The organism is Microbacterium insulae (assembly GCF_042677065.1).
Classification (GTDB): domain Bacteria; phylum Actinomycetota; class Actinomycetes; order Actinomycetales; family Microbacteriaceae; genus Microbacterium; species Microbacterium insulae.
The window spans coordinates 1,178,951-1,234,112 of record NZ_JBHTII010000001.1 but is presented as its reverse complement, the minus strand read 5'-3'; the positions used below and the strand labels follow the sequence as shown (position 1 = coordinate 1,234,112).

The 55,162-nt window shown below is 70.4% G+C and carries 57 protein-coding genes (2 of these 57 cut by a window edge); 38 read left to right on the top strand and 19 right to left on the bottom strand.

Going from position 1 to position 55,162, the window contains the following annotated elements:
- Positions 1–366 carry the 5' portion of a TetR/AcrR family transcriptional regulator gene (locus ACFQ0P_RS05900; protein WP_378771617.1) on the bottom strand. It extends 306 nt beyond the left edge of the window, so 366 of the gene's 672 nt are visible here — the first part of the coding sequence; its start codon is at positions 364–366; its stop codon lies off the left edge, out of view.
- Positions 367–445: 79 nt separating this feature from the next.
- On the opposite strand from ACFQ0P_RS05900, the gene ACFQ0P_RS05895 reads away from it, so the two are divergent.
- The 5 genes from ACFQ0P_RS05895 (at position 446) to rplI (ending at position 3,635) form a co-directional block, all read left to right on the top strand.
- On the top strand, positions 446–1,750 hold the full coding sequence (locus ACFQ0P_RS05895; RefSeq protein WP_204981178.1) for a glycosyltransferase: 1,305 nt from the start codon (positions 446–448) through the stop codon (positions 1,748–1,750).
- Positions 1,751–1,879: 129 nt separating this feature from the next.
- The gene (gene rpsF / locus ACFQ0P_RS05890; RefSeq protein WP_204981177.1) at positions 1,880–2,263 is read left to right on the top strand and encodes a 30S ribosomal protein S6; all 384 of its coding nucleotides are present in this window, start codon (positions 1,880–1,882) and stop codon (positions 2,261–2,263) included.
- 5 nt (positions 2,264–2,268) lie between these two features.
- Positions 2,269–2,775: a single-stranded DNA-binding protein gene (locus ACFQ0P_RS05885; protein WP_204981176.1), complete on the top strand. Its 507-nt coding sequence runs from the start codon at positions 2,269–2,271 to the stop codon at positions 2,773–2,775.
- A 141-nt stretch (positions 2,776–2,916) separates the two neighbouring features.
- Positions 2,917–3,171: a 30S ribosomal protein S18 gene (rpsR, locus tag ACFQ0P_RS05880; protein WP_005054609.1), complete on the top strand. Its 255-nt coding sequence runs from the start codon at positions 2,917–2,919 to the stop codon at positions 3,169–3,171.
- 11 nt (positions 3,172–3,182) lie between these two features.
- The gene (gene rplI, locus ACFQ0P_RS05875) at positions 3,183–3,635 is read left to right on the top strand and encodes a 50S ribosomal protein L9 (protein WP_204981175.1); all 453 of its coding nucleotides are present in this window, start codon (positions 3,183–3,185) and stop codon (positions 3,633–3,635) included.
- A gap of 385 nt (positions 3,636–4,020) precedes the next feature.
- On the opposite strand, the gene ACFQ0P_RS05870 is transcribed toward rplI, so the two are convergent.
- Positions 4,021–5,508, bottom strand: coding sequence for a chaplin family protein (locus ACFQ0P_RS05870; RefSeq protein ID WP_204981174.1), 1,488 nt, complete (start codon positions 5,506–5,508; stop codon positions 4,021–4,023).
- 91 nt (positions 5,509–5,599) lie between these two features.
- Positions 5,600–6,577, bottom strand: a complete 978-nt coding sequence (locus ACFQ0P_RS05865) for a hypothetical protein (RefSeq protein WP_378771613.1) — start codon at positions 6,575–6,577, stop codon at positions 5,600–5,602.
- A 564-nt stretch (positions 6,578–7,141) separates the two neighbouring features.
- Between ACFQ0P_RS05865 and dnaB the strand changes: the two genes are divergently transcribed.
- The gene (gene dnaB, locus ACFQ0P_RS05860) at positions 7,142–8,518 is read left to right on the top strand and encodes a replicative DNA helicase (protein ID WP_204981173.1); all 1,377 of its coding nucleotides are present in this window, start codon (positions 7,142–7,144) and stop codon (positions 8,516–8,518) included.
- Positions 8,519–8,665: 147 nt separating this feature from the next.
- Here the strand turns inward: dnaB and ACFQ0P_RS05855 are convergent, their stop codons facing one another.
- The 3 genes from ACFQ0P_RS05855 to ACFQ0P_RS05845 all read right to left on the bottom strand — a co-directional run bounded on the left by ACFQ0P_RS05855 (position 8,666) and on the right by ACFQ0P_RS05845 (position 11,037).
- Entirely contained in the window at positions 8,666–9,379 is a 714-nt protein-coding gene (locus ACFQ0P_RS05855; protein ID WP_204981172.1) for an alpha/beta fold hydrolase, read from the bottom strand.
- Between the two features lie 228 nt (positions 9,380–9,607).
- A complete protein-coding gene (locus ACFQ0P_RS05850; RefSeq protein WP_204981171.1) occupies positions 9,608–9,907 on the bottom strand; it encodes an MGMT family protein in 300 nt (99 codons plus the stop codon).
- A complete protein-coding gene (locus tag ACFQ0P_RS05845; protein WP_378772362.1) occupies positions 9,904–11,037 on the bottom strand; it encodes a DNA alkylation repair protein in 1,134 nt (377 codons plus the stop codon). Before ACFQ0P_RS05845 ends, ACFQ0P_RS05850 begins: the two co-directional genes overlap by 4 nt.
- A gap of 150 nt (positions 11,038–11,187) precedes the next feature.
- Between ACFQ0P_RS05845 and ACFQ0P_RS05840 the strand changes: the two genes are divergently transcribed.
- Positions 11,188–11,718, top strand: coding sequence for a MarR family winged helix-turn-helix transcriptional regulator (locus ACFQ0P_RS05840; protein WP_204981169.1), 531 nt, complete (start codon positions 11,188–11,190; stop codon positions 11,716–11,718).
- 76 nt (positions 11,719–11,794) lie between these two features.
- On the opposite strand, the gene ACFQ0P_RS05835 is transcribed toward ACFQ0P_RS05840, so the two are convergent.
- Entirely contained in the window at positions 11,795–12,151 is a 357-nt protein-coding gene (locus ACFQ0P_RS05835; protein WP_204981168.1) for a nuclear transport factor 2 family protein, read from the bottom strand.
- A gap of 157 nt (positions 12,152–12,308) precedes the next feature.
- Positions 12,309–12,860 (bottom strand): dihydrofolate reductase family protein, encoded by a 552-nt coding sequence (locus ACFQ0P_RS05830; protein ID WP_204981167.1) that lies wholly within the window; start codon positions 12,858–12,860, stop codon positions 12,309–12,311.
- Between the two features lie 113 nt (positions 12,861–12,973).
- Between ACFQ0P_RS05830 and ACFQ0P_RS05825 the strand changes: the two genes are divergently transcribed.
- The 5 genes from ACFQ0P_RS05825 (at position 12,974) to ACFQ0P_RS05805 (ending at position 16,307) form a co-directional block, all read left to right on the top strand.
- The gene (locus ACFQ0P_RS05825) at positions 12,974–13,624 is read left to right on the top strand and encodes a TetR/AcrR family transcriptional regulator (protein ID WP_204981166.1); all 651 of its coding nucleotides are present in this window, start codon (positions 12,974–12,976) and stop codon (positions 13,622–13,624) included.
- Between the two features lie 22 nt (positions 13,625–13,646).
- Complete coding sequence (locus tag ACFQ0P_RS05820; RefSeq protein ID WP_204981165.1) at positions 13,647–14,288, top strand: TetR/AcrR family transcriptional regulator; 642 nt, start codon at positions 13,647–13,649, stop codon at positions 14,286–14,288.
- A complete protein-coding gene (locus tag ACFQ0P_RS05815; RefSeq protein WP_204981164.1) occupies positions 14,285–15,484 on the top strand; it encodes a glycosyltransferase in 1,200 nt (399 codons plus the stop codon). The genes ACFQ0P_RS05820 and ACFQ0P_RS05815 overlap by 4 nt, the downstream gene beginning before the upstream one ends.
- A gap of 80 nt (positions 15,485–15,564) precedes the next feature.
- The gene (locus ACFQ0P_RS05810) at positions 15,565–16,050 is read left to right on the top strand and encodes a DUF2975 domain-containing protein (protein WP_204981163.1); all 486 of its coding nucleotides are present in this window, start codon (positions 15,565–15,567) and stop codon (positions 16,048–16,050) included.
- On the top strand, positions 16,050–16,307 hold the full coding sequence (locus ACFQ0P_RS05805; RefSeq protein ID WP_204981162.1) for a helix-turn-helix domain-containing protein: 258 nt from the start codon (positions 16,050–16,052) through the stop codon (positions 16,305–16,307). The genes ACFQ0P_RS05810 and ACFQ0P_RS05805 overlap by 1 nt, the downstream gene beginning before the upstream one ends.
- A gap of 74 nt (positions 16,308–16,381) precedes the next feature.
- On the opposite strand, the gene ACFQ0P_RS05800 is transcribed toward ACFQ0P_RS05805, so the two are convergent.
- A complete protein-coding gene (locus ACFQ0P_RS05800) occupies positions 16,382–16,555 on the bottom strand; it encodes a CsbD family protein (RefSeq protein ID WP_204981161.1) in 174 nt (57 codons plus the stop codon).
- A gap of 239 nt (positions 16,556–16,794) precedes the next feature.
- Positions 16,795–17,232 carry an iron chaperone gene (locus tag ACFQ0P_RS05795; protein ID WP_204981160.1) on the bottom strand — a complete coding sequence of 146 codons (438 nt, stop codon included), beginning with the start codon at positions 17,230–17,232 and terminating at the stop codon, positions 16,795–16,797.
- Between the two features lie 134 nt (positions 17,233–17,366).
- On the opposite strand from ACFQ0P_RS05795, the gene ACFQ0P_RS05790 reads away from it, so the two are divergent.
- Positions 17,367–17,744 (top strand): PPOX class F420-dependent oxidoreductase, encoded by a 378-nt coding sequence (locus ACFQ0P_RS05790; RefSeq protein ID WP_204981159.1) that lies wholly within the window; start codon positions 17,367–17,369, stop codon positions 17,742–17,744.
- Positions 17,745–17,750: 6 nt separating this feature from the next.
- Here the strand turns inward: ACFQ0P_RS05790 and ACFQ0P_RS05785 are convergent, their stop codons facing one another.
- Together ACFQ0P_RS05785 and ACFQ0P_RS05780 are read right to left on the bottom strand one after the other, a co-directional pair.
- Positions 17,751–18,767, bottom strand: a complete 1,017-nt coding sequence (locus tag ACFQ0P_RS05785) for a sugar-transfer associated ATP-grasp domain-containing protein (protein ID WP_204981158.1) — start codon at positions 18,765–18,767, stop codon at positions 17,751–17,753.
- Between the two features lie 22 nt (positions 18,768–18,789).
- Positions 18,790–19,815, bottom strand: coding sequence for a sugar-transfer associated ATP-grasp domain-containing protein (locus tag ACFQ0P_RS05780; RefSeq protein WP_204981157.1), 1,026 nt, complete (start codon positions 19,813–19,815; stop codon positions 18,790–18,792).
- Between the two features lie 126 nt (positions 19,816–19,941).
- On the opposite strand from ACFQ0P_RS05780, the gene ACFQ0P_RS05775 reads away from it, so the two are divergent.
- The gene (locus ACFQ0P_RS05775; protein ID WP_204981156.1) at positions 19,942–21,321 is read left to right on the top strand and encodes a pyridoxal phosphate-dependent decarboxylase family protein; all 1,380 of its coding nucleotides are present in this window, start codon (positions 19,942–19,944) and stop codon (positions 21,319–21,321) included.
- A 150-nt stretch (positions 21,322–21,471) separates the two neighbouring features.
- On the opposite strand, the gene ACFQ0P_RS05770 is transcribed toward ACFQ0P_RS05775, so the two are convergent.
- A complete protein-coding gene (locus tag ACFQ0P_RS05770) occupies positions 21,472–25,950 on the bottom strand; it encodes a hypothetical protein (RefSeq protein WP_204981155.1) in 4,479 nt (1,492 codons plus the stop codon).
- Between the two features lie 201 nt (positions 25,951–26,151).
- On the opposite strand from ACFQ0P_RS05770, the gene ACFQ0P_RS05765 reads away from it, so the two are divergent.
- Positions 26,152–26,865: an acyl-CoA synthetase gene (locus ACFQ0P_RS05765; RefSeq protein WP_204981154.1), complete on the top strand. Its 714-nt coding sequence runs from the start codon at positions 26,152–26,154 to the stop codon at positions 26,863–26,865.
- Positions 26,862–27,182, top strand: a complete 321-nt coding sequence (locus ACFQ0P_RS05760; RefSeq protein WP_204981153.1) for an amino acid transporter — start codon at positions 26,862–26,864, stop codon at positions 27,180–27,182. The genes ACFQ0P_RS05765 and ACFQ0P_RS05760 overlap by 4 nt, the downstream gene beginning before the upstream one ends.
- 25 nt (positions 27,183–27,207) lie before the next feature.
- Here ACFQ0P_RS05760 and purB read toward each other — a convergent pair whose 3' ends face one another.
- The gene (gene purB / locus ACFQ0P_RS05755) at positions 27,208–28,605 is read right to left on the bottom strand and encodes an adenylosuccinate lyase (RefSeq protein WP_204981152.1); all 1,398 of its coding nucleotides are present in this window, start codon (positions 28,603–28,605) and stop codon (positions 27,208–27,210) included.
- Between the two features lie 35 nt (positions 28,606–28,640).
- On the bottom strand, positions 28,641–29,147 hold the full coding sequence (locus tag ACFQ0P_RS05750; RefSeq protein WP_204981151.1) for a low molecular weight protein-tyrosine-phosphatase: 507 nt from the start codon (positions 29,145–29,147) through the stop codon (positions 28,641–28,643).
- A gap of 175 nt (positions 29,148–29,322) precedes the next feature.
- Here ACFQ0P_RS05750 and ACFQ0P_RS05745 point away from each other — a divergent pair, with 175 nt between their 5' ends.
- From ACFQ0P_RS05745 to ACFQ0P_RS05735, 3 genes are all read left to right on the top strand, one after another.
- Entirely contained in the window at positions 29,323–32,580 is a 3,258-nt protein-coding gene (locus ACFQ0P_RS05745) for an ExeM/NucH family extracellular endonuclease (protein WP_204981150.1), read from the top strand.
- A gap of 142 nt (positions 32,581–32,722) precedes the next feature.
- Positions 32,723–33,001 (top strand): hypothetical protein, encoded by a 279-nt coding sequence (locus tag ACFQ0P_RS05740; RefSeq protein WP_204981149.1) that lies wholly within the window; start codon positions 32,723–32,725, stop codon positions 32,999–33,001.
- Positions 32,998–34,335: a hypothetical protein gene (locus ACFQ0P_RS05735; RefSeq protein WP_204981148.1), complete on the top strand. Its 1,338-nt coding sequence runs from the start codon at positions 32,998–33,000 to the stop codon at positions 34,333–34,335. Before ACFQ0P_RS05740 ends, ACFQ0P_RS05735 begins: the two co-directional genes overlap by 4 nt.
- Positions 34,336–34,339: 4 nt before the next feature.
- On the opposite strand, the gene ACFQ0P_RS05730 is transcribed toward ACFQ0P_RS05735, so the two are convergent.
- A complete protein-coding gene (locus ACFQ0P_RS05730; RefSeq protein WP_204981147.1) occupies positions 34,340–34,732 on the bottom strand; it encodes a phage holin family protein in 393 nt (130 codons plus the stop codon).
- 108 nt (positions 34,733–34,840) lie between these two features.
- On the opposite strand from ACFQ0P_RS05730, the gene hisC reads away from it, so the two are divergent.
- From hisC to ACFQ0P_RS05670, 12 genes are all read left to right on the top strand, one after another.
- The gene (hisC, locus tag ACFQ0P_RS05725; RefSeq protein WP_204981146.1) at positions 34,841–35,956 is read left to right on the top strand and encodes a histidinol-phosphate transaminase; all 1,116 of its coding nucleotides are present in this window, start codon (positions 34,841–34,843) and stop codon (positions 35,954–35,956) included.
- Positions 35,953–37,095 (top strand): thiamine pyrophosphate-dependent dehydrogenase E1 component subunit alpha, encoded by a 1,143-nt coding sequence (locus tag ACFQ0P_RS05720; protein ID WP_204981145.1) that lies wholly within the window; start codon positions 35,953–35,955, stop codon positions 37,093–37,095. The genes hisC and ACFQ0P_RS05720 overlap by 4 nt, the downstream gene beginning before the upstream one ends.
- Positions 37,092–38,117 carry an alpha-ketoacid dehydrogenase subunit beta gene (locus ACFQ0P_RS05715; RefSeq protein ID WP_204981144.1) on the top strand — a complete coding sequence of 342 codons (1,026 nt, stop codon included), beginning with the start codon at positions 37,092–37,094 and terminating at the stop codon, positions 38,115–38,117. Before ACFQ0P_RS05720 ends, ACFQ0P_RS05715 begins: the two co-directional genes overlap by 4 nt.
- A gap of 13 nt (positions 38,118–38,130) precedes the next feature.
- Entirely contained in the window at positions 38,131–39,495 is a 1,365-nt protein-coding gene (locus ACFQ0P_RS05710; protein ID WP_204981143.1) for a dihydrolipoamide acetyltransferase family protein, read from the top strand.
- A gap of 127 nt (positions 39,496–39,622) precedes the next feature.
- Entirely contained in the window at positions 39,623–40,288 is a 666-nt protein-coding gene (locus tag ACFQ0P_RS05705) for a GntR family transcriptional regulator (RefSeq protein WP_204981142.1), read from the top strand.
- Between the two features lie 149 nt (positions 40,289–40,437).
- Positions 40,438–41,460: a metal ABC transporter solute-binding protein, Zn/Mn family gene (locus ACFQ0P_RS05700; RefSeq protein ID WP_204981141.1), complete on the top strand. Its 1,023-nt coding sequence runs from the start codon at positions 40,438–40,440 to the stop codon at positions 41,458–41,460.
- Positions 41,457–42,272, top strand: a complete 816-nt coding sequence (locus ACFQ0P_RS05695) for a metal ABC transporter ATP-binding protein (RefSeq protein WP_204981140.1) — start codon at positions 41,457–41,459, stop codon at positions 42,270–42,272. The genes ACFQ0P_RS05700 and ACFQ0P_RS05695 overlap by 4 nt, the downstream gene beginning before the upstream one ends.
- Positions 42,269–43,138, top strand: a complete 870-nt coding sequence (locus tag ACFQ0P_RS05690) for a metal ABC transporter permease (protein WP_204981139.1) — start codon at positions 42,269–42,271, stop codon at positions 43,136–43,138. Before ACFQ0P_RS05695 ends, ACFQ0P_RS05690 begins: the two co-directional genes overlap by 4 nt.
- A 56-nt stretch (positions 43,139–43,194) precedes the next feature.
- The gene (locus ACFQ0P_RS05685) at positions 43,195–43,605 is read left to right on the top strand and encodes a Fur family transcriptional regulator (protein ID WP_204981138.1); all 411 of its coding nucleotides are present in this window, start codon (positions 43,195–43,197) and stop codon (positions 43,603–43,605) included.
- The gene (locus ACFQ0P_RS05680; RefSeq protein ID WP_204981560.1) at positions 43,592–44,614 is read left to right on the top strand and encodes a permease; all 1,023 of its coding nucleotides are present in this window, start codon (positions 43,592–43,594) and stop codon (positions 44,612–44,614) included. The genes ACFQ0P_RS05685 and ACFQ0P_RS05680 overlap by 14 nt, the downstream gene beginning before the upstream one ends.
- A complete protein-coding gene (locus ACFQ0P_RS05675; protein WP_204981137.1) occupies positions 44,607–45,482 on the top strand; it encodes a TIGR03943 family putative permease subunit in 876 nt (291 codons plus the stop codon). Before ACFQ0P_RS05680 ends, ACFQ0P_RS05675 begins: the two co-directional genes overlap by 8 nt.
- Entirely contained in the window at positions 45,472–46,884 is a 1,413-nt protein-coding gene (locus tag ACFQ0P_RS05670; protein WP_204981136.1) for a hypothetical protein, read from the top strand. Before ACFQ0P_RS05675 ends, ACFQ0P_RS05670 begins: the two co-directional genes overlap by 11 nt.
- On the opposite strand, the gene ACFQ0P_RS05665 is transcribed toward ACFQ0P_RS05670, so the two are convergent.
- Positions 46,866–48,509: an MFS transporter gene (locus tag ACFQ0P_RS05665; RefSeq protein ID WP_204981135.1), complete on the bottom strand. Its 1,644-nt coding sequence runs from the start codon at positions 48,507–48,509 to the stop codon at positions 46,866–46,868. The genes ACFQ0P_RS05670 and ACFQ0P_RS05665 overlap by 19 nt on opposite strands.
- A gap of 75 nt (positions 48,510–48,584) precedes the next feature.
- Here ACFQ0P_RS05665 and ACFQ0P_RS05660 point away from each other — a divergent pair, with 75 nt between their 5' ends.
- The 5 genes from ACFQ0P_RS05660 (at position 48,585) to rpsN (ending at position 51,604) form a co-directional block, all read left to right on the top strand.
- Positions 48,585–49,268, top strand: a complete 684-nt coding sequence (locus tag ACFQ0P_RS05660; protein WP_204981134.1) for a DNA-3-methyladenine glycosylase — start codon at positions 48,585–48,587, stop codon at positions 49,266–49,268.
- 56 nt (positions 49,269–49,324) lie between these two features.
- Positions 49,325–50,659, top strand: a complete 1,335-nt coding sequence (locus tag ACFQ0P_RS05655; protein ID WP_204981133.1) for an HNH endonuclease — start codon at positions 49,325–49,327, stop codon at positions 50,657–50,659.
- 229 nt (positions 50,660–50,888) lie between these two features.
- Complete coding sequence (rpmB, locus tag ACFQ0P_RS05650) at positions 50,889–51,125, top strand: 50S ribosomal protein L28 (RefSeq protein WP_013584774.1); 237 nt, start codon at positions 50,889–50,891, stop codon at positions 51,123–51,125.
- The gene (rpmG, locus tag ACFQ0P_RS05645) at positions 51,125–51,295 is read left to right on the top strand and encodes a 50S ribosomal protein L33 (RefSeq protein WP_005051772.1); all 171 of its coding nucleotides are present in this window, start codon (positions 51,125–51,127) and stop codon (positions 51,293–51,295) included. Before rpmB ends, rpmG begins: the two co-directional genes overlap by 1 nt.
- Before the next feature lie 3 nt (positions 51,296–51,298).
- The gene (gene rpsN, locus ACFQ0P_RS05640; protein WP_204981132.1) at positions 51,299–51,604 is read left to right on the top strand and encodes a 30S ribosomal protein S14; all 306 of its coding nucleotides are present in this window, start codon (positions 51,299–51,301) and stop codon (positions 51,602–51,604) included.
- Positions 51,605–51,661: 57 nt separating this feature from the next.
- Here rpsN and ACFQ0P_RS05635 read toward each other — a convergent pair whose 3' ends face one another.
- Positions 51,662–52,537, bottom strand: coding sequence for a two pore domain potassium channel family protein (locus tag ACFQ0P_RS05635; protein WP_204981131.1), 876 nt, complete (start codon positions 52,535–52,537; stop codon positions 51,662–51,664).
- A gap of 61 nt (positions 52,538–52,598) precedes the next feature.
- On the opposite strand from ACFQ0P_RS05635, the gene ACFQ0P_RS05630 reads away from it, so the two are divergent.
- Positions 52,599–53,681 (top strand): alpha/beta hydrolase, encoded by a 1,083-nt coding sequence (locus ACFQ0P_RS05630; RefSeq protein ID WP_204981130.1) that lies wholly within the window; start codon positions 52,599–52,601, stop codon positions 53,679–53,681.
- A gap of 25 nt (positions 53,682–53,706) precedes the next feature.
- Here ACFQ0P_RS05630 and ACFQ0P_RS05625 read toward each other — a convergent pair whose 3' ends face one another.
- Complete coding sequence (locus ACFQ0P_RS05625) at positions 53,707–54,543, bottom strand: alpha/beta hydrolase (RefSeq protein WP_204981129.1); 837 nt, start codon at positions 54,541–54,543, stop codon at positions 53,707–53,709.
- A 134-nt stretch (positions 54,544–54,677) separates the two neighbouring features.
- On the opposite strand from ACFQ0P_RS05625, the gene ACFQ0P_RS05620 reads away from it, so the two are divergent.
- Positions 54,678–55,162, top strand: partial view of a TetR/AcrR family transcriptional regulator gene (locus ACFQ0P_RS05620; RefSeq protein ID WP_204981128.1) — the 5' portion only. Its footprint extends 106 nt past the window's final position; only the first 485 of its 591 coding nucleotides appear in the window; its start codon is at positions 54,678–54,680; the stop codon falls past the right edge of the window.

The following is a 55,162-nucleotide window of genomic DNA, read 5'->3' as shown; positions in this document are numbered from 1 at the left end:
CCCCAGGAGCACGGTCCAGAGGGCGTGACCGCGCGCGTTGGCGTCGCTGATCCCGGCGATCACGGCATCGAGGAACTCGTCGTCGGGAAGCTCCATGACCCCCGCCGCGGCCTCGGTGTCGCGCAGCGACTCCGCCCCGGCGACGCCGGAGAACGTGACCTCGAACGCGGCGATCAGCAGCTCCGCTTTGGACAGCGTTCCCTTGACGGTTTCCGTGGAGACGCCTGCCTCGCGACCGATCGCCACGAGCGTCGTGGCCTGGTAGCCCTGGGTGGCGAAGAGCACCGCCGCCGCCTCGATCACCCTGCGGCGGGTCTGCTGCGCCTGCGCCACGCGCAGCTCGGATCGATACGCACGCGGCGCCACCGAAGATTCCACTATTGACTACCCCCACGGTGTGGTGAATACTTTGACGGTATACCCAATTCTACCGAAGGGCCGCACCGTGTCCAGCTACGTCATCACCTCCACCCCCGCGCACGGCCACCTCGTGCCGCTGCTCCAGGTCGCGAGTCACCTCGTGGCCCGCGGCGATCGCGTGCGCTTCCTCACGAGCGGCCGGTACTCGGAAGAGGTGCGCGCCAGCGGCGCCGAGTTCCTCCCGCTGCCCGCGGGCGGCGATGTCGATCTCGACCACGCCGACGAGGCGTTTCCGCAGCGGCAGGGGCTCGCAGGTCCCGCCGCGATCCGGTACGACATGCGCCACCTCTTCCTCGCGCCCGCCGCAGTGCAGCTCCGAGCGCTGCGCGCCGCAATCGACGCGGCTCCGACCGATGCCGTGCTGACCGAGCCGCTGTTCTTCGGTGCCACGCTTCTCCAGAGGCGGCCGCGCGGCGAGCGACCGCCGATCGTCGCGCTCGGGATCTTCCCGCTGGGCGTCAAGAGCCGCGACACCGCGCCGTTCGGTCTGGGAATCACGCCCCTGGGCGGGCCGATCGGGCGCGTGCGCAACGCCGCCCTCTCCTTTGCCGCGGAGCGGTTCGTCTTCGGCGAGGTGCAGCGTGAAGCGGATGAGCTCAGCGTGCGCGAGGTCGGGACGTCGCTCGGTGGCTTCCTGCTGGACTGGCCGAGCAGGACGGATGCCGTCGTGCAGTTCTCCGTCGAGGGGTTCGAGTATCCGCGACGCGATCTTCCCCGCAGCGTGCATTTCGTGGGCGCTCTTCCGGCGCCCACGGATCGGACGCCCTCGCTGCCCGACTGGTGGGCGGACCTCGACGGCGGACGCCCGGTCGTCCACGTCACGCAGGGCACGATCGCCAACTCGGACTTCGCCCAGCTCGTCCTCCCGACGGTCGAGGCGCTCGACGGATCCGATGCGCTCGTCGTCGTGTCGACGGGTGGTCGTGCCCGCGACGCCCTCCCGTCGTCGCTCCCGGACAACGTTCGCGTCGCGGAGTATCTGCCGTACTCGCACCTCCTGCCCCGCACGTCGGTTCTCGTCACGAACGGAGGATTCGGCGGCGTGCAGCAGGCACTCGCCCACGGCGTTCCGATCGTGGTCGCGGGTCAGACCGAGGACAAGGTCGAAGTGTCCGCGCGCGTCGCGTGGTCGGGAGCCGGGATCAGCCTGAAGACGAACCGGCCCACCGCCCACGCGGTTCGTACGGCCGTGCAGCGCGTCCTGCGCGACGACTCGTTTCGGAGGGCGGCGCAGTCGCTCGCGCGCGAGTACGCCGCCGCGCCCGGGCTCGCGGGACTCGACCGCGTTCTCGGCCAGCTCGCGCCCGAACAGACCCGATTGGGCCGCTGACGGGGCGTCCGGTACCATAGGAGGGTTGTCCGCACGCGCCCCTGCGCGCACTTGGCGGACGACGTGCCACACACCCTCCTGCTGTCGGGAAATGCCCGGCAGCCGTTCAAGTCCGAAGGAGGTGGGTTAGTGACGCACCAGTACGAACTCATGGTCATCCTGAACCCGGAGATCGATGAGCGCCAGGTCGCCCCGAACCTCGACAAGTTCCTGAAGGTCATCACCAACGATGGTGGCTCGATCGACAACGTCGACATCTGGGGTCGCCGCCGTCTCGCCTACGAGATCCAGAAGAAGACCGAGGGCGTCTACGCCGTCGTCAACTTCACCGCGACGAGCGAGGCCACCCAGGAGCTCGACCGCCAGCTGAACCTCAGCGAGCTGGTCATGCGCACCAAGGTCCTCCGTGCCGAAGAGGCGATCGCCATGATCGCGTCCGAGAAGCAGCGCGCCGACGAGAAGGCTGCCCGCAAGGCCGCCCGTCCCGCCAAGCCCGCCAAGCAGGACGCGTAACGACGATGGCCGGCGAGACGATCATCACCGTCGTGGGCAACCTCACGGCTGATCCCGAACTGCGCTACACGCAGAACGGGCTCCCCGTCGCGAACTTCACGATCGCGTCGACGCCGCGCAACTACGACCGCCAGACCAACGAGTGGAAGGACGGCGAAGCGCTGTTCCTCCGCGCGAGCGTGTGGCGCGAGTTCGCCGAGCACGTCGCCGGCTCGCTGACGAAGGGCTCCCGCGTCATCGCGACCGGTCGCCTGAAGCAGCGCTCCTACGAGACGCGCGAGGGCGAGAAGCGCACCGCGATCGAGCTCGAGGTCGACGAGATCGGCCCCTCGCTGCGCTACGCGACCGCACAGGTCACGCGCGCAGCCGGCGGCGGTCAGTCCCGCGGCGGTCAGGCGCAGGTCGCGGACGAGCCGTGGTCCACGCCCGGCTCGGCGAACGCCGGCGGCAACGCCGGCGGCGGAGACGCCTGGGCAGCCCCCGGCGCCTACGGCGACGACACGCCGTTTTGACGCGGTGCGGATCAATGCGGCGCAGCCGCGTTGATGCGTGACGGGTCAAGGTTGAGTAGCCCGCGCAGCGGGCGTATCGAAACCTCATCTTCCCGGAAGCCTCGTGCCGAGGCATCCCCTCTCTTCAGGTAAGGAAACACCATGGCTGGAAAGGCAACCGGCGACCGCCGGAAGCCGCGGAAGGGCGCGAAGAACGCCGCCCCCGCGAAGGCGATCCGTGTCGGCGTCATCGACTACAAGGACGTCGCCACTCTCCGCAAGTTCATCTCGGAGCGCGGCAAGATCCGCGCCCGTCGTATCACCGGTGTCTCGGTGCAGGAGCAGCGTCTGATCGCGAAGGCGATCAAGAACGCGCGCGAGATGGCGCTCCTGCCCTACGCCGGCGCTGGCCGCTAAGGAGCACCGCAATGGCAAAGCTGATTCTCACGAATGAGGTCGCCGGGCTCGGTAGCGCCGGTGACGTGGTCGAGGTCAAGAACGGGTACGCCCGCAACTACCTCATCCCCCAGGGCTTCGCGGTGGCGTGGACCCGTGGCGGCGAGAAGCAGGTGGCGTCGATCCGCGCCGCTCGCGAGTCCCGCGCGATCCACGACCACGAAGAGGCCGTGGCCCTCAAGGACGCCCTCGAGGCGAACAAGGTCCGCCTGGCCGTGAAGGCCGGCGCCGAGGGCCGCCTGTTCGGCTCGGTGAAGACCGAGGCCGTCGCCGACGCCGTCAAGGCCGCCGGCCTGGGCGAGCTCGACAAGCGCAAGATCCACATCACCTCTCCGATCAAGTCGGTGGGCGAGCACGAGGCGACGGTCCGCCTTCGCGACGACCTCACCGCCGTGATCACCCTGCAGGTGGTCGCCGCGAAGTAGGCGCGGGGTCTCCAGACCTGGCGCGCGAACGCACGACGGATGCCGCGGACCTTCGGGTTCGCGGCATCCGTCGTCTTGTCTTGTGTTGGCGTCGAGTTCGCACGCTCTCGTCGAGAAGCCACGTCGCTCACGTCTACATCGTGTGCTTTCGGCGGGATGCTGCGATCTCGACGGCGTGAAGAGGGGGCGGATGCCGCGAGTCCCCCGGGTCGCGACACCCGCCCGGTCGCAACGCCCGACGTGCGCGGGACGACCGATCCAGGCATGGCGGCCGCCCCGCGCACGTCGGGCGAGGTGGTGGACGGGAGGGCCGCTGGGGACGACCCTCCCGCCGCGCTCGGCGACCGGCCGGCGTCGCTCTGGGGGCGACGCCGGGCCGGGGCCTTTACGCCGAGCGCCGCCGCGCCATGAGCGCCATCGCGCCCGCTGAGAGCAGCACCATGCTCAGCAGGAGCACGGGAAGCGCGCTCATCCCTCCCGTCGCGGCGAGTTCGGTGGCGCCGGCGATCGAGCCGATGACCTCGGCGTCACTGGATGCCGGGTCCTCGGTGGTGCCGGGATCCGTCGGATCGCCCGGCTCGGTCGGACCGACGGGGTCGGTCGGGTCGGTCGGGTCGGTCGGGTCGGTCGGGTCGGTCGGGTCGGCCGGATCCGTCGGGTCCGTCGGGCCGGCCGGGGACAGCGCGGTGCTGTCGCCGATCACCGACACCGCGTTGCCGCCGAGGGTGACCGGGGCGGCGATGGGCGCGACGATCTGCGTGCCGCCCAGGACCGAATCGTTCCCGTCGGTCGAGGCGCCGTCGGTGCCGGTCCCTCCGGTGCCGGGTGCGGTGCCGCCGGTGCTCGCGCCCTCGGTGGTGCTGTCACCGAGGACCGAGATGGCGTTCCCGCCGAGGGTGATCGGAGCCTGCACCGGGGCGACGACCTGCGTCCCTCCGGCGATGGAATCGGCTCCGTCGGTCTCGGCAGCCGGGGTGGACCCTCCGCCCGCGGTGCCCGGCATGGTCTCGGCTCCGGTGCTCTCGCTGTCGCCCACGACCGACACGGCGTTGCCGCCAAGCGTGACGGGAGCCTGCACCGGGGCGAGCACCTGCGTGCCGCCGAGGACCGAGTCGTTTCCGTCGGTCATTCCCGCGGGCATGGCCGATCCGGTGCCGGGTGCGGTGCCGCCGGTGCTCGCGCCCTCGGTGGTGCTGTCACCGAGGACCGAGATGGCGTTCCCGCCGAGGGTGATCGGAGCCTGCACCGGGGCGACGACCTGCGTCCCTCCGGCGATGGAATCGGCTCCGTCGGTCTCGGCAGCCGGGGCGGACCCTCCGCCCGCGGTGCCCGGCATGGTCTCGGCTCCGGTGCTCTCGCTGTCGCCCACGACCGACACGGCGTTGCCGCTCGCCGTGATCGGCACGTTCACCGAGACGATGCCCTGCGTGCCGGACAGCAGCCCGTCGGACCCCGAGGTCGACCCCGAGGGCGAAGTGCCGCCCGTGCTCGGCGGTGCGGTCGCAGCATCCCCCTGTGAGCTGTCGCCCACGACAGACACCGCGTTGCCCGAAACCGTGACCGGTGCGGACACCGTCACGAGGGCTTGCGTGCCGGACGCGGTGCCGTCCGAACCGCTGGTGGACGCCGTCGGCGCAACGGGCGCGGTCGCCGGCGCGGATGCCGCGGCCTGCTCGCTGCGAGAGTCTCCGAGGACCGAGATCGACGTGCCGCTCACGGTGATCGGGAGGTGGACGTCGAGGACGGCCTGGGTGCCCGAGAGCAGCCCGTCGTCCCCGTCCGTCTCGGCCGCCTGGGCGACCGTTGCGCCGAGCAGCGTGATGCCGCCGGCCAGGAGCGTGCCCAAGAGGGCTCGCTTGACGAAAGTACGCATGATGTTCCCCTTGATCGACTGATGGATGTCGCGGCGCGCGAGGGAGCGCCGCCGTGCTCGTCTGCCGCGCGCGAGGGCGGCCGGAGCGGGATCAGTCGGGGGAGACGTCGGTGGATGCTGCGGGCGCCGGAGGCGCGTTCTCGTCCTGCGGACCGGCACGACGCACCCAGGCACGGTGAGCGACGAGCGGGCCGAGGGCGACGAGCGCCCAGGCGCCGGAACCCGCACCGGCGGGTCCCGAGGTGGTGGCGGACAGCGGGCAGAGCCCTCCCGCCGGAGTCAAGGGGCCGCGTGGCTCAGCGGCCGCGACGGCAGCGGACGACGTGACGCCGACCGTGGCCGCCGCGCGCCCGAGGGCTGCGAGCGACGGGCCGGTTCGGGATGCTGCGCGCGCCGTGGTGGCCGCGGGAGCGTCCGCGGAGCCGGCGGGGAGGACCACGTCGAGGGCGGGCAGCGGGTGGCCCTCGACGGGAATCAGCGGGACGGGAATGACCGGGAGGGCAGGCAGGGGTACGAACGGAGCCGAGAGGTCGGCACCCGCGTCGGACACCGCGCCGACCACGCCGGCGAGCGTCTCGTCGACGGTCCCCCCGATGCGGGAGACCGCGTCGTCGAGGCCGACCTTCGTGATCACCTCGCCGACGACGGGGATCTCTGTCACCGCCTCGACGACGGGCTCGGCGACGGCCCGCACAGCGCCGTCGGAGACGACCTCTGTCACGGGCTTCGTCGTGGTCGTGACGACCTCGCCGACGGTGTGGACGGCGTCGCGCACGGGCTGCTGCACGGGGGTCGGAGCAACAGCCACGACCGTCTCGACGGTTTCGGTCACCGTGTCGGTGACGGTTTCGGTCACGGCGGTCACCGCGCCGGTCGCGGTGTCGGCGGTCTTGTCGACCACCGAGCTCACGGCACCCCACAGGCTGTCATCGCCGCCGTCATCGCCGTGCGCGTGGCCGGAGCCGATGCCGAGCAGCAGCGAGAGGACGATCCAGGCGAACGCGGTTCCGGCCCCGACAAGGGCCAGTCGCCAGATCCTCGACACAGACAGCGAGGCTGAGATCTCCACGTTCACCTCCCACGACGAATAACGCCACGCGATTCGACTGAAACGCGCTGAGGGTGCCTGGATCAGCCACGTTAGCCGTGTCGAGACGCCCTGTCCAGAGGTTCTTCGAAGAACTTCGCAACATGGACAGCCTGTCCCATGCGTCGGACTTGTGCACAGGCATGCGCTCTCCGCGCAACCTTCAACGGTCACTTCAACCACATCCCACTCCACAGGATGTGGAATCGAAAGGACCAGGTCAGGGGCTAAAAAAACCTTGACGTGGTCATGGAGAGACGAACTTGTCCACAGGTGTTGTTCACAGGTCTCTCGGCGTTTCTCGCAGGCTTTCCACACAGTTATCCACAGGTCGTGTTGCGGACCGCCAGGGCCATCCTTACCGTGGGGTTCGGCCCAATCGGGCGAGTTGTCACCGCTGTCGCAGCGAGGCGATGTCGGTGGCTCGTGGTCCTCTGGACCATGTCAGCGGAGCTTCTGCCCAGGCATCCGCTTCCGCTCGTCACCATGCCGATGGCCGCACCGCCCTAGCCCTGGCCGAATGCACTTCTGGAGGATCCCGTACCTATGTCGATCGCCGACATCTCCGAAGAGCGCATGGGCCCGCGGCGCGAGTTCGAGCGCACGCCCCCGCACGATCTCCTCGCCGAGCAGAGCGCCCTGGGGGGCATGCTGCTCTCGAAGGATGCGGTCGCCGACGTCATCGAGACCCTCCGTGGCGTCGACTTCTATATCCCGAAGCACGAGCTGATCTTCGAGGCGATCCTCACGCTCTACTCGCACGGCGAGCCGACCGACGTCGTGGCTGTGACCGACGAGCTCATCAAGACGGGCGAGCTGCAGCGCGCGGGTGGCGCCGACTACCTGCACACGCTGACCTCGATCGTGCCGACGGCGGCGAACGCCGGGTACTACGCGTCGATCGTCTCGGAGCGGGCGCTGCTGCGTCGCCTCGTCGACGCCGGCACGCGCATCGTGCAGATGGGTTACTCGGGTCAGGGCGAGGCCCTCGACCTCGTGAACAACGCGCAGGCCGAGATCTACTCCGTCACCGGCGCCGAGGCCGCCGAGGACTACGTGCCGCTCACGATCGCCGTCGACGCGGCAGTGGAGGAGATCGAGGCGGCCCGGGGCCGCGACGGCCAGATGACCGGCATCCCGACCGGCTTCTCGGGTCTCGACCAGCTCACCAACGGGCTCCACCCCGGTCAGATGATCATCATCGCGGCGCGGCCCGCGATGGGTAAGTCGACGCTCGCGCTCGACTTCGCGCGCGCGGCGGCGATCAAGCACGATATGCCCACGATCTTCTTCTCGCTCGAGATGGGGCGCAGCGAGATCGCGATGCGCCTGATGAGCGCCGAGGGGTCCATCCCGCTGCAGGCGATGCGAAAGGGCACCCTCGACTCGCGGGACTGGACGACGATCGCCGCGACGCGCGGCCGCATCAACGACGCGCCCCTTTACATCGACGACAGCCCGAACATGACGCTGGTCGAGATCCGCGCGAAGTGCCGCCGACTCAAGCAGCGCGCGGGACTCAAGATGGTCGTGATCGACTACCTGCAGCTCATGACCTCGGGCAAGCGCGTCGAGTCGCGTCAGCAGGAGGTGTCGGAGTTCTCCCGTGCGCTCAAGCTCCTCGCGAAGGAGCTCGGGGTTCCGGTCATCGCGCTGTCGCAGCTGAACCGTGGTCCCGAGCAGCGCGCCGACAAGAAGCCGGCGCTGTCCGACCTGCGTGAGTCGGGCTCGATCGAGCAGGACGCCGACATGGTGGTGCTGCTGCACCGCGAGGCCGCGTATGAGAAGGAGAGCCCCCGCGCCGGCGAGGCCGACTTGATCGTGGCGAAGCACCGCAACGGTCCGACCGACACGATCACGGTCGCGTTCCAGGGTCACTTCTCGCGCTTCACCGACATGGCCCCAGGCGGCGATTTCGCGTAGTCGTCGGACCCCGGTGGACTTTCGTCAACCCCGATACCCACCGGTCTCCTCTGCGAGTACGGGCGGTGCAGCTCGCATGGTCCTCGAGGACCGGCCGGGGTCAGTTCGCCGTCGTGGGCTGGCTGACCCCGGTCGGTGTGCGCGGACTCACCGAGCGCCGGCCTCGGCGGGCTCCATGGCTGCGCTGCGGCTTGCGGTGGCGATCACGTCGGCGACGGTGTCGGCCTGCGTGATGAACAGGGCGTGGCTGCCGGGCACATTGGTGATGTCGGCGCCGATGCGGGTCGCCATGTGCTGCAGCATCGCCTGGTCGAACGCCTTGTCCTCCGTGGCGATGACCGCCCAGCTCGGCTTGTCACGCCACGCGGCCGCAGTGACGGCTTCGCCGAACACCGACATGTTCACCGGAACCTGGCTGTCGGCCAGGAACGCCGCGTCGGCCTCGTCGACGTCGGCGGCGAAGCCGCCGCGGAACGCGTCGCGGTTGAGATAGCCGAAGCCGTCCTCGGTGACGTCGATGACGAACTCCGGCGTCGGAGCGAAGCCCTCGTACTGCTGACCGCTGGTCTCGCCGACATCGGGGATCAGCGCGGACACGTAGACCAGGCCGGCGACGTTCGGATGCACCCCGGCCTCGGTGATCACCGTGCCACCCCACGAGTGGCCGACGAGGATCGCCGGACCGTCCTGCAGGTCCAGGACTCGCCTGGTGGCCGCGACGTCGTCGGCGAACGAGGTCAGCGGGTTCTGCACGATCGACACGGCATAGCCGCGCGCGGTGAGCAGGTCGTAGACCCGGCGCCAGCCGGATCCGTCCGCGAAGGCCCCGTGGACGAGGACGACGTTCTTGATTTCAGGCATCTCATTCCCTCCCGATAGTTACCTCAGCGACACTATTTAGTGTCTTACAGGACAGTAACAGACGAGTTGACGATTGAATTCCTCGATGTCGACGGAATGCAGGAATCCGTGCACGCGCTTTCGAGAAGATGCGGGCTCAGCGGTGCGGGGACGACGCGAGGCTCACGGAGGTCGGGTCGCCGCAGCGGGTGTCGCTCCTTGCGCGTCGCGACGAAGGGGCGTGTTCGCTCAGGCGCTGGGGTTCCACGCGGCTCGCTCGAGGTCGACGCGCGGATCGTCGGTGTCCTCGTGGAGCGGTGTCGCTTCCTCTCGGAGGCGCGCGCGGGCATCGTGGACCGCGCCGGGATAGGGGCGTCCCTCTGCGCTGACGACGCGCCACCAGGGGATCTCGTGTCCCCCGTGATACAGGACCCGGGCCACGGCGCGGGCGCCCGTGCGCGCTTCGCGCGCCACCGCGCCATATGTCATGACACGGCCGGCGGGTATCGATTGGACGATCTGGACGACTCGGTCCGTGAGTTCGCTCACGAGAGGCCACCTCCCTGGTCGACGACCGGGTCGTGCTCGATGTCGGCTTGGAGCGTGAAGTCTGCCGGCGGCGAGAGGGTGCCGTTTGCCTGCACGGTGACGAAGTGCCGGCCCGGGTAGTAGGTGCGGGTCGTGATCGGGCGGAACGAGTGCGTCTTGCGCACCACAACGCTCTCCCTGGGCGCGAGTCGACGGGTGGCGAGTTTGAAGGTCTTGGGCCGAACGTCACCGTTGGCCCGCAGGAACCCGATGGAGTAGTCGATCGCGACGGCCGCGGCGTCGCTGCCGTCGTTGGTCACCACTGCCGCGAACTCGAGCACACCGCCCGGCGCGACGTTCGGCGCGGAGAGGGTGGGACGGCTCACTCGCAGACTGTTCCCCGTGTAGCCGAGGAGCGCGAGTGCTTCGGGATCTGCTCTCTTGATGAGAGTTCGCAGGCCGTGCCTGAGTACCCATGGCGTGTGTTCGTCGGACTCCGCATGCCAGGTCTGGGCAATCTGGGCGACCAGGGCTGGGTCGACGCGGCTGAGGTCGTTGAGGTGATTGGCGACCGATCGCCGCACGTACTCGGCGGGATCGCGGTAGAGCGCGTTGACGATGCCTCGAGTGGCGTCCGGCTGCGTGATCAGCCAGGGAACGCGTTTGGCCCAGGGGAGGTATGCGCGTGATCCTTCCGTTGCGAGGCGCCGTACATGTTCGTTCTCGTGGCCGGTCCAGGTGCGCATGATGCCTAGGCCGCGTTCGGGTCGCGCGTTCAGAAGGTCGCGGACCGCGAACTCGCTGCTGAGCGGGATTGTGAGCTGCGCGAGGACGTCCATCGCAGCGTCGAAGTCGTCCGTCGATCCGCTCGCGATCGCGCGTGCAGCGACGAACTCGCTGACCGGCCAGATCATCCAACCGGCGAACTGCGGCGCCGTCAGGACGTCTCGGACCACGCTTGCAGCGGCGCCGAAACCGGACGGGATGTCCTCGAGGAGTGCGTCGCGAACGACATCCACTCGATCACGCAACCGCCGTCCTGGGACGAGGTTCTCAGCCTCTTCGAGCGCCGACAGCTTCAGGCCCGGCGCCACCGACATCAGGGAGCAGCGCAGCCTGCCCACCACGGCGGGATCGAGCAGCTCGTCCATCGTCCCCACGACACCACCTCCCCCTGACATCGACCAGACAGCTCAACACAGCCACTTTAATGTCCTATCGGACAGTATCACGTTCACGGTCCGCAGGCGACATCACGGTCGAGATACTGTCTCAGAGAGCACTATCGGTAGGATGAGGTCATGGAGAACAGCGCCACGGGACACAGCTCGCGATCGTTGCACGCCAGCGACTTCCCCTACCGGTCGGAGCTGCTCGCGAATCTCAGTGCCCTGATCCTCCTGTGGGACTCGCCCGCCATCCAGGGCGAGATTCTCGCCAAGAGCGGCGAGTCGATCGATCAGCCCTCCCATGCCACGCTGCGACACCTTCTTGCGTGGGGGCCGATGCGACCCAGCGCCCTCTCCGAGGTGCTGGCCACCGGAGCGTCCTACGTGAGCAAGATCGTACGGCGGCTCGAAGCGGACGGACTCGTCGAGCGCAAGACCGACCCGACCGACCGCCGCGCGACTCTGATCAGCCTCACCGAGGCCGGCGAGGAAGCAGCACGCGGGGTCTACGCCCTCGGCGACCGGATGATCGCCGAAGTGCTCGAGGGATGGTCTGCGGCCGACGTCCGCCGGTACACCGCGCTCACCGAGAGATTCGTGAAAGACGCGATCGCGTCTGCCGACCGGATGCTCGAGCGAGGGCTCCTGCCCGCCGAGTCCTGAGCCGGGATCGCTGCACTTCCACAACACAGCGAGAGAGGCTGCCTCCAACCGGAGGCAGCCTCTCTCGTGCCCGCAGTCAGACAGCAACCGGGGCGAAATCCAACTCGGCGATCTTGCCATCCTCGTCGAGGTGGAACTGGTACTCCAGGTCCACGACACCTCCCGGAAAGTCGCCCTCGAGCCGGTATGACGCGCCCACCATTCCATCGACCTCGCGGCCGCCGAGGAACGTGAGCGTCGTGGAGAAGAGATTGATCGTCTCCCGCGTCCACCCACTGATCTCTTCCAGTCCCCGATGGGTGTGTCCCTCATCGGTGACCACCGCGTCCTCCGCGAACAGGGCCTCGACCTTGTCCGCGTCGCCCGACTGCCACCCATCGACGAATCCGCGCACAGCGGCCGGCAGGTCTTCGTTCTTCAGTTCCTTGCTCATTGCGTGTCCCTTCTTCGACGAGGAATCTCGTGCATTCGATTGAGAAGACGCTCCTGCGAGTGACGAGATCGTACCCATCGATCACAGATACCGTCCTGCAGGACAGTATCATAAATACTGTCTTGCGGGACACTATGCAGCGACGCCCGATGTCGACTCACACGCTCGCTTCGAGGACTCTGAAGCGCAGGTGCGTCTCGCTCGCGAACGCGGAGGTCTCGAGCCGTTCGAGATCGACGCGCATCCCGAGTCCGCCGAAGAGCGAGATTCCTTCGCCGAGAAGCACCGGAACGACGTCGAGGTGGATCTCGTCGACGAGTCCGAGCTGCAGGCACTGACGCCCGATGCTCCCGCCCAGCAGGCTCACCCACTTCCCGCCCGCTGCACGCTTCGCAGACTCGACCGCCTCGGCGATGTCGTCGACGACGAAGGTGTACGTGATCCCGTCGCGCTCGACGGGCGGGGCCGGCGTGTGCGTCATGAGGAAGACGGGGGCATTCACGATCCCGCCGTAGGGGATTCCGTCATCCTCGATCGTGCGGGTCGAGTTCGCCCCACCCACCACCGCGCCGATGTTGGCGCAGACCCGATCCACGACCTCCTGATCCTCAGGTGCTGAAGGAACGTCGAACATCCAATCCACCTCGCCGTTCGGCCCGGCGAGGAATCCGTCGAGGGTCAGCGTCGCGTGGACGAAGACGAGGCTCATGGTTGCACCTTCGATTCGGCTGTAGTGGTGAGTCGGCTGACTCACCTGAGCCTTCACGGTACGTGAGGCGACAAAGGTGAGTCAAGCGACTCACCACATGCGATACTGGATCGGTGACCCGGGAGACCTCCGCCTACCACCGCGGTGTCGCGGCGGCGAACCGCGCCCTGATCCTCGAGGCTGCTGCCGCACTCTTCCTCAAATCCGGATACGACCGCACCTCGCTCGCAAAGGTCGCCGAGGCCGCGGGTGTGTCGAAGGCGACGCTGTTCAAGCAGTTCCCCACCAAGGCGTCGCTGTTCGAGGCGACGGTGCTCGCCGCGGGCGCCACCACCGACGGCGAGTTCGAGGCGCCTGCGCCGGGTGACTTCCGCGCGGGATTGGTCGCCGTGGGGTTGGCGTACGCCGACATCCTCCGTCGCCCGCGCATCGAAGAACTGCTGCGGACGATCATCGCGGAGGCGCCTCGCTTCCCCGAGCTGCGCGAGCGCACCTTCGACTTCGGCACGCTGCCGGTTCTGCGCACCCTCCACCGCTATCTCATCAGTGAGACCGAGGCGGAGGCCGCTCGGGTAGACGACCCCGACGCGGCAGCCGCGCAGTTCCTGGGGATGATCGCCACGGTCGTCTTCTGGCCCCGCTTGGTCCACGGCAACTGGTCGCTCTCCGAAGACGATGTTCGCCACGTGGTCGAGGACGCCGCCGAGACGATGGTGGCGCGGTACGCGCGTACGCACGAAGCGAGAGGACTCGCGGGCGGCTGAACAATCGTGCAGAATGCTGAACATGCGTTCAGCCCTTCCACCCGCACCCACGACTCCGGGCACCGAAGCGTCGTTCGAGACCGGCGACCTGTCGGCGTCCGGCCGGATCGTGCGGGCCGCGCTCGGCCGCTTCGCGACGCGCGGCATCTCGGGAACCACGGTCCGCGACATCGCCGCGGACGCGGGGGTGAGCCCGGCCCTCGTGATCCACCACTTCGGGAGCAAAGAGGAGCTGCGGCGCGAGTGCGACCGCCGAGTCATCGCCTTTCTGCGTGCCAAGAGCCAGTCCCGCCCCGGACAAGTGCTGGACGCGACCTTCTCGCGCTTCGGCGCGTACGCCGCCCGTATGCTGACCGAGGACTCCCCCGAATCCCGGAGCCTGTTCGACGAGCTCGTGGCGGTGGCGCGCATGGTCGTCGACCACGCGGCCGAGGACGGCTCGCTGCGCGCATCATCCGACCCCGACGCGCAGGCCGTCGCGCTCGTCGTGCTCGGACTGGCGCCCTTCGCGTTCACGGCCAGCCTCGCACACTGGGCGAACGACGACGCCGAGGCCGCGATGCGACGACTCGCCGTCCCGATCGCCGAGATCTACACCACCGGGCTCCTGCGCGACCGCGCGGTGCTCGAAGCCGCCCGCGCGACGGAGGCGTCAGGCGCATGAGGATCCTGCTGGCCACCGCCGGGTCGAGGGGGGATGTCGAGCCCTTCGTCGCCCTCGGGGAGCGCGCGCGAGCGGCCGGGCACGACGTGCGGCTCGTCGCTCCCGACAACTCCGGTGCCGACACCGGCGAGCTGGACGTGGCGAGCATGGGAGTCGACTACAGTGCGCTCATCGAAGCGCAGGGCGTGTCGATCGCGGCCGCGATACGCAACTACCGGACGGTCGTGCGGCCGCTGATGCGTTCGGTCATCGTCGAGGGCGCGCGGGCCGCCTTTGAGTACCGGCCCGACGTGATCGTCTGGCACCCGAAGGTGCTCTCCGCGCCGATCGTCGCCGACGCGCTCGGAATTCCTCACGCGCTGGTCGAGATCGTCCCCGCGCTCACGCCGACCCGCGCGTTTCCCGCCGCCGGCACCGTCCCCGGGAGTCTCGGCCCTCTCAACAGGCTGACCTATCGGGCTGCCGCAGCTGCGGAGTCGATGTTCCGTCAGGACCTCGCCGAAGCGCGGTCGCTCGTCGGTGGCCGCCGCGGACGGGTGTCGCAGCCCGCCGCGACGCTCATGCCGATCAGTCCCGCGATCCTGCGGAGGCCCGACGACTGGCCGTCGACCGTGCACCTGACCGGCCGGTGGGCACGCGAATCCGGCGGCGATGCGAGCGACACGGGCGACCCCGCGCTCGAGGCCTTCCTCGAGGGCGGACCCTACCTCTACGCCGGGTTCGGCTCGATGGCGACGACCGGAGCCGAGAGGCGAGGGCGCGCGGTCGTCGCAGCCGCCCGCGCCCGCGGACTCCGCGCCGTCATCGCCCTCGGCCTCGGCGGCATCGTCGTGCCGCGCGACCTCCACGGTGACGACCTCTTCGTCGCGGACTTCGTCCCGCACTCCCGGGTCCTGCCGGGCGCGACGGCCGCCGTACATCACGGCGGCATCGGCACCGTGCAGGCCGCGACCGCGGCGGGGACGCCGTCGATCATCGTGCCGTTCATCGCCGACCAGCCGTTCTGGGGTGCGCGCCTTCATGACGCCGGCCTCGCCCCGGCGCCCATCCGTCAGCGCGCGCTCTCGGCATCCCGACTCGGAGCGGCATTGGCCGACGCGGACCTCTGCCGCCCTCGGGTGACCGAGGCAGCGCGCGCGATGGCGGAGGAGGACGGCACGAACACCGCCTTGTCGGTGCTCACGTCGCTGCGTTGATCCCGGATCGGATCTCATCAGGCCTTGCAGCATACATCGAATAACGATAGATTTACATCGTTCTTCGAGAAGGAGCTGTCATGGGCAAGACCACGATCCTGTTGCTCCGCGCCGTCATCGCACTGGCGCTCGCCGGTTCGCTGGTGGTCCAGGTGATGATCGTCCCGGCGATCTGGTTCGACCTGGTCGGCACGGAGCCCGCCATCCGGATCACGGTCGTCTCGATCATCGTGCTCGGCGTCGTCACGATGCAGGTCTTCGGGGTGTGCGTGTGGATGCTGCTCACCAAGGTGCGCCGCGGCTCGGTGTTCACCGAGGCATCCTTCCGGTACGTCGACATCATCGTCGGCGCGATCTCCGCGGCGGCGGCCCTCGCTTTCGCGATGGCGGTGCTCCTGAGGTTCGGCGAGGCGGCGCCCGGCGTCGTCGGCCTCGTCGGCGGTGCGGGTCTCGTGCTGGCCGGGGTGGCGCTGCTCGTCGTGGTGATGAAGGCCCTCCTGCGCCAGGCGATCGACCGGGAACGAGAGGCCACGGCGCTCCGCGCCGAGCTGGACGAGGTGGTGTGATGCCCATCGTCATCGACATCGACGTGATGCTGGCACGCCGCAAGATGGCCGTCGGCACCCTCGCCGAGCGGGTCGGCATCACGCCGGCGAACCTTGCCGTGCTCAAGAACGGCCGCGCCAAGGCCGTCCGCTTCACGACGCTGAACGCGCTGTGCGAGGTCCTCGACTGCCAGCCCGGCGACCTCCTGCGGTGGGAGCCCGAGTCTGCGCCCGCACCGGCGGCCGCGGCATCCCTCGACGACAGCGAAGTCGACTGAGCCCAGCGTTCGCCACACGTGACGGCGCCCCCGATCCGTGCAGGATCGAGGGCGCCGGATTCTCGGGGAAGGGCTCAGTTGGTGAAGGCGTCCTTGACGTCGTCGCCGGCCTTCTTGAGGTTGGCCTTCGCCTGGTCGGCCTGACCTTCGGCCTCGAGACGCTCGTTGTCGGTCGCGTCCCCGTAGGCCTCCTTGGCCTTGCCCTTCATCTCTTCTGCGTTGTGCTTGATGTCGTCGCCGATTCCCATAGCGATTCCCCTTTCTGTCGTGGACTGAGGTCAGTCGCCGAGGCCGACGCGGTGAACGCGGCGGCGCTGGGTCATGCCCTCGACGCTATGCGCCCCGGCCGCTCAACCGCACACGGTTGAAAACCTCGGCCGGCAGGCGTAACCTCCGCCGCCGCCACGCGTGCCGAGAGGGCGCTCCCGACCGCTCGCGGGGCGCGGAACCCGTCGTGAGAGCCCTCTCGGCAAGCTGCGGCGGCGGGTCAGGACACGGCGGCGCGCACCAGGGCGGCGACCCGGCTCTCGACGGCGGGCGTCCACTTCAGCACCGCGAACGCGACCGGCCAGAAGTCGCCGTCGTCGAGGTTCGCCGGGCCTTCGAAGCCGATGGTGGCGTAGCGGGTCTTGAACTTCTTCGCCGGCTGCAGGAAGACGACCATCTTGCCGTCGCCGTTGGCGTAGCCGGGCATGCCGTAATACGTCTTCGGCACCAGGTCGGGGGCGACCTCGCTCACCACTTCGTGCAGTCCCTCGGCGAGCGACTTGTCTTCGGGCTCCAGTCCGGCGATCGCATCGAGCACGGACTTGAGCCCGGCCTCCCGGTTCTTCCCGGCCTTCTCCTGCGCGCGCAGCTCCTTCGCCCGCTCCTTGACGGCGGCGCGTTCCTCCGCGGAAAGCCCGTCGGACTTCTTCTCGGCCATGTCGGTCTCCTTCACGTGTCTCGGCCGGCATCCGGCCCGTGCTCGTCACGCTACGCGCGGCCGCAGCCCGCCGCTTCTCCGATCCTGACCGATCGGCGGAGCCGAGGCATCCCTCCGTCTGAGAGGCTGGGCGGGTGCTGACCGACGCCGCATTCGAGTTCCTCGCCGAGTACCATCTCGCGACCCTGTCGACCATCGGCCGCGACGGCCGCATCCACGCCGTCCCCGTGGGGTTCACGTACGAGGACGGAGTCGTGCGCGTCATCGGCACCGGCGGGACGCAGAAGTTCGTCAACGCCCGCCGCAGCGGCCGCGCGACCGTGTGCTCGGTCGACCGGGCGCGGTGGATCAGCTTCGAGGGCCCGGTGACGGTGACGGACGACCCGGATGCCGTGGCCCACGCCGTCGCCCTCTACGCCGGCCGCTACCGCCAGCCGCGTGTCAACCCCGAGCGGGTCGTGCTCGAGCTGACCGTCGAGCGGGTGCTCGGCTCGGCCGGGTTCGAGAACTGACTCGGGTCAGAACCCGATCGCGGCCTTGTAGACCGGCAGCAGCCCGGTGCGCACGCCCGACGCCGACGGCTTGGGCTGGAACACGCTCGAGTTGTGATTCCCCTCGATGACCGCGGGACCGTCGGGGGTGACGGCGATGTCCCAGCCGACATACCGCACCTGCGGGATGCGGCGCACGATGTCTTCGAGCAGGACGAGCACCTCGTCGTACTTCGGCACGGCGAACCCGACGATCGCGGTGCCGGTGACCGGGTGCGTCCGGTAGACGTTGCTGTTCTTGTCGACCCCCGGATACAGCGCGACGCCGTGCTCGTCGAGGAGCGTGAACATGCCCCCGGACGCGAAGTTGTCGATCGAGGCGCCGTTGCCGATCCGCAGCACCGCGGCGAGCAGGTGCATCGTGTCGGCGTCGGGGTCGTAGTACGTGATCATCCGCAGCGTGTTGACGCTGTCGGGGTACAGCGAGGCCATGGCCTCGTGCTGCGCGAGGAGCTGCTCGACGAGGGTCTGGTCGGCGTCGATGAGCCGCTGGCGGAAGGCCGCGGCATCCGCCTGCTCGTCGGCGGAGTAGACCGAGATGCCGCTGCCGCCCTCGGAGGCGGCGGGCTTGGCGATGACGCGCCCGTGCTTCGCCACGAAAGCGCCCACCTCGTCGTCGGTGGCGGTGCGCGCGTCGATCCATTCGCGGTGGATGACGTCGGCGAACTCGCCGTAGAAGCTCACCTTGTCTTCGAAGCGCCGGTAGGCGGCGGGGTCGTTGTAGAGCTTGGTGATGCTGTTGGACTTGGGGTGCGTCATCCACGTCTTGCGCTCGCGCGCGTTGAGGAGCCGGATGTCCCACACCGCGTAGTCGCGGAAGCCCATCTCGTAGCGCACCGAGCACCAGAGCATGTCGGCGATGATGACGAACTTCGGCGCCCGCGAGACCCGCTGGACCTGCGTGGCGAACTCGAGGAGGTTGCCCGGCCGGAGCCGGCGGGCGCGGTTGAGCAGGTAACCCACGCGGGCGCTCAGTTGACTCATGTCGCGAACCTTCCTGCCGCCGTCAGAACCGCATCGCGGCACGGTAGCGCGGGAGCAGACCCTGCCGGATGCCCGACACGGTCGGCTTGGACTGGAAGACGCCGCTGTTGTGGTTGCCCTCGATGACGACCGGGCGCTCGGGGGTGATCGCGATGTCCCAGCCGATGTAGGGCAGTTCGGGGACGCGCCGGGCGAGCCGGTCCACGAGCGCGAGCACCTCGTCGTACAGCGGCACCTGGAACCCGGTGATCCGCACGCCCGTGAGGGGGTGGGTCTCATACGCGTGCGCCTCTTCGTCGGCGGCGGCGTGCAGTGCGCGGCCGTCGTCGCCGAGCATCGTGTACATGCCGCCGCTGGAGAAGTTGTCGATGACGCCGCCGTTGCCGATCTTCAGCACGGCGGCGAGCACGTGCACCTCGCCGTCCGGGTCGAGGTACGTCACGACGCGGAGCGAGTTGACGCTGCCGGGGTAGAGGCGGGCCATCTCGGGATGCTGCACGAGCAGTTCCTCGACGAGGGTCTCGCCCGAGGCCACCAGCTCTTCGCGGAGGGCAGCCGCATCGGCGATCGCGGCCGTGTCGCGCACCGTGATCCCGTTGCCTCCGACGCCGCGCGGGTTCTTCGAGATGACCCGGTCGTGGCGCCCGAGGAACGCGGCGAACGCGTCGGCGTCGATCTCGGACACGTCGACCCACTCGCGTCCGAGTTCGTCGCCGAAGCGCGCGGCGAACTGCAGCTTGTCGTCGAAGACGCCCCGCTTGCTGTCGTCGTTGAGCCGGCGAGAGAGGTGGAAGGACCGCGGGTCGGTCATGTACGTCTTGCGCTCCCGGCCCTTCAGGATGCGGAAATCCCACTCCGAGTAGTTCTCGAAGGTGGTCTCGTAGCGCACGGCGCACCAGGCCATGTCGAGCATGACCCACCACCGCGGAGCGCGCGACAGCTTGGCCGACTGGGTCGCGAACTGCCGCACCCGGTCGTAGTCGAACGACACCACTCGGCGCACGAAGAAACGCGCGCGGCGGAAGAGCCGGTCGACCGGGGAGGGCATCCACCCATCCTACGTGCTGGCCCTGCGCGGCCCCGGAGGAGGGACGGATGCCGCGGCATCCACTCGGCTTGTCGTGACCGGCCTTGCGGCCTAGCGTGAGGTGTCGACTTGACCCGTGGAGCACACATGACCTCGCAGCCCGACTCGATGCACGCCATCTCGGAGGACACCCGCCGCACCGTGGACGACGTCCTCGAGTACGCGCGACGCCGCGCGCTCTACGAGGACATCCCGCTCGACAAGCCGATGAGCCCCGCGGATCTGGCGCGGCTCGCGTCGGGCTCGATCACGCCCGACGGCATCGGCGCGGAGCGGGCCGTCTCGCTCTTCGAGAACGTGCTCGCCCCGGCGTGCATCTCGACCGATCACCCGGGCTATCTCTCGTTCATCCCCTCCGCCCCGAGCAAGGCCTCGCTCGCGTTCGACGTCGTCGTGTCGGCATCCGCGATCTACGGCGGTTCCTGGATGGAGGGCGCGGGCGCGGTCTTCGCCGAGAACGAGGTCCTCCACTGGCTGGCGCACGAGTTCGGCCTGCCCGAGAGCTCCGGCGGGGTGTTCGTGCAGGGCGGCACGATCGGCAACCTCTCCGCGCTCGTGACGGCTCGGGATGCCGCGCGCCGTCGCAACCGCGAGGCGGGGCGCAGCGACCCGGCGCGCTGGCTGGTCGTGTGCAGCGGCGAGGCGCACTCCTCGATCGCCTCGGCGGCGGAGGTGATGGACGTAGGCGTGGTCTCCGCCGCACCCGACGCGGAGGGCCGGCTGCACGGCGACTCCGTCGCGCGCGCTCTCGACGAGCACGGCGACGCGGTCTTCGCGGTGGTCGCCACAGGAGGCACCACCAACTTCGGCATCGTCGACGACATCGCCGGGGTCGCGGCGGCCGCGAAGGAGCGGGATGTGTGGCTGCACATCGACGGCGCGTACGGTCTCGCGGCCATGCTCGTGCCCGAGCTGCGCCCGGTGTTCGCCGGCGTCGAGCAGGCCGACTCGGTGATCGTGGATCCGCACAAGTGGCTGTTCGCGCCCTTCGACGCGTGCGCGCTGATCTACCGCGACCCGTCGCTCGCGCGCCTCGCCCACACCCAGAAGGCGGAGTACCTCGACACGCTCACGGACTCCCCGGACTGGAACCCGTCCGACCTGGCCGTGCAGCTCACGCGTCGGTCGCGCGGGCTCCCGCTGTGGTTCTCGCTGGCCACGCACGGCACGGAGCAGTACCGCGCAACGATCGCGTACGGGATCGACCTGGCCCGCCGCATCGGCGATGAGATCGAGCGCCGCGACGGCGTTTCGCTCGTGCGCCAGCCGCAGCTGTCGGTGGTGGTCTTCCGGCGCGAGGGCTGGACGGCCGCGGACTATCAGGCGTGGTCGGACCGCCTCCTCGAGGAGCAGCGGGCGTTCGTCGTGCCGAGCTCCCATGCCGGCGAGCCCGTGCTGCGCTTCGCGATCATCAGCCCGCTCACGACGTACGAGCTGCTGGTCGACATCCTGGACTCCCTGGGCTGAGGCGCGGGCCGCCTCGCCGATGACCCGCGAGTGGGGCGGGCGGTGCGGACGGATGCTGCCGGAGGCAGGAGATCTGCGCGGTTCAGGAGCATCCGCCCGGAGCTCGTCCTGAGCCGGGCAGATCTCCTGAGCCCGGCAGACCCGGCCCGCTCAGCGGGGGTCGATGACCTCCGTCGCGATCAGGTCGCCGAGGACGGACTCGCGCTGCAGGCGCATGGCACCGAGAGGGGATGCCGCGTCGGCCGGGACGATCCGCACGGTCTCGCCGGCCCGCGCGGCGGGCGCCGCATAGACAGCCTCCGAGCTCGTGCTCCAGCGGAACTCCCCTTCGTCGACGGCGGCGCCGTGGCGGACCGCGATCCCGGGGCGTCCCGGCATCCAGCGGACCTCGGCGTCCACGCCGGACGCGACGCCGAGTGGGACCGTCCACGCGAGACTCCCCACCGCGGAGGAGACCGACAGTGCCGCCGAGACGGTCTTCGCGATGCCCGAGGTCGTCATCGCCACGGACGGGCGCTCACCGGCCATGCGTGTGGCCGACACGGTGTCGGTCGCTCCGGCCGCGAGCGACGAGGCGAGGCGGACGAGTCCGCCGTGCGCCGCGACCGCGTGCCGGTACGATCGGCCCCGGCCCCGGAGCGTGATCCGCAGGTCGTCGGGGACCGGGCCGCGGAACGCGACCACGTCGGGTCCGCCGACCCGGTCGTCCTCGGCGTGGATGAAGGCCGCCCGAGGGAGTGCGCCGAGGGTGATGACGGTGTCGATGTTGATCTCTGGACGTAGCTGGATGTCTGTCTCGAGCTCGTCGGCCCACCGGCTCGCCTCGAACGCGATCGGACCCCACGAGTCCTTCGCCGTCGTGAAGCCGGGCAGCACCGCTGCCGACTCCAGCGCCGCACTCACCCGATCGACGTCGAACGCCCCGCCAGGCGTGAGACCGGTGAGGAGGGATGCCGAGGCCGCGAGAAGCTCCTGACCCCGCAGCGCTCCGAGCCACGGGGTCTCGGCTGCCGCGGCATCCGGTTCCCGCTTCTCGGCGATGCCGACCTTCGCCGCCGCCGCGCTCAGGACGGCCTGACCCCGCCACTCGTCGAGCAGCCGGCGCCGCTGATCGCCGACGAGCTTGCGGCCCCCGGACTCGACCTGCGCGATCGCCGCCCCGTCGCTGGAGATGATCCCGCCGACCAGGCAAGCGAGCTGCGTCGCGATGTCGGAGTTGGGGGTGCGCAGCGGCGAGAGGACCGTGTGCTCCGGGATGTCCATCATGTAGCGCTCGCCGAGTTCGCCGCGCTCCCACGCGCCGCCCTCCCAGTCGTCGTACATGCCGTCGGGCTTGATCGTGTACGAGCCGTCGGGATGGATCTCGAACATCGAGGAGTCGTCCGTGCTTCCCGGCGTCCACGGCACGTTCGAATCGGCGATGTACATGCGCTTGACGCCGTCGGGCTGCTGGTCGCAGTGGTACACCATCACCGCGTGCCCGGCATCCTTCTTGCGGAACGACAGGATGACGGGGAAGCCGCGATCGGTGCTCGTCTTGATCCGCGACCAGACCAGGCGCGGGTCGCAGTAGTCGGCCGAGAGCTTCGCGGCGATCTTGTGCAGCACGACGCTCGCGGCCTTCTGCGTACCCTGACCGCGGTTGATGACCCGCCACACGGCATCGTCGCGCTGGTCGCTCGTCTGAAGCGACAGCGGCTGCGGGATCTGCCCGAGACCGTGGAACGCCCGCTGCGCCGACACGCTGTAACCGAAGCAGTTGCCGCCGTCCGCGACGTCTTCGTACTCGGCGTCGTAGTACCAGCTGTCGAACGGGTCGGTGAAGTAGTTGACGTCGTCGCCGTCGATGTCGACGAACGTCTCCTTGTACATCGACCACGGCAGGTGGTCGCGGCCGGTGTTGCGGAAGCGCCAGAAGTGCCGCTCGCGCGTGTGACGGGGGTCGACGCCGCCGGGCAGCGAGATGGCGTACGAGAACTTCACGTCGCCCTGATCGGCGTTGCTCGAGGTCCACTCGTGCGGGCCCTGCTCGAGGTGGGGGCCGAGCGTGTCGGCGAAGCCCCACAGACCGTCTCCGTACGACCAGGTGCGGTCGTACGTGGCGAGGTGGTCGTTCTTGCTGAGACTGTCGTGGTCGTACGCCTCGATGCGGATCCGCACCGTCGTGTCGGGGCGCAGGTCGAAGGGCGCGGTCTTCCAGTTCACGTCGACCGCCGTGGTCGCGCGCGGGCTCGTCTGGTGCAGCACTTCTACGCCGTCCACCCAGATCCAGCCCTTCACGAACAGCTCGGCGGTGGTGTCGCTGCGCGGCCACGGCGTGAACTCCACGCCGTCGTCGATGTTCTGCGCCGTGACGCGGGTGATGGATGCCTGGAACTGCTCGAACACGCCGGTCTGCGCCGTGCGCCCCAGCACCGCGCGCGTGAAGGTCTGCCACTCCACCCCGCGGTTGCCGCCTTTCTGCACCTCGCTCGTCGGCATGCCGTAGCGCCCGATCCCGCCGCCGGTCATCCAGTGCGTCAGGAAGTCCTGTGAGATGGCGACCGCTCCGATGTCGGCTCTCCAATAGACGGCGCCGTACTGGAAGAACGACACCCGCGCGCCGGGGTGGCCCGCGACATCCGACTCATCGCTTGTCGGGAAGCCCCAGGGCGACGCCCCGACCGGCCGGCTGCGCAGCACCTTCTCGAGGATGGCACCGTGCACCTCGTGCGCGCCGGTCGCCGCCGACCAGTAGATGCGTCCGCCGGCGAACTCGGCGTAGGCGCCGTCGACGATGGCGATCTGGCTGTAGTTGGGGAGTCCGAGGAAGCCGTCGGGACCGCCCAGCAGCAGCCAGTGGGCGAGGATCTCGTCGTACAGCTCGATGACGCCGCCGCTGCCGGTGTGCAGCAGCAGTCCGTTCTGGAACATCTGCGCGCGCGGTCCGCGGATCGCGTACTTCCGACCGTCGGAGATCACCTTGACCTCGATGCCGAGGCGGCTCGACTCCTCGACGAGATCGAGGAAGTCGGGCGGGGCATCCGTCAGCGGCGACGCGTCGGTCTCAACGCCCGGGCGGAGCAGTTCGGTGAACGCGGGCACCTCGAGGTGCGCGGCGGGGGCCAGCACACTCGCCTCGAGCACGCTCATCGTGCCCTGGGCGAGCCCATCCTTCACCGACGCGAGGACCCGGTCGGCCATGCCGGCGGTGAGGTCGGCCGCGGCATCCGTCCGAGGCTCCGGCTCCCTGCCGCCACGGCGGCGACGCCAGCGCAGGGGGCCGTCGTCGCCGCCTCGACCGAGACGGTTCACGAAGACGCCCTCGACGCCGTCGCGACCGAGCGCGGACCCGGTGGCCGTTTCGAGGAACGAACGCGCGTAGACCGCTTCGAGCTGCGCGTTGAGCGCGGCGGTCTCGGCAGCCGGGGCTTCGAGCAGTGCGCGCAGCGGCGAGGGCGACCCCTCGACCGCCGCCGAGACGCCGGTCACGCGCAGCTCCGCGGCGGCTCGCACGATCGCGCCGACGTCGGAGCGCGAGCCCGCGACCGAGATCACGCGGCCGGCGTCGGTCCCGGTCAGCACGCCGAGGTCGAGGGCGTCGCGTTCGCGGAACGAATCCCACGATTTCGACTCACGGGGTCCGGGTCCGATGGGCTTCGTCGGCGCTTCCCTCGCCTCGATCACCAGGTCGTCGAGTCCGAGATCCGACGCGCTGACGATCACGTCGGAGAGCCGGATGCCGCGGAAGCCCTTGGCGCGCGGTTGCCGCAGATGCGTCATGAGCTGGGAGAGCCCCATCTCGGCAGTCGTGGGCAGACCGAGGCGCCCTGCGGCACCCCCGCGGTTGTTGTGCGCGACGAGGAAGTCGCCCTTGACGGCGTGCGCCCCCGTCGCCGAGGACCAGTACACGACGCCGTTCTCGAACGGCCGCCAGCGCATCCACCCCGTCACCGTCTCGTCGGCCGTGGGCGCGCCGAGATAGCCCTCCGCGCCCGAGAGGACGAGGGAGTCGATCTCGCCCATGCCCTGCGCTCCCGCGGCGGCGAACGCGGCATCCTCCTCGGCCGTCAGCCGATCGCGCAGCCGGACGGCAGCGATCACCGCGGGCCCGGAGACGGTTCCTCCGCCCACGACGACGTCGCCGCTCGGGTCGGCGAGCGACCCCGTGAAGCGGCGGCGCGCGACGGGGGCCCCGCCCCACACGAGCACCGCCTCCGAGCCCGCACCCCAGACCGCCGGGATGGATGCCTCACCCGCCGCCGGCGGCGTCACGGTCGCCGCCAGCGCCACGACTCCGCTCGTCGTGGTGACCGCCGCCGTGAGCAGCAGCCGCCCGTCGGCGGCCGGGGCGACGGCGAGAGCGGCCGGGGCGCCGGGCCCCTGCACGCCGAAAGCCGTCGTGGCGTCCACGCCGACCGCCACCACCTCGAGCGCGAACTCCCCGAAGAACGGCGGGTCCACCGTGGTCGCGAGGCCGTCGCCGCCGGTGGGCGTCCACCCGTGAGTGAGAGGTTCGTCGAAACCCGGTGGCTGGACCGGCGTGGCGAGCGCGCCGGTCGAGACATCGCTCGGACGCAGGTCTGGCGAGGTCGGTCCCGACGCGACGGCGCCCGCAGACGTGAAGCTGAGTGACAGGAACGTGGTCATGATCGCCTCTCCGGGACGGGCCGCCAGCGGCGGAGGCGGCCACGCGGCCGGCCGGGTCCCCGTCAGTGAGAGGTGCATCCCCACGCGAAAGATACGCCCGGAGCCGCTCGCGCGATAGGCCGGCGGCTGGCCGCCCGGGCGACCCTCCCAGGAGCCGCAACTAGACTGGAGGGGTCCCTCCCGATCCGCCAGGAATCCGTCGTGACCTCAGCTTCTTCCGCCCGCGCGTTCGACGTGCGCCACGTGCAGCTCGCCCGAGCCGCTTTCGCGGCGCTCGCGGCGATCATGATCACCTTCTCGCCGGACCACTCCGCGCAGGTGGGCATGGCGGTCTTCAGCGGCTTCGCGATCGCGACTGCTCTCGTCCTTCTCCTCTCGGTCTGGATCGTCTACCCGCGCGGCCGCCGCTGGCCCGCCGCCGCGGTCGGCGGCATCACACTCGTCGCCGGGATGGTCGGCGGTCTCGCGCCGCTGCGCACGGTCGGCGGCTTCTTCGCCGTCGTCATCGCATGGGCCCTGCTGACCGGGCTCGTCGAGCTGATCGCCGGCGTCCGCGGGCTCCGCGGCCGGGCCCGCCGCGAGATCGCACCCGGCGTGGCCGATGCCCGGCCGGTCGTCGACGCCGGCCCGAGGTCCGACAGCCGCGACGCCGTGGTCGTCGGCGCCGCCGGACTCCTCCTCGGATTGGCGCTCGCCGTGGTGCCCGCCGGTTACTCGTTGCGGTACACGATCGAGGAAGCGGGCCAGACCCTGACCCTCACCGGCATCACGATCGGTGTCGGACTCTTCGGCGCCTACGCCGCGATCGTCGCCGTCTACCTCGGGATCGCCGGCTTCACGCCGCGCAAGGAGGACGCCCCGGCCGACGCGCCGGCCGCGGCATCCGTTCCCGCCGAACCGAAGGAACCCGCGTGAGCGACGACCGCCCCACCCGCCGCGACCTCATGAAGCCCGTGCAGCTGCTCGGGCTGGCGTTCGCGGCCGCGCTCTTCGCCGGATTCGTGACACTCCTGTCGATGGGGTTCTTCCAGCAGGGCGGCAAGGCGCAGGCCGCCCTGGTGCTCGCGCTGATCGTCGCCGGGGTCACCTTCATCGCCGTGCTGCTGATCGTGTCGCTCCTGCTTCTCGCCATCGACCCCGCGCAGGTCGCCAAGCAGGTCGACCGGCCGGTGCTGCTCCCCGAGGAGCAGGAGGGGACGGATGCCGCGGCATCCGATGACCCGAAGGCCTGACGCTTCTCGCCTGGGCTGACGCTTCTCAGCCGAGCTCGTCGACCAGCTTCGAGGCGAGCCCGTCGTAGGTGGCGGGAGTAAGCGCGAGGAGGCGCTCCTTCGCAGCATCCCCGATGTCGAGGCCCCGCACGAAGTCGGCCAGCTCCGCCGCGCCGACCCGGCGGCCGCGCGTGAGGTCCTTGAGCAGCGCGTAGGGGTCGCTGATCTGCGAGCGACCGGCGGCGATCTCGGCGCGGACCACGGTCTGGATCGCCTCGGCCAGCACCTCCCAGTTCGCATCGAGGTCGGCCAGCAGCACGTCTTCGGCGAGGGAGATCTCGCCGAGACCTCGCTGCAGGTTGTCGAGCGCGAGCAGCGAGTGCCCGAACGCGACGCCGATGTTGCGCTGCGTCGTCGAGTCGGTGAGGTCGCGCTGCAGACGGCTGGTCACGAGCGTCTGCGACAGGGTCGCGAACAGGCCGCCCGAGATCTCGAGGTTCGCCTCGGCGTTCTCGAAGCGGATCGGGTTGATCTTGTGCGGCATCGTCGACGAGCCGGTGGCCCCCGCGACCGGGATCTGGGTGAAGTAGCCGATGGAGATGTAGGTCCACACGTCGGTGGCGAGATTGTGCAGGATGCCGCCGGCATGCCGGACGCGGTCGTACAGCTCGACCTGCCAGTCGTGCGACTCGATCTGGGTGGTCAGCACGTTGAAGTCGAGCCCGAGACCCTCGATGAACGCGCGGGAGAGCCCGGGCCAGTCGGCGTCGGGCTCGGCGGCGAGGTGCGCCGACCACGTGCCCGTCGCGCCGGAGAACTTCGCGAAGTACTGGCCGCCCTCGATCTGGTCGGCGACGCGTGCGAGGCGCCACGCGAACACGCCGAGCTCCTTGCCCATCGTGGACGGCGTGGCGGGCTGGCCGTGTGTGCGGGAGAGCATCGCGGCGTCGCGGTGCGCGACGGCGAGCTCGCGGAGGGTGTCGATCACCGACCGCAGCTTCGGCAGCCACACGCGCTCGACGGCGCGGCGCACCGTGAGCGCGTAGGAGGCGGAGTTGATGTCCTCGCTCGTGCACGCGAAGTGGGTGAGCTCGGCGATCGCGTCGAGTCCGAGCGACGACAGCCGGTCGCGCACGAGGTACTCGACGGCCTTCACGTCGTGGCGCGTGACCGCCTCCTTCTCGGCCAGCCAGTCGATCTCGGCCTGCCCGAACTCGAGGTAGAGAGCCCGCAGGCGCGCCTTGTCGTCGTCGGACAGGGGCGTCGTGCCGAACAGCGATCGGTCGGTGAGGGCGATGAGCCACTCGACCTCGACCTCGACGCGGGCGCGGTTCAGACCCGCCTCGGACAGGTAATCCCCGAGGCCGGTGACGGCGACGCGGTAGCGGCCGTCGAGCGGACTGAGCGGCTGCCAGGGGAGGTCGGCGGAGTGGAGAGAGGTCACGGTGCTCCCGTCGGAACGCAAGGGCGAGCCCGGCCTCACGTGGCCGGGCGAATGGCGGGTTCGAGCTGCCGGAAGAGCGCCCGGCTCGCACTCTCGATCATACCGAGCACCTCGTCGAACATTCCGGGGCCGGCATAGTACGGGTCCGGCACGTCCAGCGTCCGCGCGGACGGGTCGAACGACAGCAGGAGCGCGATCTTGTCGGAGTCGGACTCGCTGCGCGCCCACCCGCGGAGGATGCGCTCGTGACTCCGGTCGAGCGCCACGACGAGGTCCGAGTGCACGAAGTCGGCGTGGGTGAACTGGCGTGCGCGGTGCCGCGTCCCGTCGTAGCCGGCGCGCTCCAGCGCATCGAGCGTGCGCTGATCGGCGCGTTCCCCGACGTGCCAGTCGCCCGTGCCGGCGCTCGTCGAGGCGACGCGGCCGCCCAGGCCCGCGGCATCCGCGAACCCCCGGAAGACGACGTCGGCCATCGGGGACCGGCAGATGTTTCCGGTGCACACGAACACGACGCGGAAGGGTTCCCCGGTGCTCGCAGCCATGCGCTCCATTCTGGACCGCGGCGGTCTCCGTGCCCAAGAGCCGGTCCGTCGGCGGATCGACGCGTGCTCACCGATCGTTAAGGAACTCTCCTCCTCGGAGTCTTCCGCGCGGTGTGGCGCTCGCCTAGCCTGGCGCCAGAGGCCGCCCGGCCTTTCTTCATGTCCAGGAGGTTCCGTGCGCCGTTCACACCGTGCAGCCGTCGCCGTCACCGCCGCCGGTGCCATCGCCCTGACCGGGTTGATCGCACCACCGGCGGTGGCTGCCGAAGCCCCGACCGAGCTGATCCTCAGCGAAGTGGTCGAGGGTTCGAGCAACAACAAGGCGATCGAGGTCTACAACCCCACCGGGTCTCCGGTCGACCTCAGCGCCTACTCGATCAGGATGTTCTTCAACGGCGCGGCTACCTCGTCGCTCAGCGTCCCCCTCGCGGGGACCGTCGCCGCCCAGGATGCGTTCGTCCTCGTCAACGGCGCCGCCGGCGATGCCCTCAAGGCGTACGGCGACCAGATCACCTCGGGCAACTGGTACAACGGCGACGACGTGGTCGCCCTCTACCGCGGCGGCACCGCCGTCGACATCTTCGGCCAGGTCGGCGTGGACCCCGGCACGGAGTGGGGCTCCGACGCGACCGGCGCGCAGGACGCGACCCTTCGCCGGCAGGCCGACGTGTGCGTCGGCGACACGATCGGCGCCGACGCCTTCGACCCCGCCTCCGAGTGGGACGGCTTCGCCGTCGACACGTTCGACGGGCTCGGCGCCCACACGGCCGACTGCGGCACGGAGCCGCCGGCGGCAAGCGTCGTGATCAACGAGTTCTCGGCGAGCACCGCGGGCGACGACGTCGAGTTCGTCGAGCTGCTCGCGACCCCGGGCACCGACCTCTCCGGCTACCGCGTGCTCGAGATCGAGGGCGACACCACCACGACCCCCGCCTATGGCACGGTCGACGAGATCGTCTCCTTCCCGACGGTGGATGCCTCGGGCCGCGCTCTCGCCTCGCTCACGAACGGTGCGCTCGAGAACGGCTCGATGAGCCTGCTGCTCGTCACCGGCGCGGTCCCCGCGCTCGGCAGCGACATCGACGCGAACGACGACGGCGTCATCGACGACGGACTCGGATTCGAGGTCGTGGACGCGATCGCCGTGAACGACGGTGGCACCGGAGACAAGACCTACGGCGGCACGACGCTGGGCGTCGCGTACGACGGTCTCTCCTTCGCACCGGGAGGAGCATCCCGGATCCCCGACGGCACCGACACCGACCAGGCCGCGGACTGGGTGCGCAACGACTTCGACCTCGCCGGCATCCCGGGCTTCACCGGAACGCTCGTCGACGACGAAGCGGCGAACACGCCGGGCGCGGCGAACTCGCTCACCGTGCCCCCGGTCGACCCGCCCGATGTCGAGGCGGACTGCGACGTGCAGCCCACGGCGATCTCGGCCGTGCAGGGCTCGGGCGCGGCGTCGCCGAAGGTGGGCGAGACCGTGCTCATCGAGGGCACCGTCGTCGGCGACTTCCAGGAGGGCGGCTTCAACGGCTACTTCGTGCAGGATGCCGGCGACGGCGACCCCGCCACGTCGGACGGCGTCTTCGTCTACGCGCCCGGCGGCGACCCGGTGTCGGTCGGCGACGTCGTGAGCGTCGCGGGTGAGGTGACCGAGTTCGAGGACCTCACCGAGATCGAGGCCGCCGACGTCGAGGTGTGCGCGACGGGCACCGCTCTGCCGGCCGCGGTCGAGTTCAGCCTCCCGGCCACGCCGGAGCAGCGCGAGGCGCGGGAGGGCATGTACGTGACGCTCCCCCAGGACCTCGCGATCCTGGAGTACTTCGAGTACGGGCGCTTCGGCACGATCGACGTCGGGCTGACGCGTCAGTCGACGCCGACGGCGAAGTATCTGCCGACCGACCCGGCCGCGGCGGCGCTCGCGGCGGCGAACCTCGCCGAGCGGATCACGATCGACGACGGGCGCAGTTCTCAGAACCCCGACCCGGCGATCCACCCCAACGGCGAGGAGTTCACGCTCGAGAACTCGTTCCGCGGCGGCGACGTCGTCACCGACGTGACGGGTGTGCTCGACGAGCGGTTCGGGGCTTACGTCATCCAGCCGACGCAGGGCGCGACGTACACGGCCGCCAACCCGCGTCCCGAGGTGCCCGAGGTCGGCGGCGACCTGGTCGTTTCGAGCTTCAACGTCCTGAACTACTTCACGACGCTGGACGACCCGAACACGAGCGCCGACGACGACATCGCCCGTGGCGCGAACACGCCGGAGGAGTTCGAGCGGCAGGAGGCGAAGATCGTCGCCGCGCTCGCCGAAATCGACGCCGATGTGTTCGGCCTCATCGAGATCGAGAACAACGACGACAGCCAGGCTCTGGCCACGCTGACCGAGGCTCTCAACGACGAACTCGGCGCGGACGTCTACGACTACATCGAGACCGGCAAGATCGGCACCGACGTCATCACGACGGCGCTGATGTACAAGCCCGCCTCGGTCACGCCGGTCGGCGACTTCCAGCTGATGGACCAGTCGAAGGACCCCCGCTGGCTCGACAACCGCAACCGCCTGGGTCTCACCCAGACCTTCGCGGACGCGGACGGCGGCACGTTCACGGTCGTCGTCAACCACCTGAAGTCGAAGGGCTCGGCGTGCACGGGCGAGCCGACGGACCCGCTGCAGGGCAACTGCAACATCGTCCGCACCGATGCCGCGAATGCGCTCGCCGACTGGCTCGCCACCGACCCGACCGGTCAGGGCACCGTGGGGCGCGAGCTGATCATCGGCGACCTCAACGCGTACGACAAGGAGGACCCGATCACCGCGCTGACGGCGAAGGGCTACACCGACCTCATCCTGGAGTACCAGGGCGAGGATGCCTACAGCTACGTGTTCGACGGCCAGAACGGCTACCTCGACCACGCGCTCGCCGGACCCGGGCTCGTCGCCGAGGTGACCGGAGCCTCGCCGTGGAACATCAACGCCGACGAGCCGAGCCTGATCGACTACGACATGTCGTTCAAGCAGCCGGCGCAGGACGCGCTCTTCGCAGCCGACCCGTACCGGTCCAGCGACCACGATCCGGTCGTCGTCGGCCTGGAGCTCACCCCGCCCGACACGACGGCTCCGAAGATCGAGGCCCTCGCGCTGCCGACGTTCATCCTCGTGCCCAACAACAAGGAGCGCACGGTCAAGGTGTGGGTGCACGCCACCGACGACAGCGGCGACGTGACGGTCGAGCTCACCGAGGTGCAGACCAACGGCAAGCCGCGTGCGAAGGTCACGCAGATCGACGACCGCACCTTCTCGGTGAAGGCCGTGAACGGCGCGATCTACCGGTTCACGTACACGGCGACGGATGCTGCGGGCAACACCGCGACCGACACCGCGTACGTCGTGGTCGGGGTGAAGGGGCTGATCTCGTTCCTCTGATTCGCGCCTGACACGGACGCCGCCCTCCTTTCGCGGGAGGGCGGCGTCCGCCGTTCCTGCACAGCACCGCCCGCGCGACCGACGTTCCACAGGGGTGGCGCACGGGCCCTCGTGACGGCGGGCGGGGGATGAACATGGCTGGATGACCGACCTCCTCGTGCCGTCCTCGACCGCCTCCCGACTCGAGATCGTCGCGCGCGAACTCGGCGACCTGAGCGCGCGGCTGGAAGAAGCCGCTGCCATCGCGCGCTCCCTCGCGGCCGCGACGGAGTGGAGAGCCCGCGCCGCCGCAGCGTTTCACGCCCTCGCGACGCACTGGGCGGGCGACGTGTCGGGCATGGTGTGTCTCGCCGAGACCGCCCGCCTCGCGACAGTCAGGGCGAGGGATGCCGCGATCTGGCAGCGGGAGACGGAGCGGTGACGAGCTCCGACCTCGAGATCCTCGGCGGCGGCGCGGTCGCGGTCGACACCGAGACCCTTCGGGACACCGCGGGGCGCTTCGCCTCGGCGGCGGACTACCTGGGTGGACTCCGGCACCGGCTCGGCTGCCTCCAGAACATGCTCCACGGACAGGACCAGCTGTCGTGGGAGGCGGTGAGTGCGGCGTCGGTGCTCAGCAGGTCCATGGCCGACTCGATCGCGGGGGCACGGCGGATCGCCGACGCGCTCCGCGAAGCGGCGGCGATCTACGAGCTGGTGGAGATCAACGCCGAACACCGTGCGGCCGTGTTCGCCGGCGACCGTCCGACCGTCGAGCGGCTCGACGCGCGGCGCGACGAGCTGATGGATCTCTATCCCGACGCGAACGGCGCCGCACTCGGCGCGGACTTCGAACGAGCGGTGATGTGGCCGTCGGACCTGGTGCGGCAGGCCACCGAGAACGGCATGATCATTGGCGAGGAGCTCGATCGGCGCGTGGCGATCTTCTCGGGCGCCGCGGCGGGGTTGGGCACGATCGCCCTCGGGGCGATCGCCGGCGTCGGCGGCACCGGGCGGCTCGCCCGCGACGCGCGCCTCACGGGGTCGGCGGAGCCCGTCTCCGTCACGCCGGTCGCCGTCCGGACGCCCACGGCAGCTCCCACGAGCCTCGCGGATGCCGCCGCCCGCGTGCCGACGGGCGGCACGGCGCGGGTGCGCGTCGAGACGTACACGATGGCCGACGGCTCGCGGCAGTATGCGGTCTACGTCGCCGGCATGCAGTCATCGAGCGTCGGAGGCCGCGATCCGTGGGACAACCTCTCCAACGCGCAGCTCTACTCGGGCCGGACGTCCGCGTCGTACGAGGCCACCACGGCCGCCCTCGAGGACGCCGGCGCGCGGCCGGGCGACGTCGTCCATGCCTTCGGTCACTCGCAGGGGGCGATGATCACCTCCCATCTCGCGCTCGAGGGCGGCTACGACACCCGTACGCACGTCACGTTCGGCTCGCCGGTCGAGGCGGACGTCGGACCCGGGACGCTGTCGGTCGGGCTGCGCCACACCGATGATCCCGTGGCTGCCCTCGCGGGAGGCGGGCACGTCGCGCCGGTCGGTACCCCGGGGAGCTTCATCGTCGAGCGCGAGGCCGATCCCGCGTCCGGAGTGCACGACGGCACGATTCCCGCGCACCGGCTGTCGGCCTACGCCGAGACCGCGGCGCTCGCCGACGCGTCGGGCGACCCCCGCGTTGAAGTCCTGCACTCGACGCTCGCCGACCTCGACCGGGCGGTCTCCGTCGAGGCCGTCGAATACACGGCGGAGCGTCTCGATGGGTGAGCGGTCAGTCGTCGCGCTTCGGCCGCAGGATGATGCCGAACACCCAGTTGATGAGAGAGATGAGGATCGCCGCGACCAGACCGAGCCAGAAGTCCTCGACGCGCAGCCCCCAGCTCCAGAAGCTCGTGATCCACGCGGTGAGCCACAGCAGGAACGCGTTGATGAGCAGCCCGATGAGCCCGAGCGTGAGGATGTAGAGCGGAAAGGCCAGCACCTTGATGACGGTGCCGATGAGCGTGTTCACGAGGGCGAAGATCGCGCCGACGACGAGCAGCGTGATCACCAGCTGGAGCGTTTCTCCCGGGGGGAACGGGATGATCGTGACCTGCAGCGCCGTGATCAGGGTGACGACCCAGATCGCGAACGCGTTGACGACGACGCGGATGAGGAATCCCATAGCCGAAGTCTGGCACGCGGCCGTCCTCGGTGCGAGGACGACGGGGCGTGTGTTCGGACGTCCTCGCATCCTCACGTGCCGCGCCGTGCCGCTCGTAGACTCGGCAGGGTGACCGACGCCGCTGACATCCCCATTCGCGTCCGCCCCGAGATCGCCGCGCTGCCCCCCTACAAGCAGGGCCGTCAGGCCGGGGACGAAGCCTTCAAGCTGTCGAGCAACGAGAACCCCTTCGACCCGCTGCCCGGCGTCGTCGAGGCGATCCGTGCGGCGACGAGCGTCAACCGCTATCCGGATGCCTCGGCCACGCGCCTGCGCACCCGGCTGGCCGAGCGATACGGCGTGGCGCTCGACGACGTGCACGTCGGAGCCGGGAGCGTGTCGATCCTCGCCCAGCTCGTCCAGGCGACCTGTGCCCCCGGAGACGAGGTCGTCTACGCGTGGCGGTCGTTCGAGGCGTACCCGTGGCTCGCCGTGGTGGCGGGTGCGACCGCCGTCCACGTGCCGCTCACCGAGGACTCGCGTCACGACCTGCCCGCGATGTCGGCGGCGATCACCGATCGCACGCGCGTCGTCATCGTGTGCAGCCCCAACAACCCGACCGGGCCCGTCGTCACACAGGAGGAGTTCGACGCCTTCGCGCTGACCGTTCCCGACGACGTCCTCATCGTGCTCGACGAGGCGTATGCCGAGTTCGTCACCGATCCGGCCGCCGTCGACGGCACGCGGGTGCTGTCGGCCGCCCGTCACCCCAACGTCGTCGTGCTCCGCACCTTCTCCAAGGCGTTCGGGCTCGCCGGTCTGCGCGTGGGCTACGCCATCGGACACCCGCGCATCCTCGACGCGGCACGCAGCACGACCATCCCGCTCTCGGTCACCGCGCAGGCCGAGGAGGCGGCGCTGGCGAGTCTCGATGCCGAGGAGGAGCTGCTCGAGCGCGTCCGCGCGATCGCCGAGCGCCGCGACCGCGTCGTCGCCGGCCTCCGCGATGCCGGCTGGCGCGTGCCCGACGCGCAGGGCAACTTCGTCTGGCTGCCCGCCCACGACGAGACCCTCGCCGTCGCGCAGGCGTTCGACGACGGGGGTCTCATCGTCCGGCCGTTCGCCGGCGACGGCATCCGCATCACCATCGGCGAGGAGGAGTCGACCGAGAAGGTGCTGGCCGTCGCCGCCGCGGCGGTGCGCGACCTCCCGACGGGTCACCGCGGGATCGGAGGTGGCCGATGACGACCGGCGACACCACGGCGCAGGATGCCGCGACCGTGCGCTTCCTCGAGGCCGACGGATCCTTCTCGCCCTCGCCCGCGGCCGAGCCCTACCGCGACCTCGTCGACGGGCTCTCCGACGACATGCTCGAGACGTTCTACCGCGACATGGCGGTCATCCGGGCATTCGACGTGCAGGCGACCAATCTGCAGCGCCAGGGTCAGCTCGCCCTGTGGCCGCCCAGTTTCGGGCAGGAGGCGGCGCAGGTGGGCTCCGCGCGGGCGGCGCGCCCGCAGGACCACCTGTTCCCGTCCTACCGTGAGCACGTCGTGACCCGCATCCGCGGCGTCGATCCGCTCGACATCATCCGTCTCATGCGGGGTCTCACGCACGGCGGCTGGGATCCGACCGATCCCAAGAACGGCAACACCCACATCTACACGCTCGTCCTCGGCGCGCAGACGCTCCACGCGACCGGCTTCGGCATGGGTCTCGTCTTCGACGGGCGCTGCGGCACCGGCGACCCCGACCGCGACGAGGCCGTCATCGTCTACTACGGCGACGGCGCCTCCAGCCAGGGCGACGTGCACGAAGCCATGGTGTTCGCGTCGAGCTACCGCACGCCCGAGGTCTTCTTCCTCCAGAACAACCAGTGGGCGATCTCGGTCCCCGTCGCCACCCAGTCGCGTGCGCCGCTGTACCTGCGCGGCGAGGGCTACGGGATGCCGAGCATCCCCGTCGACGGCAACGACGTTCTCGCGAGCTGGGCGGTGACCAAGACCGCCCTCGACGAGGCGCGCGCCGGTGCCGGACCCCGCGCGATCGAGGCGATGACCTACCGCATGGGCGCGCACACCACGAGCGACGACCCGACGAAGTACCGCACCTCCGACGAGGAGGAGTCCTGGCGTCGCCGCGACCCGATCGCGCGCATGACGGCGTTCCTGCGCGGCCGGGGCGCATCCGACGCCTTCTTCGCCGACGTCGAGGAGGAGTCGCGTGCGCTCGCCGACGACGTCCGCACCCGCACGAATGCGCTGGGCGGGCTGGAGGCGGACTCGATGTTCGCCCATGTCTACTCCGAACCGCATCCGCTCGTCGAGGAGCAGCGGCGCTGGTTCGCCGACTACGAGGCATCCTTCGAAGGAGGTGCGGCATGAGCACCACGACCAGTCCTGCGCAGACGGATGCCGCGGCATCCGTCGCCCCCGTCACCATGCCGATCAGCCGCGCGCTCAACGCCGGTCTGCGCGCCGCGCTCGCCGCCGACGACCACGTGCTGCTCATGGGGGAGGACATCGGCAAGCTCGGCGGCGTCTTCCGGGTCACCGAGGGGCTTCAGGCCGAGTTCGGCGATCGCCGGGTGCTCGACACGCCGCTCGCCGAGTCCGGAATCGTGGGCACCGCGATCGGCCTCGCGATGGCCGGGTTCCGACCCGTGATCGAGATCCAGTTCGACGGCTTCGTCTTCCCCGCGTTCGACCAGATCACGACGCAGCTCGCGAAGATCACCAATCGCCACGAGGGCGCCCTCTCGATGCCGATCGTCATCCGCATCCCCTACGGCGGCCACATCGGCGCCGTCGAGCACCACCAGGAGAGCCCCGAGGCGTATTTCACGCACACCCCGGGACTGCGGGTGGTGAGCCCGTCGACCGCCAACGACGCGTACTGGATGATCCAGGACGCGATCGCCTCTGCCGACCCGGTGATCTTCCTCGAGCCGAAGGCCAAGTACTGGCAGAAGGGCGAGGTCGACACGTCGGCCCGCGCGCTGCCGCTGCACGCGAGCCGCATCGTGCGCCGCGGCACCGACGTCACGCTCGTCGGGCACGGCGCGATGGTGACGACGCTGCTGCAGGCGGCCGCACTCGCCGAATCCGAGGGCACCAGCTGCGAGGTCGTCGACGTCCGCTCGCTGTCGCCGATCGACTACGGCCCCATCCTCGACTCCGTCCGCCGCACGGGCCGCATGGTCTACGCGCAGGAGGCGCCCGGCTTCACGAGCCTGGGCAGCGAGGTCGCGGCGACCGTGATGGAGAAGGCGTTCTATGCGCTCGAGGCACCCGTGCTGAGGGTGTCGGGCTTCGACCTGCCGTTCCCGCCGGCCAAGCTCGAGGGCGCCTTCCTGCCCGACGCGGACCGCATCCTCGAGGCCGTCGACCGCGCCCTCGCCTACTGACCCGGAGGATCCCATGAGCACGCAGACGTTCGTCCTGCCCGATGTCGGCGAGGGTCTCACCGAGGCCGAGATCGTGTCGTGGCACGTCGCCCCCGGTGACTCCGTCGCCGTCAACGACGTCCTCGTCGAGATCGAGACCGCGAAGTCCCTCGTCGAGCTGCCGTCGCCGTTCGCGGGTACCGTCGGCGAGCTCCTCGCCGGCGAGGGGCAGACCGTGAACGTGGGCGCGCCCATCATCACGATCGCCTCCGGAGCGGATGCCTCGGGCCCCGCCACCGTCGGGCAGACCGAGCACGGCGCACCCGCCGAGCCCGCTCAGCCCGCCGAGGGCGACGGCGCGGTGCTCGTGGGCTACGGCACCGGCGGTGAGGTGAAGTCCCGGCGGCGCAAGCCCGCCGTCACGCCGCAGGAACGGGTCGAGGCGTCGGTCGGGGTCATCGCCAAGCCCCCGATCCGCAAGCTCGCGCGCGACCTCGGGGTCGACCTCGCGCACGTCGCGCCGACCGGCCCCGCCGGCGAGGTGACCCGCGAGGACGTCGTGCGGCACGCGTCCCAGGCGAGCGTGTTCCGCAACATCGAGACCCCCGACTGGGGAGACGTGCGCGAGGAGACGATCCCGGTCCCGGCGGCCGGGGCCGCGGCATCCGTCCCCTCCGTCGCGGCGGCGCCGGCGGACCCGCGCGAAGAGACGATCGCCGTCAAGGGCGTGCGCAAGGCGACCTCGTCGGCGATGGTGCAGTCGGCGTACAGTGCGCCGCACGTGACCGTGTGGACGGATGTCGACGCCACCCGCACGATGGAACTCGTCAAGCGCCTCAAGGCCTCGCCGGATTTCGCCGACACGAAGGTGTCCCCGCTCCTCATCATGGCGCGCGCCGTGATCTGGGCGGCGCGGCGCACGCCGATGGTCAACGCGGCCTGGGTCGACGCCGAGGGCGGCGCAGAGATCCGCGTGCGCCGGTATGTGAACCTCGGCATCGCCGCCGCGACCCCGCGCGGGCTGCTCGTCCCCAACATCAAGGACGCGCAGGACCTCTCGATGCGCGAGCTCGCCCGCGCGCTCGAGAAGCTCACGCTCACGGCCCGCGAGGGCCGGACGACGCCGGCGGACCAGCAGAACGGCACGATCACGATCACGAACATCGGCGTGTTCGGGATGGATGCCGGCACCCCGATCATCAACCCCGGCGAAGCGGGCATCGTCGCGCTGGGCACGATCCGCCAGAAGCCGTGGGTGGTCGACGGCGAAGTCCGGCCCCGCTGGGTGACCACCGTCGCCGGGTCCTTCGACCACCGTGTGGTCGACGGTGACGGGATGTCGCGCTTCATCGCCGACGTCGCGTCGATCCTCGAGGAGCCGGCGCTCCTGCTCGACTGAGGAGCCGTGCCCCGGCCCGGCCCCGGCGTCGCCGGGCCGGCCTGACATCTCCGAAATCCTGCACGCCGCCTCGCGTCGTGCGCACGCGGGTTTGACCCGCACGAGACCGGTGTGTGCAATATGTTGCATGCCCATCCCGTCCTCGCCCGCGCGCGCCGCGCGCTCACTGCTTCGTGACGACGTCTACCGTCAGCTGCGCGACGCGATCGTCGACGGCACGCTCGCTCCGGGTGAGAGCCTGCGGGACGGCGAACTCGCGGAGTGGCTCGGGGTCAGCCGGACGCCCGTCCGTGAAGCGCTCCTCCGGCTGGCGGAGAGCGGGCTGGTCGTTGCGCGCCCGGGCCGCTCGACTGAGGTGGCCGTCGTCGAGGAAGGCCCCCTGCGCGGAGCGCGGGACGTCGTCGCGGCGATGCACGAGCTCGCGGCGCGGGTCGCCGTGCCGCGACTCAGCTCGGAGCAGATCGAAGCGATGCGGGCGGCGAACGAGCGATTCGCCGCCGCGATCGAGGCGGGTGACGCCGACGCCGCCGTGACGGCCGACGACGCGTTCCACGACGTCCTGATCGCTGCCGCCGGCAACGCCGCCCTCTCCGCCGTGCTGGAGCGCTACACCCCGGTCCTGCGCCGCGCCGAGGTGCTCCGGTTCCTCTCGGTCGACCGCTTCTCGTCCGCCGACCGGCACGCTCGACTGATCGAGCTGTGCGCCGCCGGCGACGCGGACGGGGCGGCTGCGCTGGCGTTCCAGACGTGGCACAGCCTGCCGGTCGCGGCCGCGGGGAGCTCCCCGGGCTGAGGCGCCCGCAACGAAGCCACAACTCCTCGCATCTGCGTTCGTCGGCCGATCCGGGGGCTCGCTGCCACGGTTCGAGCCCGATATTGGGGACTTACGGCAGCGACTTCGTCAACTTGAGAACGATTATCAGTACCCGTAAGATGGCGAGCATGAGCCCGATCCCTCGCCCCCTTCCGCTGCTCGGCCTGGCCGCAGCATCCGTCCTCGTCCTCGCGGGTTGCGCGAGCGGCGGCACCGCGGGCGAGCAGGATGCCGGTCTCACGGTGGTCGCGTCGACCGACGTCTACGGGCAGATCGCCGAAGAGATCGGCGGCGACCTCATCGAAGTCACCTCGATCATCACGAACGCCTCGCAGGATCCGCACTCGTTCGAGCCGTCCGCGCAGGACCAGCTCGCCATCTCCCGGGCCGACCTGATCATCGAGAACGGGGGCGGGTATGACGCGTTCATCGACGCGCTCATCGAGTCGAGCGGCAGCGAGGCTGCGGTCGTCACCGCCGTCGAGCACTCGCACGACTGGCCGGAGAACGACGGTCACGACGAGGAAGGCTCCACCGAGGACGGCGCCACCGAAGAGGGCGCCGCCGAGGAGGACCACGACCACGAGCACGGCGACGAGCACGACCACGAGCACGAGCACGTCGAGGGCTTCAACGAGCACGTCTGGTACGACCCGCACACCGTCGAGCACGTCGCCGAGGCGATCGCCGAGGAGCTGTCCGAGCTCGACCCCGACAACGCCGAGACCTATGCCGCAGGCGCCGAGGCGTTCGCGGTCGAGATCGAGGGTCTCGAGGCGAGCCTCGCCGACCTCGACGCGACCTACGGCGGCGCGAAGGTCTTCGCGGCCGAGCCGGTGCCCGGCTACCTCTTCGCCGCGGCAGGTCTCGAGGACGTGACGCCGGCCGCCTTCAGCGAGGCGGTCGAGGAGGGGCAGGATGTCCCGCCCGCGACTCTCCTCGAGTCGCTCGAGCTCATCGACAGCGGTGACGTCGTCCTCGTGGCGACGAACACCCAAACCGCCGGTGCCGAGACCGCGCAGGTCGTCGCCGACGCCGAAGCGAACGGCATCCCGACCGTCGCGTTCGCCGAAACGCTCCCCGAGGGCCAGACTTACATCTCGTGGATGCAGGCCAACATCGAGGCGCTCGAGGACGCACTGGCGGCGTGACGGGCACGACACCCGCGCTCGAGATCCGCGGCGCGTCCCTGCGGCGCGGCGACCGCGAGCTGTGGTCCGGGCTCGACCTCCTCGTCGCGCCCGGCGAGCTGATCGCCGTCCTCGGGCCCAGCGGCTCCGGCAAGACGACGCTCCTGCGGGCGATCCTGGGCCTCGAGCCGCTCAGCGGCGGATCGATCTCGGTGCTGGGCGAGTCCGTCCGCGGGCGGGGCAACCGCCGGGTCGGCTACCTGCCGCAGTCGCGCCCCCTCCCGCCCGACACCGCCCTGCGCGGACGCGACCTCGTCACGCTCGGGGTGTCGGGCCATCGCTTCGGGATGCCGTTCCCCCGGCGCGGTGACCACGCGCGCGTCGACGCGCTCATCGACGCGGTGGGTGCGGGCGCCTTCGCCGACCGCCCCGTCGGCCAGCTCTCGGGCGGCGAACAGCAGCGACTGCGCGCCGGCCAGGCGCTCGCCGACGACCCCGGCCTGCTGCTGTGCGACGAACCGCTCACGAGCCTCGACCTCGCCAACCAGCAGGCGATCATCGGCCTCATCGACCGGCACCGCCGTGAGAAGGATGCCGCGGTCCTGCTCGTCACCCACGACATCAACCCCGTGCTGGGCAGCGTCGACCGCATCCTCTACATCGCCAACGGTCGCTTCACCCTCGGCACGCCCGACGAGGTGCTCACCTCGGAGACCCTGACGGACCTCTACGGGGCACCCGTCTTCGTGCTGCGGGCGGGCGATCGGCTGGTGGTCGTCGGCGCGCCGGATGCCGAGGCATCCCACCACCACCACGACGAGGACCACGCATGAACTGGGACGACGTCGGGGACGCCATGTTCGGCGGGCTGCCCGTCTACGGCGACATCCTCGCGCTCGTGTCGAACTCGGTGTGGGCCGGGGCCGTGCTCGGCCTCGTCGGGGGTCTGATCGGCGTCCTCGTGATGCAGCGCGACATGGCGTTCGCGGTTCATGGCATCAGCGAACTGTCTTTCGCCGGCGCCGCCGCCGCACTTCTGATCGGCTGGGACGTCGTGACCGGCTCGATCGTCGGATCGATCGTCGCGGCGGCGATCATCGGCTGGCTCGGTGCGCGGGCGCGCGACCGGAACTCGATCATCGGCGTGCTCATGCCGTTCGGGCTGGGTCTCGGCATCCTGTTCCTCTCCCTCTACGACGGGCGCAGCGCCAATCGGTTCAGCCTGTTGACCGGTCAGATCGTGTCGGTGCAGTCCGGACAGCTGGGCTGGCTCATCGTGATCAGCGCCTTCGCCCTGCTCGGACTGCTCGCGATCTGGCGCCCGCTGCGGTTCGACTCGCTCGACCCGGAGTCCGCCGCGGCGCGCGGCGTGCCGACGACGGCGGTGTCGCTCGCCTTCATGCTGCTCCTCGGTCTGATCGTCGCCGTCGCCGTCCACATCATCGGGGCGCTGCTGGTGATGGCGCTCCTCGTGACCCCGGCGGCGGCGGCCATGCGCGTGGCCACCGGCCCCCTGTCGGTGCCGGTGCTGGCGGCGCTGTTCGGATTCGTGTCGGCCGTCGGCGGCATTCTCCTCGCCATCATGGGCACCCTGCCGGTGAGCCCTTACATCACCACGATCTCGTTCGCGATCTACGTGGTGTGCCGAGTGGTCGGCGCGCGCCGCGACCGCGTGGCGCGAGAAGCAGCGTTCGCGTGAGCGCCTCCCAGGGCGCGCCCGGGAGACGTCCAGACCCCGCGAGTAGACTCCCGGGCATGGCTCAGCGCAACACGTGGCAGCGCGAACGCGTGCGCGAGGCGCTCGCCGACGCCCGCGGCTTCGTCAGCGCCCAGTCCCTGCACGCGACCCTTCGCGACGAGAACACGGGCATCGGCCTGGCCACCGTCTACCGTGCGCTCGCCGGGCTCGCCGCCCGCGGCGACGCGGACTCGCTCCAGAGTCCCGACGGCGAGGCGCTCTACCGCGCCTGCACCAGCACGGGCCACCACCACCACCTGATCTGCCGCAGCTGCGGACTGACCGTCGAGATCGAGGCGACGGATGTCGAGCAGTGGGCGCGCCGGACGGCCGAGAGCCACGGCTTCCGCGACGCCGAGCACATCGTCGACATCTTCGGGCTGTGCAGGGCCTGCGCCCAGGCCCGGGACGAGCGTGACGCGGACTGAGACCCGACCCGCCGCGGCTCCGTCGCGCACGGCACGCACCCTCGTCGCGCTCTCGATCGGCGCGGGCGTGGTCGCGGTGCTGTTCCTCATCGACGCGTTCGCGCCGGCGCTCTTCCCGGCGCCGCTCCCGACCCGCGCGCAGGACGGCCTGACCCTCGCGATCAGCGTGCTGATCGAGTCGCTGCCCTTCGTCGTCCTGGGCGTCGTGCTCTCGATCGTCGTGCAGGTGTGGGTGCCGCCCGGGGTCATCGAGCGATGGATGCCGCGCCGCGCGTGGGCCCGACGGGCAGTCCTTTCGCTGCTGGGCATGATCGTGCCGGTCTGCGAGTGCGGCAACGTGCCGTTCGCGCGCGGCCTCCTGATGCGCGGCTTCTCGGTGTCCGAGACGATGACGTTCCTCATCGCCGCGCCGATCGTGAACCCCATCGTGATCATCACGACCCACCAGGCGTTCGGCTTCAGCGACGGCATCCTGATCGCCCGCCTCGTCGGCGGCTATCTGATCGCGAACCTCATCGGCTGGCTCTACAGCCGCCACCCCTCCCCCGACGCACTGCTCACCGACCGCTTCCGCGACACGTGCGACCTCGTCGTGCACGAGCCGGGGAGCAAGGGCCGCCGCAGCCTCGCTCAGTTCATCATCGAGCTGCGCGCCGTGATGCCGGCGCTCGTGATCGGGTCGGCGCTCGCCGGCGCCGTGCAGGTCCTGATCCCGCGCGAGACGCTGGTGGCGATCGGCTCGAACCCGGCGCTCTCGATCGTCGCGATGATGGCGCTCGCGATGGTCGTCGCGATCTGCTCCAACGTGGACTCGTTCTTCGCGCTGTCGTTCGCGTCCACCTTCACCCCCGGCGCGATCGTGGCGTTCCTCCTGGTCGGGCCCCTCGTCGACGTGAAGATGCTCGCCCTCATGCGCACGACCTTCACCACCCGCACCCTCGCGGGCATCGTGGTCATCGTCATCCTGTCGGCGTTCGTCATCGGAACGGTGGTGAACCTCCTTGCTTAAGGCGGAGTGGATCGGCGTGCGGTGGCTCGGGGTCGGGCTCGCCGCCGTCCTCGCCGTCGTCACGATCGCTCTCGCCGCGACGGGGCGGCTCGCGCTGTACATCAACCCCGACTCGACCTGGTTCGCCGTCTCTATGGCCGTGGTCGCCCTCATCGGCACCGTCGCCTCGTTCACGCTCCCGCTCGGCGCCGAGTCCGACCACGGCCACGACCACGGCCACGACCACGGCGGCGTCCCCGGACCCGACCCCCGCCCCGACCGCGCGCACGACGTTCGCAGAATCGCGCCGGATTCGCACGATCAAGCCCAGATTCTGCGAGGCTCGCGCGAATCTGCGAGTCATGCCTCGGCCCACGCCCACCCGCGCAGCCCGCTCGGGCTCGCCGCGACGGTCGTCGGCGGCGTGGTCGCCTCCGGCGTCGTCGGGCTCACGCTGGTGCTCCCGCCCGCGTCGCTGTCGGCCGAGCTGGCCATGTCGCGCGACGTCGGCGCGACGCCGCTGTTCGCGGGAGCGGATGTCGTCACCCTCGCCTCGACGGGGGACACCTCGTCGTTCGGGGTCGGGGAGTGGGCGACGGTGTTCGCCACCGCGACGAATCCGGACGCGTTCGACGGCGACCCGATCGAGCTCACCGGGTTCGTGACGCCCGGCGAGGACGGCGCGTTCGACCTGACGCGGCTCGTGATCACCCACTGCGTCATCGACGCACAGCCGGCGACCATTCCCGTGTCCGACGAGCAGATCCCCGAGACCGGGCAATGGGTCACCGTGACCGGCACGGTGCGTTCGACCTCCGACGGACGACTTCAGATCGACGCGGACGCCGTCGACCTGATCGACGAGCCCGAGGACCCCTATGAGTACTGAGCCGGCGACCCGCCGCGCGCGCGGTCGCCGGCGGCGCGGACGCGCCTTCGCGGGGGCCTTCGCGATCGTGGTCGGTGCGCTCGCGGTGCTCGGCCTCGCGGGCGCGGCGGCGACCGTCGGGCAAGGACCGAGGGTGACCGACGTCCAGGTCGACCCGGTCGCGGCGGCCGAGGCATCCGGTTCCCGGCTCATCGTGACCACCACCCAGTCGCTGGAGGAGGTCGATCCGTCGCAGGTGACGGTGACCCCCGAGGCGCCCTTCGCCGTCGACACCTCCGGCCGCAGTGTCGGCGTGCGCTTCGGCTTGCCGCTGTGGGATGACACGGACTACACCGTGACCATCGCCGGAGTCGAAGGGCTCGGTGGCGGACCGGCCGTGACGATCACCGAGACGTTCCGCACCCCGCCGGCGCAGATCGAGCTGCTTCAGCGCGGTGCCGACGGCGACACGATCTTCCGCACCGACCTGTCCGGTGACAACGCGGTCGCGGTGTTCACCCACCCGCACATCGAGGACTTCCGGGCGACGTCGTCGCATCTCGTGATGTCGGTGCGCAACGACGAGGACGAGGCGGCGCTCATCGTGACCGACCTCGACGGCTCGAACCCGCGGGAGCTTCCGCTTCCGGGTGAGGGCTTCGTGTCGAATCTGCAGAGCTCGGACCGCGGCGACGTCATCGGCTTCACCTTCACCGATGCGGGCCTCGACGCCGAGGGCGGGCGCGAGAGCATGCTGCACACCGCCTCGCTGAAGGCGTCCGATCCTCAGCCCCGGCCGATCGAGGTCGAGGGAGTCGATCCGAGCGTCGCGGACTGGCGATTCGTGCCCGACACCGACAGCATCCTCCTCCTGCCCTTCGACGGTTCACTGCTGCTGACGGGCCCCGCCGGCGAGGCCCCCACCCCGCTCGGCACGGCGGTCACGATCGAGGGCATCGCGCGGGGCTCGTCCGAGGCCGTGGTCGAGCGCGTCGACGGCATGACGGGCATCGATCTCACCGACGGATCGGAGGACCCGCTCGTGGCGCCGCAGGAGGACATCGGACCGGCCACGACCGTGACGCCCCTGCCGGACGGGTCGACGCTGCGCGTCGCCGCGGTCCTCGACGACGGTGGCGCCCCGACCGGGCGCACTTCCCTCCACCTCGTCGATGCGGACGGTGCGACCCGGCTGCTCGCCGAGGTGCCCGAGACGGATGCCGTGCTTCAGGTCTGCGTGTCGCCCAGTGCCCGGTACGCCGCCGTGACCGTGGCACCGGATGCGGTGTCCAACCCCTACGACACGTACCAGCTCCCGCTTCCGGAGCGGACCGAGACGCGCGTGCTCGAGATCGCCGACGGCGCAGAGGTCGCCGCGCTCGCGGGATCGTCGATCTCGTGGTGTCAGGTGCCTCCGGGCTGACCGGAGGGCGCGGCATCCTTCGTCCCCGCGGCCGCCGGAACCGGGATCGTCGACGGGAGCCCTCGCGCGAGCACGATCGCGATCAGCGTCAGCGCGAACACGAGGAACAGGGCCTGGCGCAGCGACTGCACCTGCGTGTCGGCATAGGTCTGCGCGACTTCGGTGGCGACCTCCGGGCTGCCCCCGGCGTCGAGCACCGCCTGCTCGGCCTGCTCCTGGGAGATGATGGGCGCTCCACCCGAGGTGCCCTCGGCGACCTGGGCCTTGACGTCGTCGCTGAGCGTCGTGCTGGCCTGGATCGCGGTGCCGAACCCGCCCGTGAGCAGCAGGATGAAGACGGATCCGACGACGGCCGTGCCGAAGGATGAGCCGAGGTTCTGGAACGTCCCCTGCAGGCCGCCGACCTCGGAGGTGTCCTCTTTGGCGACCGCCGACATGTTGACGTTGCCGAGCTGTGAGGCGAGGAGCCCGAACCCGGCGCCGACGACGAACATGCCGGCGGCGAAGAGCAGGTCCGTGAGGTCGGGCTGCACGGCGACGAACACCAGGAGGAGGCCGAGTCCGAGGGTGAACTGCCCGATCCGGGCGATGTTGCGCGCGGAACGCACGGTGGAGAGGCGGGAGCCGACGATCGAGAAGATGATGAGCCCGATCGAGAGCGGCAGGATCTTCAGCCCGGTCTCGAGGGCGTTGTAACCGAGGATCGTCTGCAGGTAGACCGGCACGACGAAGAAGAGCGCGGCGATCGCGAAGTACTGCGCCAGGAACATCGTCAGCCCGCTGCGCAGGGCGGGGATGCGCAGCATGCTGACCTTCAGCAGCGGGATGCGTCCCTCGCGCTCGAGCTTCTGCTGGCGCTTCACGAACCACCACAGGACGAGGAGTGCGATCACGATGAGATATGCGACCGGCGACACGCCGAACGGCGCGATCGTGACGCCCGCGACCTCGGGCGGATCCAGCGGGACGAGCCACCCCCACGCCTTGCTCTGCAGCACGGCGAACACGAGGATCGCCATGCCCGCCGCGGACAGCACGACGCTCAGCACGTCGATCCGAAGTGTGCGGTCGGCGGGGGTGTCCTTGATGCGTCCCGACACGATGAGGACGAGCACCATGATGATCACCTCGCCGACGAACACCCAGCGCCAGGAGGCGTAGGTCGTCATCAGGCCGCCGATGAGAGGGCCGGCGGCGGCGGCGAAGCCGGTGATCGCTCCGAGGGCGGAGAACGCGATGACCCGGTCACGGCCCGTGTAGTTGATCGCCGCGAGCGCCGCGATCGCCGGGATGACGAGGATCGCCCCCAGGCCTTCCACGAGCGACCAGCCCAGCAGCAGCACCGGCAGGTTCGGAGCGAGGGCGGTCGTGAGCGAGCCGAGGCCGTACACGATCGACCCGATGCGGAACGCGGTGCTGCGACCCCACTTGTCGCCGAGCTTTCCGCCCGTGAGCATGAAGGCCGCCATCGTCAGGGCGTAGAACGTGATCGCCGCCTGCATGCCGCCGATGTCGGTGCCGAGATCGGCGGCCACGGTGGAGATGGAGACGTTCATGACGGTGCTGTCGAGCACCATGACGAACTGCGAGACGCCCAGGATGATGAGCACCAACCACCGCTTCATGGCCGAATGCTATCGGCGGCCCCCGACGGCGGTATCGCCTCGCGGGGGTGAGTTGTCGATGCGTAGACTCCCCGCATGCCCGCCCCCACGCTGCGACCCGTTCGCCGTGAGGACCTTCTGGACCTGCCCGCCGCGGTCGCCCCGCGCCTCCTCGGCGCCCACCTGACCACCGTGGTGAGCGGCGAGACGGTGGTGGCGCGCCTGACCGAGGTCGAGGCGTACCACGGGCTCGGCACCGGCCCCGTTCCCGACCCCGGATCCCATGCGCGCAGGGGTCGCACGGCGCGCAATGCCACGATGTGGGGCGAGCCGGGTCACCTCTACGTCTATCTGAGCCACGGCATCCACTCGTGCGTGAACGTCGTGTGCGGGCCCGAGGGGGTCGCCGGCGGAATCCTGCTGCGCGCCGCCGAGATCGTCGAAGGGACGGATGCCGCGGCCCGCCGCCGTCCCGCGGCGCGCACCGTGCGCGATCTCGCGCGCGGACCCGGGCGGCTCGGCGATGCGGTCGGGCTGCGGCATCCCCTTCACGACGGCATCGATGCCGTCACGGGAGCGCCCCAGGCCGGTGCCGTCGCGCGGCTGGAGATACCGGGCGAACCGCTGGGCGAGGTCGTCACCGGTCCGCGGGTGGGGGTCGCGGGGGAGGCCGGGACCGACCGCTTCCCGTGGCGGTTCTGGATCGAGGGGGATCCGACGGTGTCGGCTTTCCGGTGGGGTCGGGGCGCGAGAGAGGCGGCGGAGTTGGGGAGAGGCTGACCTCTCCCTGTGGAGAATTCACTGGGAGTGTCGTACCTTTGTTCTAAACTCTGGGGATGGATCACACCGCGCTCGACCGCATCGGCGAGGCGCTTCGTGCGCTCGCCGCGGCCGGTGGTGATCGGCCCGCCGCGGCGCTGTCATCGGCCGAGCTGGTGGCGGTGAACGAGGCCTTCGGTGCGCTGAAGCGCCGAGTCGACGCCGCCTTCGCTCCCGTCGCCGCAGAGATCTCCCGGCAGTCGCGGCGTGAGTTGGGCAAGGACTCGTTCGCGAGGAGGCAGGGGTTCTCGTCGCCCGTCGCGCTGATCTCGACGACGACGGGCACGAGTGTCGGCGAGGCGGTGCGCATCGTGCAGGTCGGCGAGGCCACCGCGGCGCGCGTCTCGCTGACCGGTGAGGCGCTGCCGGCCAAGCGGCCCTCTCTTGCCGCGGCGGTCACGGCGGGGGTGATCGGCATGACGGCGGCAGCGGCGATCGTGTCGCTGCTCGACCGGCTCGCGGTGCGCGTCTCAGCGGAGCGTCTCGCCGCCGCCGAGCATCAGCTCGTCGGGCTGGCGCCGGGGTTGCGGCCCGACGAGCTCGGCAAGCTCCTGGCGCGCGCCGAGGCGCATCTCGACCCTGACGGTGTGGAGCCGCGCCACGAGGAGCTGCGGTCCGAGCGGTCACTCATGCTGCAAGAGCGCGACGGCATGCTGCATCTCACCGGCAAGCTCGACCCCGAGGCCGCCGCGCCCGTCAAGGCTGCGATCGATGCGCTCGTGGGCGAGGGTCTGCGACGCAACGAGCACACCGGCGATGCCGATCGCGACCCGCGGTCGGTGCGGCAGATGCAGGCCGACGCTCTCGCCGACCTCTGCCGACACGCGATCGGGTGCGATGAGGTGCCCACCGGGCCGTCCGCGACGGTGGTCGTGCGGGTGGATCTTGCCGACCTCGAAGCGGGCGTCGGTGTCGCGACGATCGACGGACTCGCGCAGCCGGTGCCCGCTTCGATCCTCCGCCGGCTGGCCGCCGATGCGCAGGTCATCCCGTGCGTGCTCGGTGGTGACAGCGAGATCCTCGACTGGGGGCGCGCGAAGCGGCTGTTCACTCCGGCTCAGAAGCTCGCGATCGCCGAACGCGACGGCGGGTGCGTGTCATGTGGAGCGCCGCCGGCGTGGTGTCACGTCCATCACCTCGCGTGGTGGCAGCGCGACGGCGGGCGCACCGACCTCGGCAACGGCGTGCTGCTGTGCACAGGGTGTCACCATCGACTGCACGGCGACGGGTGGGAGATCCGCATCGACGGGCCCGGCGTCCATGCGAAGGTATGGCTCATCCCTCCACCGTGGGTCGACGCGGAGCGCAGACCGAGGCTCGCGGGCAAGTCTCGCTACACCCTCATCGCATGACGCCCGCGATGTGCGCGCCGGGGCGAGGCATCGTCCTGGTGAAGCCCGACACACCCTCCGTGCTAGACTGACTCTTTGTCTGCGCGCACTCCAGCACGCAGTTCGCGTTTCGACTCGCTTCGCTCGCTCAACGACCGGTGTATCCGGGCGGGGATCGGCCGTGTGCGAAATGCAGACAAGGGATCTTGGGTGGGGCCGTCCGGCTCCACGGTACTAAGGAGACATCACTATGGCAGCAGTGTGCCAGGTGACTGGAGCAGTTCCCGGCTTCGGTCACAACATCTCGCACTCGCACCGCCGGACGAAGCGCCGCTTCGACCCGAACGTGCAGAAGAAGACCTACTTCGTTCCGTCGCTGGGTCGCAACATCAAGCTCAACGTCTCGGCCAAGGGCATCAAGGTCATCGACGCCCGCGGCATCGAGGCAGTCGTCCGTGACCTCCAGGCGAAGGGTGTGAAGCTCTGATGGCCAAGAAGGCACAGGACGTCCGTCCGATCATCAAGCTGCGTTCGACCGCCGGCACGGGGTACACCTACGTGACGCGCAAGAACCGCCGCAACAACCCCGACCGCATCGTGCTCAAGAAGTACGACCCGGTCATCCGCAAGCACGTCGAATTCCGAGAGGAGCGTTGATCCATGGCCAAGAAGAGCAAGATCGCGCGTAACCAGCAGCGCCAGGAGGTCGTCGACCGCTACGCCGCCAAGCGCGCCGAGCTGAAGAAGGCTCTCGTCGACCCGAACTCGACCGACGAGCAGCGCGAGGCCGCTCGCGTGGGCCTGCAGAAGCTGCCCCGCAACGCGTCGCCCGTTCGGCTGCGTTCGCGCGACGTCATCGACGGCCGCCCCCGCGGTGTCCTCACGAAGTTCGGCATCTCGCGTGTCCGCTTCCGTGACATGGCGCACCGTGGCGAGCTGCCCGGCGTGACCAAGTCGAGCTGGTAAGCACCCGCTTTCACACGAAGGCCCGGATTCCTCACGGATTCCGGGCCTTCGTGGCTTTCACGACGAGCCGAGCTGATGACCGTGGCTGCCGGCGACCGCGCGCAGGATCGCGTCGGTCGACTCGCCGGTGACGTGCGGGTACTGCTCCGTCAGCACGCGGGCAAGTTCGTCGAGGACCTTCTCCAAGAGGACTCCGGCGGCGCGCAGGTCCCCGTCTCCCGAGGCCCGCGCGGCGTCGCGCACGTCGATCGCATACCCGATCGCGCGCGTGACCGACAGCCGGTCGTCGCGCTCCGCGAAGTAGAAGATCTCGGTGTTCTGCACGAGGTCGGCGGTGAGTTCGGCGAGTGACCGGGCGACCGAGGAGACGACGGATGCCGCGTACCCGGCCGACACGGCGGGCGGCGTCATGCGGATACCCGACTCGTGCAGGCTCGTCAGCTCGATCGCGACGGCGCGACGACGCGCCAGAGCGGGATAGAGCTGCATGTACCACGACACCGACGCCGAGAGCAGGGCGAAGCCGGTGAGCGCCTCCAGGGGCGACAGGAACCGGATGATCGGCTCGGCGGGGACCACGTCGCCCAGTCCGAGCGTCGTGAGCGCGACGAGCGAGAAGGTGATCACCTCGAGGAACGGGTTGTAGTCCGCGGGGTTCACGCCGCTGTACGAGAAGCCGTCGGGGAAGTGCGGGAGATAGACCAGCGCCCACCCGAGCGTCACGAGCACGATCCACACGCTGATCGTCGCGAGCACCGTGAGCGGGCCGCTCACCGCGAGCGGGCGGCGGCCGCGCGACATCCCCCACACGGTCCGGAACACCAGCGTGGTGAGCCGGCCGGTCGAGGCCGGGCGCAGGAGCGTGTGGAACACGTCGTTGAGGGCGACCACGAGCAGCAGCACTCCGGCGGCGGTGCTGAGGAAGGTCGTCATGCCGTCACCGTAATCCCCCTGGCGGGTCCGTGGGCGGGCTTGCGCGGACGAAGATGGAGGGATGCCGCTGGACCCGTTCTTCGAAGAGCGCCTGCGCGTGCACCGCCGGTACCTGATCGACAAGGCGCGCGGCGCGCTGCGGGCGCGGCTGATCGCGCTGTGGCCGTTCGGACGCACTCCCGTCCCGTCCGCGGGGAGGCCGACGTCGGAGACCCCGTCGGCCCAGTCAACCGCGGTCGGCCCGAATGCGCGGGCCCGCGCCCGCAAGCGTCGCGCGGCGCTGGCGTGGGACCGCGCCGAGCTCGTCGCCGTCGGACTGCCCGGTCCCGACGTGCGCATCACCGAGCACCGGGTCGAGGTGGAGGGCGCACCGGCCGTCCGGGTGCGGGTCTATCATCCGACCGACCCGGGTTCGGCGCCCGTGCCCGGCGTGCTGGCGTTCTTCGGGGGAGCCTTCCGCATCGGCGGGGTCGACTACCCGACGACGGATGCCGCGTTCCGCCGCCGCGCCGTCGACGCCGGCGTCGCGGTCGCCGCCGTGGACTACGCCCTCGCGCCCGAGCAGCAGTACCCCGTGCAGGTCGAGCAGGCCTTCGCGGCGCTGCGCTGGCTCGTGTCCCATGCGGAGGAGCTGGGCGTGGACCCCGACCGGATCGGCGTGCTCGGCACGTCAGCCGGCGGCAACATCGCCGCGGCGCTGACGCTCGTCAACCGCGATCGGGGAGGGCCGCCCCTGCGCCTGCAGGTGCTCGAGGTGCCTGTCGTCGACCTCACCGGCGCTCACGTCGACCTGCGGGCGACGCGGGCCCTCGGCATCCCCCGCTTCATCGCGATCCGCGAGCTGCGCTCCGTCGCGCGAACCTATCTGCCGTCTCGGGATGCCGCGCGCGAGCCGTATGCGTCCCCGCTGCGCGCCGGGTCCCATGCCGGACTCCCGCCCGCGGTGATCCTGACCGCCGAGTACGACCCGCTCCGCGGCGACGGCGATGCGTACGGGGCGGCGCTGCGGGCGGCGGGGGTGGATGCCTCGGTCGTGCGGTACCAGGGCGTGACCCACGACACTGCGATGTTCCTCGCCGTCCTCCCGGCCGCGCGTCGCTGGCACGACGACGTCGTCGCCGCGCTGCGGCGCCTCCACGCCTGACGCGGCCATCAGGCCCGACATCGGCCTACGCCGCTGACTGCGGCTGGGGAACCTGGTGGGCGGTGGCCCACGCGAGGGCGTCGTCGGCGATCTCCTCCCAGCCGTCCTGGCTGACGAGGCGGTGGGTGCGCCCGGCGTACTCCTTGTACTCGACGATCGCAGGGCTCCCGGTCGCGGTGTACTTCTTGACGATGGCCTTGCCGATGGCCGGCGGGACGACGTGGTCGATCTCGCCGGTGATGACGAGGAAGGGAGCGCGGTCGGGGCGGCTGTAGTCCACGCGCGTCACTCCGCCCTTCTCGTTCAACACCGAGGTCACGCCCTCGAAGAAGACACGATTGTAGGAGTTGACGGCGTACTGCTCCCAGAGCGCATCGGACTCGCTGCGCGGGAGGTCGTTGCCGAAGGTGAAGTGGAAGTGGCGCTTGGACAGCGGCTTGGCGCCGTTGCGGCCGAACGGGTTCGACAGGATGGGCGTCCCCGTCCACAGCGTCGACAGCGGGAGAGCGGTGACGCCGGCGGTCTGCCCGGGCGCGACGCCCACGTAGGCGACGCCGAGACCTCGGTCGGCGAGCATCTGCGTGATGACGCCGCCGAAGGAGTGGCCGATGATGATCGGCTTGACCGGAAGTTCACGGATGATCCGCTCGTAGTTGTCGGCGATCTCCTTCAGCCCGACGCCCTTGAGCGCGGCCGGGTGGGAGCGGATGTCGTCGACGGTGCGGTCGTCGATCCCGGGCCACCCGGGGACGAGGACCTCGTGGCCGGCTGCGCGGAAGCGCTCGGCCCAGGTGTCCCAGCTCGTGGGGGTCATCCAGAGCCCGTGGATGAGGACGATGGGGGTCTTGTCGGTGTTGTTCATGTCGATCTCCTTGGTTCGATACCGGTACTTCCGGTGGATGTATCCTGATGGTAGACCGAACGTTCTATCTACACAAGGACATTCCCGAAATCCGATCATCGAGGCGAGATGGCACGATGGACCACGGAGGACCGATGAGCACCACACCCGCGCCGGCGACGCAGACGCGCACCTCCCCCGCGCGCCAGCGGTTGCTGGATGCCGCGACCGACCTCTTCTACCGGGAAGGCATCCACTCCGTGGGCGTCGACCGGATCATCGAGGAATCGGGTGTGACGCGGGCGACGATGTACAAGCAGTTCTCGGGTAAGGAGGGGCTCGTCCTGGCCTACCTCCGGGGCGAGGATCAGCGACTCCGCGAGCTGTTCGCCGCGGCGGGCGCGGCATCCGATGATCCGGCGGTGCTGCTCGACCTCGTGATCGCGGGCATCGAGCAGGACATCCGCGAACGCCACACCCGAGGGTGCCCGTTCATCAACGCCGCCGCCGAGTACCCCGACCCCGGCCCGGTGCGCGACCTCATCGCCGAGCACCGGGAGTGGTTCCGCGCGACGCTCGAGCATCTCGCGCGCGCAGCCGGGCTCACCGATCCGGCGGATGCCGCGGCATCCCTCGTCCT

Coding starts and splice junctions, on each gene's coding strand:
- ACFQ0P_RS05885 (WP_204981176.1), top strand. CDS start 2,269: ATGGCCGGCGAGACGATCATCACCGTCGTGGGCAACCTCACGGCTGAT.
- rpsR (WP_005054609.1), top strand. CDS start 2,917: ATGGCTGGAAAGGCAACCGGCGACCGCCGGAAGCCGCGGAAGGGCGCG.
- rplI (WP_204981175.1), top strand. CDS start 3,183: ATGGCAAAGCTGATTCTCACGAATGAGGTCGCCGGGCTCGGTAGCGCC.
- ACFQ0P_RS05870 (WP_204981174.1), bottom strand. CDS start 5,508: ATGCGTACTTTCGTCAAGCGAGCCCTCTTGGGCACGCTCCTGGCCGGC.
- dnaB (WP_204981173.1), top strand. CDS start 7,142: ATGTCGATCGCCGACATCTCCGAAGAGCGCATGGGCCCGCGGCGCGAG.
- ACFQ0P_RS05855 (WP_204981172.1), bottom strand. CDS start 9,379: ATGCCTGAAATCAAGAACGTCGTCCTCGTCCACGGGGCCTTCGCGGAC.
- ACFQ0P_RS05845 (WP_378772362.1), bottom strand. CDS start 11,037: ATGGACGAGCTGCTCGATCCCGCCGTGGTGGGCAGGCTGCGCTGCTCC.
- ACFQ0P_RS05840 (WP_204981169.1), top strand. CDS start 11,188: ATGGAGAACAGCGCCACGGGACACAGCTCGCGATCGTTGCACGCCAGC.
- ACFQ0P_RS05835 (WP_204981168.1), bottom strand. CDS start 12,151: ATGAGCAAGGAACTGAAGAACGAAGACCTGCCGGCCGCTGTGCGCGGA.
- ACFQ0P_RS05830 (WP_204981167.1), bottom strand. CDS start 12,860: ATGAGCCTCGTCTTCGTCCACGCGACGCTGACCCTCGACGGATTCCTC.
- ACFQ0P_RS05820 (WP_204981165.1), top strand. CDS start 13,647: ATGCGTTCAGCCCTTCCACCCGCACCCACGACTCCGGGCACCGAAGCG.
- ACFQ0P_RS05815 (WP_204981164.1), top strand. CDS start 14,285: ATGAGGATCCTGCTGGCCACCGCCGGGTCGAGGGGGGATGTCGAGCCC.
- ACFQ0P_RS05810 (WP_204981163.1), top strand. CDS start 15,565: ATGGGCAAGACCACGATCCTGTTGCTCCGCGCCGTCATCGCACTGGCG.
- ACFQ0P_RS05805 (WP_204981162.1), top strand. CDS start 16,050: ATGCCCATCGTCATCGACATCGACGTGATGCTGGCACGCCGCAAGATG.
- ACFQ0P_RS05800 (WP_204981161.1), bottom strand. CDS start 16,555: ATGGGAATCGGCGACGACATCAAGCACAACGCAGAAGAGATGAAGGGC.
- ACFQ0P_RS05795 (WP_204981160.1), bottom strand. CDS start 17,232: ATGGCCGAGAAGAAGTCCGACGGGCTTTCCGCGGAGGAACGCGCCGCC.
- ACFQ0P_RS05785 (WP_204981158.1), bottom strand. CDS start 18,767: ATGAGTCAACTGAGCGCCCGCGTGGGTTACCTGCTCAACCGCGCCCGC.
- ACFQ0P_RS05780 (WP_204981157.1), bottom strand. CDS start 19,815: ATGCCCTCCCCGGTCGACCGGCTCTTCCGCCGCGCGCGTTTCTTCGTG.
- ACFQ0P_RS05775 (WP_204981156.1), top strand. CDS start 19,942: ATGACCTCGCAGCCCGACTCGATGCACGCCATCTCGGAGGACACCCGC.
- ACFQ0P_RS05770 (WP_204981155.1), bottom strand. CDS start 25,950: ATGACCACGTTCCTGTCACTCAGCTTCACGTCTGCGGGCGCCGTCGCG.
- ACFQ0P_RS05750 (WP_204981151.1), bottom strand. CDS start 29,147: ATGGCTGCGAGCACCGGGGAACCCTTCCGCGTCGTGTTCGTGTGCACC.
- ACFQ0P_RS05740 (WP_204981149.1), top strand. CDS start 32,723: ATGACCGACCTCCTCGTGCCGTCCTCGACCGCCTCCCGACTCGAGATC.
- ACFQ0P_RS05730 (WP_204981147.1), bottom strand. CDS start 34,732: ATGGGATTCCTCATCCGCGTCGTCGTCAACGCGTTCGCGATCTGGGTC.
- ACFQ0P_RS05720 (WP_204981145.1), top strand. CDS start 35,953: ATGACGACCGGCGACACCACGGCGCAGGATGCCGCGACCGTGCGCTTC.
- ACFQ0P_RS05715 (WP_204981144.1), top strand. CDS start 37,092: ATGAGCACCACGACCAGTCCTGCGCAGACGGATGCCGCGGCATCCGTC.
- ACFQ0P_RS05710 (WP_204981143.1), top strand. CDS start 38,131: ATGAGCACGCAGACGTTCGTCCTGCCCGATGTCGGCGAGGGTCTCACC.
- ACFQ0P_RS05705 (WP_204981142.1), top strand. CDS start 39,623: ATGCCCATCCCGTCCTCGCCCGCGCGCGCCGCGCGCTCACTGCTTCGT.
- ACFQ0P_RS05700 (WP_204981141.1), top strand. CDS start 40,438: ATGAGCCCGATCCCTCGCCCCCTTCCGCTGCTCGGCCTGGCCGCAGCA.
- ACFQ0P_RS05690 (WP_204981139.1), top strand. CDS start 42,269: ATGAACTGGGACGACGTCGGGGACGCCATGTTCGGCGGGCTGCCCGTC.
- ACFQ0P_RS05685 (WP_204981138.1), top strand. CDS start 43,195: ATGGCTCAGCGCAACACGTGGCAGCGCGAACGCGTGCGCGAGGCGCTC.
- ACFQ0P_RS05670 (WP_204981136.1), top strand. CDS start 45,472: ATGAGTACTGAGCCGGCGACCCGCCGCGCGCGCGGTCGCCGGCGGCGC.
- ACFQ0P_RS05665 (WP_204981135.1), bottom strand. CDS start 48,509: ATGAAGCGGTGGTTGGTGCTCATCATCCTGGGCGTCTCGCAGTTCGTC.
- ACFQ0P_RS05660 (WP_204981134.1), top strand. CDS start 48,585: ATGCCCGCCCCCACGCTGCGACCCGTTCGCCGTGAGGACCTTCTGGAC.
- ACFQ0P_RS05655 (WP_204981133.1), top strand. CDS start 49,325: ATGGATCACACCGCGCTCGACCGCATCGGCGAGGCGCTTCGTGCGCTC.
- rpmB (WP_013584774.1), top strand. CDS start 50,889: ATGGCAGCAGTGTGCCAGGTGACTGGAGCAGTTCCCGGCTTCGGTCAC.
- rpmG (WP_005051772.1), top strand. CDS start 51,125: ATGGCCAAGAAGGCACAGGACGTCCGTCCGATCATCAAGCTGCGTTCG.
- rpsN (WP_204981132.1), top strand. CDS start 51,299: ATGGCCAAGAAGAGCAAGATCGCGCGTAACCAGCAGCGCCAGGAGGTC.
- ACFQ0P_RS05635 (WP_204981131.1), bottom strand. CDS start 52,537: ATGACGACCTTCCTCAGCACCGCCGCCGGAGTGCTGCTGCTCGTGGTC.
- ACFQ0P_RS05630 (WP_204981130.1), top strand. CDS start 52,599: ATGCCGCTGGACCCGTTCTTCGAAGAGCGCCTGCGCGTGCACCGCCGG.
- ACFQ0P_RS05625 (WP_204981129.1), bottom strand. CDS start 54,543: ATGAACAACACCGACAAGACCCCCATCGTCCTCATCCACGGGCTCTGG.